The organism is Neisseria dentiae (assembly GCF_014055005.1).
GTDB lineage: Bacteria > Pseudomonadota > Gammaproteobacteria > Burkholderiales > Neisseriaceae > Neisseria > Neisseria dentiae.
Genome location: NZ_CP059570.1, coordinates 2701419 through 2755930, shown reverse-complemented (window position 1 = coordinate 2755930; position 54512 = coordinate 2701419). Strand labels below are relative to the sequence as shown.

Here is a 54512-nt window from a genome sequence, read left to right as displayed (position 1 = left end):
ATCAACGAATTAAAAACAGCAGGCCGTTGTTTTTCAGACGGCCTGTTGCATCGTTGCAAAGATTCGGCGGATTATACCGAAAATTATCCACAACCGCCATCGGTCGCAACGGTAAAAAACAGGCGCGCACGGCGCGGTTTGCCGCGCCTTCCGAAAACCGTGCGCCCCGCCCGCAAAGGCCGTCTGAAAAGAAACCCGGAGTTAAAAATGCGGGCGCACGCGCAACGGAAAGCAGGCCGCCGCCGGCCCAAACTGTTTTATTAATTGACAAAACCCTAAATTTAGGGTGTAATCCGCGGTTTAATTTTCTGCCATTTAGGAAACAGACATGAAACGCACTTACCAACCCTCAGTAACCAAACGCAAACGCACCCACGGTTTCCTGGTCCGCTCCAAAACCCGCGGCGGCCGTGCCGTTTTGGCCGCACGCCGTGCCAAAGGCCGCAAACGTCTGGCCGTGTAACTTGAAACAAGGCTTCGCCAAGCGCTACCGCTTGCTAAAAACGGATGACTTTTCATCCGTTTTTGCGTTTAAAAAACAGCACGGCTCGGCGCTCATGCAGGTTTTCTACCTGCCCGGCAACGGCTTGGGCCACGCCCGTTTGGGCTTGGTGGTAAGCAAAAAAACCGCCAAGCGCGCGCACGAGCGCAACTATATGAAACGGGTGGTGCGCGAATGGTTCCGCTGCCATAAAGAAACGCTGCCACCCAACGATTTCATCGTGCGCGTGCGCCGCCCTTTCAACCGCGAAACCGCCGCCGAGGCCCGCTCGCAGCTGGCGCAGCTGATACGCAAAGCATCCTGATGGCCGCCAAACTGCTGCTGTGGTTGATACGGTTTTACCAATATGCCGTCAGCCCGCTGATTCCGCCCCGCTGCCGCTACACCCCCACCTGCTCTCAATATGCCGTGGAAGCGGTGAAAAAATACGGTGCGCTCAAAGGCGGCTGGCTGGCCGCCAGGCGCATCGCCCGCTGCCATCCGTGGGGCGGCTGCGGCCACGATCCCGTGCCTTAGCCGGAAACAAACACGGCGCGTTTCAGACGGCCTGCCGCCAGCGGCATATTTTTCCACCGCAGGCAGGCACTTTCTATATAATGCCGCCTGACACCGCCGGCGCGCGCAGCGCAACCGCCGGACGGATATTTCCGGCAAAAGCCGCACGATAACCGGCACACCGGCTCCGGCAACCAACTTTTCTGCGCCCGAACCTTTAAGTATCACCAGGAAGATTCTATGGACTTCAAACGATTAATGATTTTTTTCGCTGTGGCTGCGGCGATTCTGTTCGGCTGGGAACAAATGTTCCCCACGCCCAAGCCCGCCCCGGCGCAACAGCAGGCGGCGCAAACCGCGCAGCAAAGCGCCGCGCCGCAGGCTGGCCATGCCGCCGCGCTCACCCCCACCGTTCCGGTTACCGTTACCACCGACACGGTTAAAGCCACCATCGACGAAAAAACCGGCGACCTGCGCGGCCTGACCCTGCTGAAATACAACGCCAGCAGCGACGAAAGCAAAGATTTCGTGCTGTTTAACGACAGCAAAGCCTACACCTATGTCGCCCAATCCGAATTATTGAATTCAGACGGCCAAAACGTGCTGAAAGGCCTCGCGTTTACCGCCCCGCAGAAACAATACACCCTCAGCGGCGATAAAACCGAAGTGCGCCTGAGCGCGCCGGAAACCGCCGGTTTGAAAATCGACAAAGTTTACACCTTCACCAAAGGCAGCTACGTTATCAACATGCGTTACGACGTAACCAACGCCAGCGGCGCGCCGGTTAAACTCGACGCCGTTTACCGCCTGCTGCGCGACAACAGCAAACCCGAAGGCGAAGGCTATTTCAACCAAACCTACGCAGGCCCCGTGGTTTACACCCCCGCCGGCGAGTTTGAAAAAGTGCCGTTCGGCGATTTGGACGACGACTACAACTCCGGCAAAGACCAGGCCGAATACGTGCGTAAAACCGACAGCGGCTGGTTGGGCATGATCCAGCACTACTTCATGGCCACCTGGATTCTGCAACCCAAAGACGGCAAAACCGTCTGCGCCGCCGGTGCCTGCCAGATCGATCTGAAACGCCGCAGCGACAACCTCTATTCCGCAGCCGTGCGCGTGCCTTTGGCCGCCGTGCCCGCAGGCGGCAAACTCGATGCCGGCATCGAGCTGTATGCCGGCCCGCAAACCACCAGCGTGATCAGCAAAGTGGCCGACAACCTGCAACTGGCGAAAGACTACGGCAAAGTGCACATCTTCGCCTCGCCGCTCTTCTGGCTGCTGAACAAACTGCACGACTTCGTCGGCAACTGGGGCTGGGCGATTGTTTTGCTGACTATTATCGTTAAGGCCATTCTTTATCCGCTCACCAACGCCTCTTACCGCTCGATGGCGAAAATGCGCGCCGTCGCCCCGCGCCTGCAAGCGCTGAAAGAGAAATACGGCGATGACCGCATGGCCATGCAGCAGGCCATGATGCAGATGTATAAAGACGAAAAAATCAACCCGCTCGGCGGCTGCCTGCCGATGCTGCTGCAAATCCCCGTGTTCATCGGATTGTATTGGGCGATTTTCTCCTCGGTGGAGCTGCGCCAAGCGCCGTGGTTGGGCTGGATTACCGACCTGAGCCGCCCCGACCCGTGGTTTATCTTGCCCGTGATTATGGCGGCCACCATGTTCATCCAAACCTATCTGAACCCGCCGCCCACCGACCCGATGCAGGCCAAAATGATGAAAATCATGCCGGTGATTTTCTCGGTGATGTTCTTCTTCTTCCCCGCAGGTTTGGTGCTTTACTGGGTGGTCAACAACATCCTTACCATCGCGCAGCAGTGGTATATCAACAAGAGCATTGAAAAACAGCGCGCCGCCGGCGAAGTGGTATCGTAACCGGCAGGCAAGCAGGCCGTCTGAAAGCGTTTCAGACGGCCTTTTCCATTGCCGTTAAATCAGATAAAAGCGCTGAAAACACCTGCCGAATCGGGTATAATCCGTAAATTATTTTGCCGTTCAAACAATGGCTTTTGCATACTTGCGAAAGCCTGTTTTCAGACGGCCTGCCTAACTTCAATCAGCAGGAAAAAATCACTTATGAGTAAGCAAGAAGAATACGGCGCCGAGAGCATACAGGTGCTCGAAGGCTTGGACGCAGTGCGCAAACGCCCGGGCATGTATATCGGCGACACGCAAGACGGCTCCGGCCTGCACCACATGGTGTTCGAAGTGCTCGACAACGCCATCGACGAAGCGCTGGCCGGCCATTGCGACCAAATCACCGTTGCCGTTAACGCCGACAACTCCATCACCATCGAAGACAACGGCCGCGGCATCCCCACCGGCATCCACCCCAAAGAAGGCCGCTCCGCCGCCGAAGTGATTATGACCGTGCTGCACGCGGGCGGTAAGTTCGACAACAACAGCTACAAAATCTCCGGCGGCCTGCACGGCGTGGGCGTGTCGGTGGTGAACGCCCTTTCCGACTGGCTGTGCCTCACCATTTACCGCGACGGCAAAGAACACTTCGTCGAATTCAAACGCGGCGTGGCGGTGGAACCGCTCAAAGTGGTGGGCGACGCCCCCGCCGAGCGCACCGGCACCAAAGTGCAGTTTTTAGCCAGCGAAGAAACCTTCGGGCTGGTGGAATACCATTTCGACATTCTCGCCAAACGCATCCGCGAACTCTCGTTTCTCAACAACGGCGTAGGCATCAAACTCACCGATATGCGCGACGGCAAAGAAGAAGACTTCGCCTTTTCGGGCGGCGTGGCCGGTTTCGTGCAATACATGAACCGCAAGAAAACCCCGCTGCATGAAAAAGTGTTTTACGCCAGCGGCGAAAAAGACGGCATGGGCGTGGAAGTGGCCATGCAGTGGAACGACAGCTACCAAGAATCGGTGCAGTGCTTCACCAACAACATTCCCCAGCGCGACGGCGGCACCCACCTCACCGCCCTGCGCCAAGTGATGACGCGCACCATCAACAACTACATCGAATCCAACGAAATCGCCAAAAAAGCCAAAGTCGACACCAGCGGCGACGACATGCGCGAAGGCTTAACCTGCGTGCTTTCCGTCAAACTGCCCGACCCCAAATTCTCGTCGCAAACCAAAGACAAACTGGTTTCCAGCGAAATCGGCCCCGTGGTGAACGAAGTGATCAGCCAGGCGCTGACCGACTTTCTCGAAGAAAACCCCAACGAAGCCAAAACCATCTGCGGCAAAATCGTTGATGCCGCCCGCGCCCGCGAAGCCGCCCGCAAAGCCCGCGAAATCACCCGCCGCAAAGGCGTGATGGACGGCTTGGGCCTGCCCGGCAAACTGGCCGACTGCCAAGAGAAAGACCCCGCCTTATCCGAGCTTTACCTCGTCGAGGGCGATTCGGCGGGCGGCTCGGCCAAACAGGGCCGCGACCGCAAATTCCAAGCGATTCTGCCGCTCAAAGGCAAAATCCTCAACGTAGAAAAAGCCCGCTTCGAAAAAATGCTCGCCAGCCAGGAAGTCGCCACCCTGATTACCGCGCTGGGCGCAGGCATCGGCAAAGAAGAATTCAACCCCGAAAAACTGCGCTACCACCGCATCATCATCATGACCGATGCCGACGTGGACGGCGCCCACATCCGCACCCTGCTGCTCACCTTCTTCTACCGCCAGATGCCCGAACTGGTGGAGCGCGGCTACATCTACATCGCCCAGCCGCCGCTCTACAAAGCCAAACACGGCAAGCAGGAACGCTACCTGAAAGACGAATTTGAAAAAGACCAATGGCTCTTGGGGCTGGCCTTAGACAAAGCCAAAATCGTTTCAGACGGCCGCACCATCGAAGGCGCCGAACTCGAAAAAGCCGCCAAACAGTTTATGCTGGCCAAAAACGCCATCGCCCAAGAAAGCCGCGTAATCGACGATTCGGTGCTGCACGCCATGCTCTATGCCGCCCCGGCCGACCTTTCCAGCGCAGAGAGCACCGATGCCGCCATCGCCGCGCTGATGCCGCTGCTCAACGAAAAAGAAGTGGCGCTGGAGCGCATCGAAGGCAACGAAGGCAGCCACTTCATCAAAATCACCCGCAAACTGCACGGCAACGTGGCGGTCAGCTATATCGAGCCGAAGTTTTTAAACAGCAAGTCGTACCAAACCCTCACCCAAACCGCCGCGCTGCTCAACGGCCTGGTGGGCGAAAACGCCAAACTCTATAAAGGTGAAAACGAATACGACGTTAACAGCTTTGAAGACGCGCTCGACATTCTGCTGCAAAGCGCGCAAAAAGGCATGAGCATCCAGCGCTACAAAGGCTTGGGCGAGATGAACCCCGAGCAGCTGTGGGAAACCACTATGGACCCCGCCGTGCGCCGCCTGCTGAAAGTGCGCATCGAAGACGCCATCGCCGCCGACGAAGTGTTCGTTACCCTGATGGGCGACGAAGTCGAGCCGCGCCGCGCGTTTATCGAAAACAACGCTCTGATTGCGCAGAATATCGACGCTTAAATTCGTGCTAATACAACAGGCCGTCTGAAAACACAGATACAACCGCTTAACTGTTTTCAGACGGCCTGAAACATTTGCAGCATTTATGCCGACATTTAAATATCTGCGTCATACTCGGGCTTGACCCGAGTATCTGTTATTCCCTTCTAAACAAAAAGATACTCGGGTCAAGCCCGAGTATGACGCAGATATTTTATATAACGGCTTAAATTAAATTCACGACACAAAGATTAATTCACGACACCAAGACCGCAGGCCGTCTGAACAACCATGATCCCCGTTTATCTCACCGAATCCGCAACCGAATCCGCGCGCAGCCTGATCAGCCGCTTCGGTTTAACCGCGTGCGGCAGCCTGCCGCAGCAGGGCGAATACCTGCTGGCCGATTCAGACGGCCTTTCGTTGTGCCGTGCCGGCGAAAAAGGGCGCGTGCGGGCAGACTTCACCGGTGGCACGGCACAATACCGCCGCACCAAAGGCGGGGGCGAACTGATTGCCAAAGCCGTCAACCACACTGCCGCCCCCACCGTTTGGGACGGCACCGGCGGCTTGGGGCGCGACGCATTCGTGCTGGCCTCGCTGGGGCTGCAAGTGCGCGCATTCGAGCAAAACCCCGCCGTTGCCGCCCTGCTTTCAGACGGCCTGCAACGCGCGCTCGAATGCCCCGAAACCGCCGCCATCGCCAACCGCATCACCCTGCATTTCGGCGACACCTGCGCGCTGCTGCCCCAATTGGCCGCCGCAGGCCGCCCCGATGTGGTGTATCTCGACCCGATGTATCCCGAAAGCCGCAAAACCGCCGCCGCGAAAAAGGAAATGGCTTATTTCCACAGCTTGGTGGGCACGGCGCAAAACGAAGGCGAATTGCTTGCTGCCGCCCGTGCGGCCGCAAAAAAGCGCGTCGTCGTCAAACGCCCGCGCTTGGGAGAATTTCTCAACCACGAACCGCCCGCTTACCAATACACGGGCAAAAGCACGCGGTTCGATGTTTACCTGCCGCTGCTGCCCTAAGCGATAATCCCGCTTTGGTTGAGCAGAAACAGCACCGCAAAACCGCTCAAATACAGCAGGCCGATCCAAGCCAGCCACATCAGCCACGGTTGCAGCTTGTGTTCGCCTTTGCGCACCAGCGCCAAGTTCAGATAGGCAAACACCGGCGTGCTCACAAACGAAGCAATCATCGCAAACTTCAGCATCGCCAGCACCGCGCCTTTGAAAAACAGCATCACCAGCAGGCCGGAAACGGCGGCGAAAATAATCCACACCGCCAGAATGCGGTTGCCGCGCTCGCTTTCCGGTCGGCGCAGAATCAGGCGCAGCGATTCCATATTGGTGCGCGAATAGCCGTCGATCACCGTAATGGTGGTGCCGTACATACAGGCGAACGCGATAAACGCCACCAGCCAGCGCGACCATTCGCCGATGGTTTTGGCATACATATCGATGAGCTGGCCGATATAGGCGCCGCCCGCCATTTTCACTTCGGTGCCCGAACCGTATTGCACCAGCGCGCCCAGCGCCAGAAACACAATCGCCAGAATGGCGGTGCTGATATAGCCGACGTTGAAGTCGAACAAGCCGTCTTCATAGCTCACTTTTTCCAGCTTGCGCTTGGCCGACACCCACAGCGAATTGATGGCCGAAATCTCGATCGGCGCCGGCATCCAGCCCATCAGCGCCACGATAAACGCCAGCGCGCCGAGATTCCACGGGCTGGGTTCGATAAAGCCCGGCTGCATCTGCGCGCCTTTGGAAGCGGCTACCGCCACCGCCGCCACCGTGGTGATGGTGAGGCTGATCATGATGATTTTCGACATACCGTCCACCGTGCGGTAAGGCCCCACCAGCAACAGCAGCACGGCGGAAACCAATACTGCAACGGAAAGCGCGTTCATCGACCATTCGCCCGGCAGCACAAAGCTCAAAATCGCCGCGCACAACATGCTTACCGCCGCGGTGTTAATCACCGTGGCAAACAGGTTGAGCACGAAAAACACCCACAAATACACGCGGCTTTTTTCGGCATAGCCTTCCAGCAGGCTTCTGCCCGTTTCCAGCGTGTATTGCGGGCCGAAGCGGAAAAACGGGTATTTGAACAGGTTGGCCAGCACGATAATCAGCGCCAGCTGCCAGCCGTATAAAGCGCCGGCCTGGGTGGACGCGATAATGTGCGAGCCGCCCACCGCCGCCGAAGCCATCATGATGCCGGGTCCCATCGCCCGCAGCCGCTCGCGCCAGCGCGACCCACCGTTTACCGTTTGCTCGTTCATAATCAAACCTTTCGTTGTTTTGATGTAAATATCTGTAAGCAGCCGCGATTATACGCAATTGAATGCTTTTTTGTAGGCAATATCGCGTTAAGATAATGCTTTATAGGCCGTCTGAATAAAACCGGCAAAACTTTCAGACGGCCGCTTTGTCATATAGTGAACCTGCTTTCTCCGTTTCAGGGCGGCAAGCCCGGCGGAAACAAGTTAATCCGCTATTAACAAAAACAGCGGCCCAACCGGCCGTTACACAACCATAAACCACTCAAGGACACAACCATGAAAAAAACCATGCTTACCCTCGGCACCTTAACCGCCCTCTCCCTGCTGGCCGCCTGCGGCGGACAAAACAACAGCTCCGCCCCCGCCGCCTCGGCGCCCGCATCCGCCGCCGCTTCCGCTCCGGCCGGCCAGGCAGCCGCTTCGGCTTTAAGCCCGAAAGAAGCCGTGAAAGAGCGCGAAAAACTGATGGAATCGTTTAAGAAAGATGCCGGCACCATGGGTAAAATGGTGAAAGGCGAAACCCCGTATGACGCCGCCGCCTTCCAGGCCGCCGCCGACAATCTCGCCGCCAACGCCGACAAACCGTGGGTACACTACACGCCCGAAAGTGCCAACGAAGAATCGGAAGCCAAACCCGAAGTGTGGAGCAAACCCGACGAATTCAAAAAAGAAATCGAAAAATTCACCACCGCTGCCGCCGCGCTGAAAACCGCCGCCGCTTCCGGCAAGCTCGACGATGTGAAAAAACCGTTCGGCGACGTGGGCCAAAGCTGCAAATCCTGCCACGACACCTTCCGCGCAGACTAAGCCGCCCGTTAACGCGAAAAACCTGTTTGAACACATTCAAACAGGTTTTTCTGTTTTCAGACGGCCTTCATGCCCCCTGCTCCCTTGCCGCGAAAACTTATTTTCGCTACGGATTACGTTATTCTCGGGCTTGACCCGAATATGACAAAACGGTTATCAAGCAAGTGGTTTAACCATAACGAAACAAAGTAAACCACCGCCCTATTCCGCCAACCGCTTCTGCACCGCCTGCCACACGGCATCAACCGGAATCGCGCCCAACAGACGGGTTTGGTCGTTGGTGTCGATGCTGTCGGGGTGGGGCAAAGCGCCGAAATCCCCCGCCCACACCACTTCGGCACGCTCCGAATAAGGCCGCCAACGGCTCACCCAACTCGGGCCGAACAGCGCCACTTGGGGTTTATCCAGCGCGGCTGCCATGTGCATGGGCACGGAATCAACGCCGATAAACAGTTCGGCACCGTCGATTGCCGCCGCCAGCTCGCGCAGGCTCAGGCAGCCCGACAAAACCCATATATGCACGCCCTGCGGCGCTTTCAGACGGCCTGCTATGTCTGCCAGCATCGCCTGCTCTCCCGCATCGGGGGCGGCAGTCAGCACCAAATGGCGGCCGCTGTCGAGCAAACGTTGCAGCAATCCGGCGGTTTTATCGTTGTCCCAACACTTAAACACCCAGCGCGAGCCGGGGTGCATCAACACATAAGGCTCGCCCCGACAGCCCTGCTTCCGCAGCTTGTCCTGCAAACTGCTGCGCGTTTCGGGCGCGATTTCCATGCGCACACGCGGGCGGTAGCCGTCGGCCAATTGCAGCGGACGCAATACGGCGAGATTGTGCTCGACGACATGGTGTTCATGCCCCAAATCTTCGCTCAACGCGCTGTGGCAGAAACGCCAAAGTGCGTTGTCGCGCTTGCCGTAGCGCAAACTGCCGCTGTGCCTGCCGCACAATTTGGCCACCGCCGCCGCACGCCATTGGTCGGAAAGATTGAACACCCAATCGTAGCGCTGTGCTTTCAAATCGGCCAGCAATGCCCGCTCATGCGCCAATTGGCGGCGCAAGCCCTGTTTTTTCCATTGGCGGTCGATGGTGAAAATACGGTTGATTTGGCGGTTGTCGCGCAGAATATCGGCGGTTTCCTGATACACCAGCATATCGACGGTGCAATCGGGATAGGCATGTTTGATGCGGTCGGCCACCGGCGTGGTTAACAGCACGTCGCCGTGGTGGCGCAGTTTGATAATCAGAATACGTTTTGGTTTTTTTGAAGTCATAATCACCCAAGTTTTCAGACGGCCTTATCAAGCAAATGCGGTCGATTTTAACGGAAATACCCAATAAAAAATCAAGCTGCATCCCCAAAAACAAAATTTAACAAATCATAACAATAAAAGCTCTAAAAATGAAAAAAGAATCAAACACATTGCCGATCACCATATTCAATCGGGTTAATGTTTAAAATTTTTGGGAAAACAAAAAAGCATCCCTCTGTTTTTCAAGGTTGCTTTTGTTAAAAAATGCAAAGTCAGATATCACGGCAAACGGTATTCAAACAACCGCACCAACCTTCCCCTTTTTCGCCATGTCGAAACCCCATATACTTCCTTGCTTTAATATTCTTTATGCATCAATCACTTGTTTAATCAGGAGAACAATAATTTATGGCGAACTATGTTGTGCGTACCCACGCAAAGCACGGGAAATACGTTGATATCCGCGATTTCAAAACCGCAACCAACACCTACAACGAAGCCATCGCTGCGGCACTTGCCGCCGCCCATAAAGAAAAAGCGGCTCTGTATTTAACCGGCACCATCACCATCACCGGCGCCATCGAAATCAACGCCGCCACGAAAAACGTAACCGGTATTTTCGGCGACGGCATGGGCAAAACCAAAATTCTGTTCACCCACAAACAAACCGGCGTGCACAACCCCGAAAGCAATGCCACCGAGCCGGAAAAAGCCGGCATTTGGATTAACGGCCAAAACGGCAAATTCGTTTCCGACCTTTCCGTGCAATACAAACACACCAGCGCCACCGACTTCTACCGGGCGGGGCAAAGCTACTTCGGCAAAGTCAGCGGCATTGTCGTTAACGATGCCGACCACACCTTAATCAGCAAGGTAGAAGTATCCGGCGCCAACCGTGCCGGCGTGCTGTTTACCTCTACCAGTGCCATATCCGGCGGCGCTAAAGACAACCTGATCAACGGTAAAATCACCGCAACACAACTGCCCACCGGCGACAACAACAAAATCATCGACAGCAACCTGCACCACAACCGCGTGGCAGGTGTGATGGTCGCGTTTCAAAAAAGCTTTACTGCCGAAAACAACACGCTGGCATGGAACGGCCATGAAAAAGACGGCGGCACAGGCTACGGCATTTCACTGATGGCGGGTAGTTACAACAACGGTGTCACCATCACCGGCAACACCACCAACCACAACTACCGTAAAGGCATAGACTCGCACGACGGCAACAATGTCGTTATTAAAAACAACACATTAAACGGCGACCGCATGTATGGCATCGCCGTAGAAAACCGTCAGTTCAGCATGGATAAAGTTACCATCCAAAACAACACCATCAAACAAGACCCGTCGTTCCGCCTCACCAGAGACGACAACGCCAGCGTGCCCGATGCCGGCAGCGACTACATCGGCTACCGCGCCATCAAGCTGGAAAACAAAGCCCAAGACTGGCAAAAGTTTATCAACCCCAAAGCCGGCGTGTTCGATATCAGCAACAACACCATCAGCAATCTCACCGACGGCACCGGCATCACCCGCGCCATCGAAGCACGCAACAATGAAAAAGACGTCAGTTACACACTAAATATTCTCAACAACAAAATCACCGGCACTTCGGCCGACAATTTAATCGGCGTGTTCGGCAAATCCGACAATTCCCGCACCGCCGCCGTAGAAACCGGCCCCGGCACAGGCACCATACGCATCCGCGACAACACCATGACGGTAACCAAAACCAATGCCGCCCCAATCTATATCGAAGAGAAACAAAACGCCAACCGGCTGCACGGCAGCATCATCATCGATAAAAACAATCTGGCCATAGATCAAGCAGAAGGCGCCACCAAAGCCGTAGCCGTTGCCAGCAATGCCGCCACGGTAGCCGTAACCTACAACACATTTAACGTAGGCGGCGGGCAGCCCTCCCAACCGGTTATCCGGGCTACCGGCACCAGCAAAAGCTACAAAGGCCAGCTCACCGTTGCCGATAACTCATTCGACACCGACTCTCCCGCCGCCTTTGAAAACGGCGATTGGCTAAAAACGGAGCAAACCAACATTCCTCGCGTTATTTCCAACATCCACAGCGAAGCCGCAGGCATCGTAGGCAACAACGGTGCCACCGTCGCATCGGTGGCCGCCCTCAAAAAAGCAGCCCTGTTAACCGAAGCGGTTTCCGCCGGCACCACGCCCGACGAAAGCGTGCTGGACGACATTCCTTTCGCCGGCACCGTTCCCACCACAGATATCGGCACCACCACCATCAGCCAAACCGCCTCGGAAAATATCGTGGTCAACACCGGCACGCTGGCGGCCGCAAGCGCCACCGATACGCCGCAAGCAGGAAGCAGCGGCTTGGCAGCCGAAATATTAGACAGCAGCAATCCGGTAGATCTGGGCAACTTGGGTATCGGCACCGTTGAAGCAATCCCTACCGGCACAACCGACCAAAGCTACGATGTATCGGCATTAGCCGGCAGCACAGTGGTTCAGGAAGAGCCGGCGGCCGTTGTACTATAGTTAAACCGCTTACTTAGCAACAGTTCGTCATATTCAGGCCAACCCTGAGTATGACGCATACCTTTTTATTAACATTGACAGATTGAAGCCTTTGCAAAAAGCCGACTCAAACCTGAAAACATTTGTGTCTCCTTATTAGCTTCGCAAGTCCGCTGCGCCACCCCCGCAGCGGACTTGCGAAGCTAATGGCGGAATTTAAGCATTTCAGACGGCCTTAAGGGTATTTTTGCAAAAGTCTCGGCCTCAAAAAATTTTGCAAAGGCCTCTGATTACAGGCCGTCTGAAAAACCAGCCGCCTCAACGGCCACCCAAACCAAATAAAAAACCGCACATCAATGTGCGGTTTTTAACGGATGCGCAAGCGTTAAACGCTTATTCGTCGGCGCCGGTGTAGGGGCGGACGCTTACGGTTTTACGGTTCAGCGCACCTTTGGTTTTGAATTCCACATAACCGTCCACTTTGGCAAACAGGGTATGGTCTTTGCCCATGCCCACGTTTTCACCGGCGTGGAATTTGGTGCCGCGTTGGCGGATGATGATGGAACCGGCGGGAATCAGTTCGTTGCCGTAGGCTTTCACACCCAGGCGTTTGGCTTCTGAATCGCGGCCGTTTTTAGAGCTACCGCCAGCTTTTTTGGTTGCCATATTACTTACTCCTGATGATTAATTAAGCGATTGCCACGATTTCGATTTGGGTGAAATTCTGGCGGTGACCTTGACGTTTTTGGTAGTGTTTGCGACGGCGCATTTTGAAAATGCGTACTTTCTCGCCACGACCGTGGGCCACGACTTTGGCAGTTACTTTAGCGCCTTCGATAAAGGGCGCGCCCACTTTTACAGATTCGCCGTCAGCAATCATCAAAACTTCATTCAGTTCGATTTGGCTGTCGAGTTCGGCAGGTATCTGTTCTACTTTCAATTTTTGGCCAACGGTAACTTTGTATTGTTTACCGCCGGTTTTTACGACCGCGTACATACTCAACTCCATAAGGGTTTTGGTTCAAATATCCGCGCACCATGCGCGAAGCCGTGCATTTTATGTTTATTTGCCTGTTTTGTCAAAGTTTATTTTCACCGCCCGGCACAGGCCGTCTGAAAAATACGGCCCCGGCGGTGCGTGCGGGTATGATTGCTGCTATAATCGCGCGCTGCATATTTTCTTTCTCCCGCCTTTTTGTTTTGACCAACCGAACCCGCAAACGCCATGCTCGAAAACCTGCCCTACTTCCAACGCCACCTCAACGACGACCTCGCCAAGGTTAATGTGGTCATCAACCAGGCCGTACAGTCTGAAGTGGCGCTGATTTCACAAATCGGCACCTACATCATCAGCGCCGGCGGCAAACGCCTGCGCCCGATTATCACGATTTTGGCGGGCAAGGCTTTGGGTTACGACGGGGAAAAACTGTATTCGCTGGCCGCCATGGTGGAATTCATCCACACTTCCACGCTGCTGCACGACGATGTGGTAGACGAAAGCGAACTGCGCCGCGGCCGCAAAACCGCCAACAACCTGTTCGGCAATGCCGCGGCCGTTTTGGTGGGCGACTTTCTCTACACCCGCGCGTTCCAATTGATGGTGGGTTCGGGCAGCATGAAAATTCTGGAAGTAATGGCCGACGCCACCAATATCATTGCCGAAGGCGAAGTGATGCAGCTGATGAACATCGGCAATACCGACATCACCGAAGCCGAATATGTGCAGGTTATCCAATATAAAACCGCCAAGCTGTTCGAAGCCGCCGCACAAGTGGGCGCGATTTTGGCAGGTGCCGCGCCCGAGCAGGAACAGGCATTGAAAGATTACGGTATGTATGTCGGTACCGCTTTCCAGATTATCGACGATGTATTGGATTATTCCGGCCACCCCGACGAAATCGGTAAAAATGTCGGCGACGATTTGGCCGAGGGCAAACCCACGCTGCCGCTGATTTACCTGATGCAGCAAGGCAGCGAAGCGGTGGCCGCCGATGTGCGCGCCGCGCTGCAAAATGCCGACCGCAGTTATTTTGAAAAAATCTACGGCTATGTGAAAAATTCCGACGCGCTCGCCTACGCCGCCGCCGAAGCCGCCAAAGCCGTTGAAAAAGCGGTGGCCTGCCTGGATACCCTGCCCGACAACGAAGTTACCCGCGCCATGCGCTCGCTGGCGCAAGAATCGCTGGCGCGGGTTTCTTAACCTGCTGTTTTGTTTGAAAACCCCGCCGTAGTTCAACGGATAGAACGTATGCCTCCTAAGCGTAAAATACAGGTTCGATTCCTGTCGGCGGGGCCATTCAATAGTTAGCCTGATCAAAATACCAAAGGCCGTCTGAAAACTTTCAGACGGCCTTTTTCAATACCGCTTTTCCATCAAGAATCTTGAACCGCCAAAGCCGCCTGCCCTTCCTGCTGCTTGAGCGTGGTCAGCTTTTTCGTCAGCACGTTCAACAATATGCCGTAGGCGGGCAAGAAAAACAGCGTGCAGATAACAAGCTTGAACAGATAGTCGATAAACGCGATTTCCTGCCAGTTTGCCGCCATAAACGCATCGCTGCTGGCATAAAAAGCCACACCGAAGAAAACCAGCGTATCCAGCGCATTGCCCAAAAACGTCGAAGCCGTGGGCGCAATCCACCAAGACTTCAAGCGGCGCAATTTATTGAACACAAAAATATCCAGCAACTGCCCGAGCGCATATGCGGCAAAGCTGGCCAACGCAATACGGCCGACAAAACCGTTGAACGAAGCCAACGCAGCCCAGCCCGTCCAAGTGCCTTCGTGAAACAGCACCGACACCGCATACGACAACGCCAACGCCGGCAGCATCACCCAAAAAATAATCCGACGGGCAAGGTGCTGGCCGAAAATGCGCACGGTCAGATCGGTGGCCAGAAAAATAAACGGAAACGTAAACGCCCCCCAAGTGGTGTGGAATCCGAATACTTCAAACGGAAACTGCACCAGATAATTGCTGGCCGCAATAATTAAAACATGAAAAAAGGCAAGCCAAATCAGGGCTTTTTGCAATTGTGCAGAAGTAAATCGATACATAGTCATGCTCCCGCCCGGGCGGCGCCGGCGGGGTGCCGCTCTTTCAGACGGCCTCCCTGCCAAACAACCGCAACAGGCAGCGTTCAATCGGTTTTTAAATATTGTGAATACGGATACAGAAATACCGCCATACGCGCTCATGCGCGCGCATCGTGGGCAAACAAGCGTGTTTTGGCAAGCTGCTCAAACTCGGTGCCCGGGCGGCCGTAATTGGCGAACGGGTGGATGGCAATCCCGCCTCGCGGCGTAAATTCGCCGTAAACCTCGATATATTTCGGCTGCATCAGCGCAATCAAATCTTTCATGATGATATTGACGCAGTCTTCATGAAAATCACCGTGATTGCGAAAGCTGAACAGATAAAGTTTGAGCGATTTGCTTTCCACCATTTTTTCGGCGGGAATATAGCGGATATAAATGGTGGCGAAATCGGGTTGGCCGGTCATCGGGCACAGGCTGGTAAATTCGGGGCAGATGAATTTGACAAAATAATCATTGCCCGGATGTTTGTTGTCGAATGCTTCCAAAACTTCGGGCGCATATTCGGTGCGGTACGAAACGTTTTGACTGCCCAGCAAGGTGATGCCGTGCAATTCGTCGCTGCTGCGGGTCATAGTGAAAGTTCCTTAGTTTTTTTAATGTGGGAGGTTTGCGAACCACAATGCAAAGTTTTGCATTTTAATACAAAAGGCAGCAATTTGTATTGCCCCGCAAGCGGAAACACCAAGCAAAACTGTTAAAAATGGTTTATGAAACAGAGGTTTCAAAACCAGAATTATCGGCGTGTATTTTATAATTTTTTCCAATATATTGAATTTAAAAAATTTTAAAATGCCGTTCGTTTTTTTATAAATGCATAATGCGTAAAGATATGTTTTTCTGCCGAACTATACATAGGGGGGCTACTCTAAAAAAAGCAAAACCGCTCCGGATATAATGGGCTGCCCGCCGAAAAATTCCAAGCAGCACTTGGCGTTGCAGATAAACGGTTGATTTTCACCCCCGACAGGTCGCGCAGTTTGTTTTATGACAATAGCAAGCCGCTTGTAAGAAAGGTAAACCGATTATCTGTTTTTTTGAGAAACTATAAACATTAGGATTAAAATATCTGCAGCTAAATTAAAAAATTGCCGCTTTTAAGTGAAAAACAGCAATTTTACAGAAATTTAAAGGCAGATAACTGCACTTTATCAAAATTATCAATTTGCCAACATCATTTGAGAAGAGAAATATAATGAGTTTTTCACAAGCCGAACTGGTTAATGCGCTACGGTTACTATCCGGGCGCCTGCCTGAATTTTCCGAACAACAAACCCAATCCGGCCGCCTGTTGCGCGTCGTTACGGAGCGCTTGAGCAGCCACCTGAACGACAGCCTGAAAGAATTCGGCATCAACGAAAACCTGTGGTTTGCCATGATGGCTGTTTATGTCAGCCCCAACAGCGAAATCCTACCTTCGCGCCTGAGCGATTTGATGGATCTGACCCGCACCAGCGCCACCCGCCTTTCCGACGAAATGGTGGAGCGCGGCTGGGTGGAGCGCCACATCAACCAACAAGACCGCCGCCAAATCGTGTTAAAATTAACCGCTGAGGGTGAAGCCTTTATCCAAAAAATCTGGCCGCAGATTTCCAGCAAAAGCGGCGAGGCGTGGGAAGACTTCACCAATGAAGATTACGCCCAGCTGCAACATCTGTTAGGCAAACTGCTGACCAAACTCGGCTGATAGTGCCGTTTCGTCATGATGTTGCGCCCGGCGAAAGCAAGGCGGATAGTTTCATGAAATTTACCCTGATTGCACGCAGCACGGCGCTGCTCGGCTTGTCGCTTACCGCTGCCTGCGCGCCGTTTGGCAAACAAGTGCCGTTGGATACTCCAACGGCTTATTCATTGCCGCAAGGCGAATCCACCCGCGAAATACGCGACGGATGGTGGACGCAGTTGCGCGACCCCAAACTCAACCGTTTGATCGAAGAAGCCGTCCGCACCGCACCGCAAATGCGGATTGCCCAAGCACGTTTCGAGCAGGCGCAGGCCAAACTCGGCGTGAACCGTGCCGCCGACGGCGTTCAAGTCGGCCTGGTTTCGCAAGGCATAGGGGCGTATGTCAGCCCCAAACCCGCTTCCAACGCAGCAAACACCGACCACACCCTGCTGGTGGCGGCAACCGCTTTGCAAGGCAGCTGGTCGTTTGATTTCTGGGGCAAAAACAAAGCCCGCATCCAATCCGCCCTGGGCCGCAGCCGTGCGGCAGCATACGAGGCGGTACAAACCCGTTTGGAAGTGGCCAATGCCGTAGCCGCCCAATATTTTGCCTGGCAGGCTTTGGAAACCCAGCGGCAAACCCTGCAAAAACGCTTGCAGGTGGCCGACGGCACCGAAAAACTATTAAAGCAGCGCATACAGGCAAATATCCTGCCCGCTTCCGCGCTTTATCAGGCCGAGCAGGCCCGGCAGCAATTGCAGGTGCAGCAATTGCAGCTGGCACGCAATATTTCGCGTGTGCGCAACAGCTTGGCGGTAACGGCCGGCCAATCGCCCGATGCTTTGCAGGATTGGCAGCCCGCTCCGCAGGCAGCCGCACCGGTGTTGGCGGTCAACCGTATCCGTGCCGATCTGCTGGGCAAACGGCCCGACATCGCCGCCCAACGCGCCCTCTTGGAATCACGCGCGCAAGATGTCCGCGAAGCGAAAGCGGCTTTCTATCCCAATATCGAATTGAAACTGCTGGCCGGATTGGCGCACGTTGACGCTTTCGATGTTATCAACGGCAAAAGCTCCGGCGTGTTGGGCATTATGCCCGCACTCAGCCTGCCGATTTTCACCTCGGGCGCGTTGCAGTCGAAATTGGGGGCACGCCACGCCCGCTTTAACGAGCAGGTGGCGGTGTATGACCAAACCGTGCTGAACGCCATGCGTTCGGCGGCCGATGCCGTCAGCGATTATCAAAGCCTGCTCAGCCAAACCGCATTGCAGCAGCGCATGGTGGAAACCGCCGAAAAATCGGCGGCGGCCGCTTCCCGGCGGATGCGCGCCGGGCTGGAAAACGGTTTGGTTCCCCTGCAAAAACAAGACGAAGCCTTACAGCTGCAAATGCAGCTGGCGCAAAGCCGTGCGGATTTACTGACTGCCTGGAGCAGCGTCCACGCCCGTCTCGGCGGCGGATTTCAGGCGCAGTAAACAAGCCGGAACTTGATAAAACGCCCCCGGCAGTTATCTGTTTGAAACCGCCGTTTCTTCATTCATCTGATTGTTGCGGCTCTTTATTAAGATTAAGCAAACAACAGCATTTCAACTTAACTCAGGCCGTCTGAAAAAATAGTTTTCAGACGGCCTGAAAATATGCAGGCAACTCAAATAGCATGAAACTTTTATATCACACAAAATTTCCTTGCCGCCATTCCTGCCGGTTTTATTTCCACGTCAGCGCCAAATCGTAGAGCGCTTTTTTGCTCTCGCCGGTGATTTTCGCCGCCAGCTCCGCCGCCTGCTTGGTGGGCAGTTCGGCCGCCAACACCTTCATCACGTTTTGTGCCGCTTCGGGCAGGGTGCTGCTTTTTTCTTTCGGCGCGGGGTGGAGCACCAATACCATTTCACCGCGGCTCTGGTTGGCATCGTTAGCCAAGGCCGTCTGAATATCGGTTACGCTGCCGCTTAAAAACGTTTCAAACGTTTTGGTGATTTCCCGCGCCAACGTCAGCCTGCGGCCGGGGAACAGTGCCGCCATATCGGCCAATGCGGCGGCGATGCGGTGCGGGGTTTCAAACGCCACCACAGGGTGTTCGGCCTGCGCCCAACCCGCCAGCAGTTTTTGGCGTTCGCCCGCTTTGGCAGGCAGAAACCCGTGAAAATAAAAGCCCGGCTCGGTAACGCCTGCCGCGCTCAACGCCCCCATCACGGCGCTGGCGCCGACCACCGGCACCACCTTGAAACCTGCTTCGCGCACGCGGGCGGCCAGTTTGGCGCCGGGGTCGCACACGGCGGGCGTGCCCGCATCCGACACCTGCGCCACTATCAGGCCGTCTGAAAGCGCGTCGATTACTTTGCCCGCCATCTGCTGTTCGTTATGCTCGCGCACGCTCAACAACTTGGCCTGTATGCCGTAGGCACCCAAAAGTTGAGCGGTAACGCGGGTGTCTTCGGCGCACACCAAGTCGGCACGGGCCAGCACCGCCAGCGCGCGCAGGGTGATGTCGGCCAAATTGCCGATGGGCGTGGCAACCACGTATAATGTTTGCGCCTCAAGGCTGTCGCAGGCTTTTTGGTAATGTTTCTGCATCATCATAAATAACAAATCGCTTTTCGGAAGGCCGTCTGAAAAGCCGGATTATAACGGGGATCAACAAGATGCGCTTAAATCACACCCAAGGTGCGGCAGGCGAAGCGGCCGCGCTCGCGTTTCTGCAAAAGCAGGGCTGCAAACTGCTGGCGCGAAACTGGCACTGCCCGTTCGGCGAAATCGATTTGATTGTCAAAAACGGCAACACGATTTTGTTTGTTGAAGTAAAATACCGCAAAAATAGCGGCTTCGGCGGCGCAGCCTACAGCATTACGCCCGCCAAACTGTTAAAACTGCAAAAAAGTGCCGAGCACTATCTGCAACAACACCGCCTGAGCCATACAGCGTGCCGTTTGGACGCGGTTTTGATTCAGGGTAACGATGCCCCGCAATGGGTGCAGAACATCACAGGCTGATTTTCAGATGACCACTTTACAAGAACGCGTAGCCGCCCATTTCGCCGAAAGCATCGAAGCCAAAAGGCAGGCGGCGGATATTCTCAACGGGCCTACTGCCGAAGCGGCCGGGCTGATGCTGCAATGTTTGATGAACGACGGCAAAATCCTCGCCTGCGGCAACGGCGGTTCGGCGGCCGATGCCCAACATTTCGCCGCCGAAATGACCGGCCGTTTTGAAAAAGAACGCATGGAGCTGGCCGCCGTGGCGCTCACCACCGACACCTCCGCCCTCACCGCCATCGGCAACGATTACGGTTTCGACCACGTTTTCAGCAAGCAGGTGCGCGCGCTGGGCCGCGCGGGCGACGTGCTTATCGGCATTTCCACCTCGGGCAATTCCGCCAACGTTATCGAAGCCGTCAAAGCCGCCCACGAGCGCGATATGCACGTTATCGCCCTCACCGGCCGCGACGGCGGCAAAATCGCCGCCATGCTCAAAGACAGCGATATTTTATTGAACGTGCCCCACCGGCGCACCGCCCGCATACAGGAAATCCACATCCTGCTGATTCACGCCCTGTGCGACTGCATCGACACCATGCTGTTGGAAGGCATGTAACCGTTTCCAGCTTTCAGACGGCCTCTGCACACCGGGTCGTCTGAAAACCATCCAGAAAGGACGCATTCGAGATGAACATCAAACAACACACCCGAACCCTGCTTGCCGCCGCCTTAACCGCCGCCCTGCTGAGCGGCTGCGTAGGCGCCGTTTTGGGCGGAGCCGCAGTGGGCGGCGCATCCGCCCTCGACCGCCGCAGCACCGGCACCCAAGCCGACGACAACGTGATGGAAGTGCGCATCAAAAACACCGCCCTATCCTACCTGCGCCAAAACAACCAAGCCGAAGGCTTCGAGCCGAAACTCTCGGTTGTGGGCTATAACCGCCATATCCTGCTGCTCGGCCACGTTGCCAACGAAAACGACCGCGCATTCGTAGAACAAGTGGCGCGCTCGGAGCAATCCGTTCAAGAAGTGTATAACTACATCAGCGTATCGCCGCAAAAACGCACCTTCGCCAACGTGAGCAGCGACACTTGGAGCACATCGAAAGTGCGCACCACCCTGCTGGGTATCCAAGGCGTGATTCCCAGCCGCGTGAAAATCGTTACCTACGACGGCGTAACCTATGTGATGGGCATCCTCACCCCCGCCGAACAAGCCGCCGTTACCGAGCGCGTGAGCACCACTTCGGGCGTAAAAAAAGTGGTAACGCTTTATCAAACCTACAATAAATGATAAGCTTCGCCGCTTTGAACCTATTTTGCCGTACAGGCAAAAGGCCGTCTGAAACCGGTTTTCAGACGGCCTCTATCAGCTAAACGGAAAACAAAAATGAACAACCGCAAACCGGGTTTTATGCTCAAGCCCAAACACCTGCTCGGCGCCCTCTTCGCCATCGCCTTCATCGCCGTGGCAGGCGTGGTAATCGGCATCATGCAGACATTCGACGGCAACGAAGAAGTTGCCCGACAAGAAGCCTCAGCACCGCAAACCGCCGCCGCATCGGCAGTTGAAGTGCTCTCGCCGCGCGGCGCACCCGCCTCGGCGGTAGCCGCGGCAGCAGCCCAAGCCCAAGCCGATGCCGCCGAGCAACAAGCGCCCGAAGCCGCCGCTTCGGCGGCAAGTGCCGAAACGCAAACCGCCGCCGCATCCGCCCCCGAGCAAACCGCCGCCCAACCCAGAAAACCTGTTCGCCAGGCCCGCGCCAAACCGCAGCGTAAAAACGCACCGGAAGAAGCCGCCAAACCGGCCGCCGCACAGCAGGCCGAAACCCCTGCCGAGCCGCCCAAAGAACAGCCCGTAGCAGCCGAAGCGCCTGCCCCGCAAGCCGAAGCAGCCGAAAAGCCTGCCGCACCCAAATCCGCAGCAGAAAAACCCGCAGAAAAACCTGCTGTCGAAAAACCGGCCCCGGCGGCAGAAACCGCTCCTGCCAAACCCGCCAACGGCAAAGTAACCGACAACCTGTTTTAGGGAGTGTAGTCAGAAGGCTTACGAAGCGGTTTTTTGAGGAAAAATCCGCAGGTGCAAGGCAAAAAGCACAGCAAGATTGGACATCTTGCGAGCATTTTAGCTTCGCAAGTCCGCTACGCTACCTAACGCCGCAGATGCGGATTTTAACCAAAAATACCGCCGTAACACTTTCTGAACTACACTCCCTAACCTGCCGCCCACTTGAAACGGCAGCTTTACACCCCTATTCAACCCTTGCGGCGGCAAACGCGCCGCTCTCTTTCAGACGGCCTTTCGTGCGTTACCGGAAGGCCGTCTGAATATCAAATCCGAACACCAGAAAACAAAGGAAGCCTCATGGCCGTTATTATCAAAACCGCCGAAGAAATCGAAAAAATGCGCGAGCTGGGCCGGCTGGCGGCCGAAGCGCTCGACTATATCGGCCAATTCGTCAAACCCGGCGTAACCACCAACGAGCTGGATAAGCTGATTTACGACTACCACACCGAAGTGCAGGGTGGCTACCCCGCGCCGCTCAACTACGGTAACCCGCCCTACCCCAAATCATGCTGCACCTCGGTCAACCATGTGATCTGCCACGGCATTCCCGACGACAAGCCTTTGAAAAACGGCGATATTCTCAACATCGACGTAACCATCAAAAAAGACGGCTTCCACGGCGATTCCAGCCGCATGTTTGCGGTGGGCAAAATCAGCCCGCACGCCCAACGCCTGATCGACGTTACCCACCAATCCATGATGGCAGGCATCGAGGCCGTCAAACCCGGCGCCACTTTGGGCGATGTCGGCTATGCCTGCCAGCAGGTTGCCGAAAACGCAGGTTATTCGGTGGTGCAGGAATTCTGCGGCCACGGCATCGGCCGCGGCTTTCACGAAGAGCCGCAAATCCTGCATTACGGCCGCAAAGGTCAGGGTTTGGTGTTGCAGCCGGGGATGATTTTTACGGTAGAGCCGATGATTAACCAAGGCAAACGCCACCTGCGCATTTTGGCCGACGGCTGGACGGTGGTTACCAAAGACCGCTCGCTTTCCGCCCAATGGGAACACGAAGTTTTGGTTACCGAAACGGGGTATGAAATCCTCACAATCAGTCCCCAAACAGGTAAACCTTGATTTCGTTACGTTTTTTTATGTAAATTATTTTTAGTTAGAATCTTTGCTTTAAAAAGTAACCCTTTGTTTTTAAAGGACAGTCGTAACAACACATCGCGTTTATCGCGTTTTTTGACCGCTTGATAGAAAATCCGATTAAACTTATCCTGATTTTGCTGTCTAAGCGTTTATACTTATCTGAATATAATATTCTCACTCAGGATATTATTACTGAATAAGTAATTGCCAGATTGAGCTTTACAACAAATGAAGGGAATTTCATGAAGTCGTTCGAGAAAATCGAAAATATCCGCGATATCCGCAAAAAACTCGGTTTAAACCAAATGGACTTTTGGAGCCGAATCGGCGTTACCCAGTCCGGCGGTTCGCGCTACGAATCAGGCCGCAACATGCCCAAGCCTGTTCGCGAGTTGCTGCGTTTGGTACACATCGAGAAAATCGACTTGGCCAAAGTGAACCGCGACGATCTCGCGATTGCTTCGCTGCTGAAAAGCCGCCAGCCTGACTTATATGCCTCTTTGAAAAAAGAAGCCAAGGCCGAAGCGAAAAACAAATGAGCCGAGAAAATAAAACCGCCCGTTAGCGCCAACCGGCCTAACGGGCAGTTTCATGGCCGTCTGAAACGCCTTTTATAGGTTTCAGACGGCCTTTGCGTTATAATTCCACAATTTTACAAACTTAACGCCGCATTCAAAGAAACATCATGCTAAACAAATACAATCCCGCCGAAATCGAAGCCAAACATTACCGCAACTGGGAAGCGAAGGGCTATTTCCAGCCCGATTTTTCCCGTTCCGAATCCTTTGCCATCCAACTGCCGCCGCCCAACGTAACCGGCACGCTGCATATGGGCCACGCCTTCAACCAAACCATTATGGACGGCCTCACCCGCTACTACCGCATGAAAGGCTGCAACACCTGCTGGGTGCCCGGCACCGACCACGCCGGCATCGCCACCCAGATTGTGGTGGAGCGCCAGCTGGCCGAACAGGGCATTTCGCGCCATGAGCTTGGCCGCGAAAAATTCCTCGAAAAAGTGTGGCAATGGAAAGAACAGTCCGGCGGCACCATCACCGAGCAAATGCGCCGCATGGGCTGCTCGGCCGACTGGAGCCGCGAATACTTCACCATGGACGATGTGCGCGCGCCGATTGTGACCGAAGTGTTCGTGCGCCTGTTCGAGCAGGGGCTGATTTACCGCGGCAAACGCTTGGTGAACTGGGATCCGGTGTTGGGCACGGCGGTATCCGATTTGGAAGTGGAAAGCGTGGAAGAGCAAGGCTCGATGTGGCACATCCGCTATCCGATTGCCGAGAGGCCGTCTGAAAGCGTGATTGTGGCCACCACCCGCCCCGAAACGCTGTTGGGCGACGTGGCCGTGGCCGTGCATCCCGAAGATGAGCGTTATGCCCACTTAATCGGCAAAGAGCTGGTGCTGCCGCTCACCGGCCGCACCATTCCGGTGATTGCCGACGAATACGTGGAAAAAGATTTCGGCACCGGCTGCGTGAAAATCACGCCCGCGCACGACTTCAACGACTACGAAGTCGGCAAACGCCACAACACCCGTTTAATCAATGTTTTTGACTTGGAAGCCAAAGTATTGGCCGATGCCGAAGTGTTCAACTACCAAGGCGAAGCGCAAGCGGGTTTCAGGCTACCTGAAGCCTATGCCGGCCTCGACCGCTTCGCCGCGCGCAAACAAATCGTGGCCGATTTGGAAGCGCAAAACCTGCTGGCCGAAGTGAAACCGCACACGCTGATGACGCCGAAGGGCGACCGCACCGGCTCGGTGATTGAGCCGATGCTCACCAGCCAATGGTTCGTGGCGATGTCGGCCACACCCAACGGCGGCGAACCCGAATCCGAATTCAAAGGCATGAGCCTGGCGCAAAAAGCCAAACACGCGGTCGACAGCGGTGCGGTGAAGTTTATCCCCGAAAACTGGGTCAACACCTACAACCAATGGATGAACAACATCCAAGACTGGTGCATCTCGCGCCAATTGTGGTGGGGCCACCAAATTCCCGCGTGGTACGATTCAGACGGCCATTGCTACGTCGCCCGCTCGCAGGAAGAAGCGGAAAAACTGGCCGGCAAAACCGGCCTGGTGCGCGACGAAGACGTGCTCGACACCTGGTTCTCCTCCGCCCTCGTACCTTTCTCCACTTTGGGTTGGCCGTCTGAAACACCCGAATTGAAAGCCTTCCTGCCCAGCAGTGTATTGGTTACCGGCTACGAAATCATCTTCTTCTGGGTGGCGCGCATGATCATGATGACCACCCACTTTACCGGCCAAGTGCCGTTTAAAGACGTGTACATCCACGGTATGGTGCGCGACCACGAAGGCAAGAAAATGTCGAAGTCAGAGGGCAACGTGATCGACCCGGTGGACTTAATCGACGGCATCGACTTGGAAAGCCTGCTGGTGAAACGCACCACCGGTCTGCGCCGCCCCGAAAAAGCGCCGCAGGTGAAAAAAGCCACCGAAAAGCTGTTCCCCGAAGGCATTCCCGTGTTCGGCACCGACGCGCTGCGCTTCACCATGGCCAGCTACGCCAGCCTCGGCCGCAGCATCAATTTCGACTTCAAACGCGCCGAAGGCTACCGCAATTTCTGCAACAAATTGTGGAACGCCACCAACTTCGTGCTGATGAACACCGAAAACCAGGATTGCGGCTTAGACGAAAGCGCTCCGCGCGCCTACACCTTTGTCGACCAATGGATTATCGGCCGTTTGCAGCAGGTGGAAGCCGAAGTGGCCACCGCGTTCGACACCTACCGCTTCGACTTGGCCACGCAAACGCTGTATGAATTCGTGTGGAACGAATATTGCGACTGGTATATCGAGCTGGCGAAAGTGCAAATCCAAACCGGCTGCCCCGCCACCCAGCGCACCACCCGCGCCACCCTGTTGCGCGTTTTGGAAGTGATTTTGCGCCTGCTACACCCGATTATCCCGTTTATCACCGAAGAACTGTGGCAAACCGTTGCGCCGATGTGCGGCAGAAAAACCGCCGACAGCATCATGCTGGCTCCCTTCCCCAAAGCCGATCCGGAAAAAATCGCACCCGCCGCTTTTGAAAAAATGAGCGTCCTGCAAGGCCTGGTGGAATCGGTGCGCAACCTGCGCGGCGAAATGGGCTTGGGCCCCGGCGTGAAAGCGCCGCTGTTGGTCGAAGGCGGCGAAGAGCTGGCCGACATGCTGAAATACCTGCCCGCACTCACCCGCCTCACCGAAGCCAAATTGGTCGACAAACTGCCCGAAGGCGAAGACGCGCCGGTTGCCGTGTGCCAAGCCGCCCGCAACGCCCGCCTGATGCTGAAAGTGGAAATCGACAAAGAAGCCGAAACCGCCCGCTTGAATAAGGAAGCGGAAAAACTGCAAAAAGCTTTGGACAAACTGAACGCCAAACTTTCCAAGCCCGGCTACACCGAAAAAGCCCCCGCGCATCTGGTGGAAAAAGACAAAGCCGAGCTGGCCGATTTGACAGACAAAATGGCCAAGGTAGAAGCGCAGTTGGCGAAATTGCAAAGCTGATCCGTTCGCAGAAACCGTTCAGGCCGTCTGAAAGCACCCAACCGCCTTCCCGCCCGAACGGATTGGGCAACATCAAACAACGGTAAATGAACTTCTTTGTGATGTTTTTCGGTTTTGCAAAAAACCGTGCCGATTGCCGTTTAATGCTTAGGGTGTGCAGTCAGAAAGGCCGTCTGAAATATTTTCAGACGGCCTTTTATCAAAGCAAAACAGTTTAGATCAGCGTACCAATCAACCTTCCACTTTCACTTCCACCCGGCGGCCTTCGGCATCGTTGCCTACCGCGCCGGTGGTGTTTTCAGGCTTGCGCAGTTCGATATTGGCAGCATCCACGCCTTGCGCTTCAAAGAAGGCTTTTACGGCGTTGGCGCGGTCTTTCGACAATTTTTCGTTTGCCGCCGCTTTACCGGTGCTGTCGGCAAATCCACTGATCACCAGTTTTTTACCTTCTTTACCGGCGGCAATCACTTCGGCCACCACGGTTTCGGCACCTTCGGCCACATCGGTTTTGGCAGTGGCAAAATAGAATTTGGCCACGCCGTTATCATAGCTCACATGGGCGCTGTTGGGGTCGGCGGCAGGTGCGGCAGGCGCCGAAGCTTCCGAAGCAGCAGCAGGTGCCGAAGCAGCAGGAGCGGACACCGCAGAAGGTTCGGACGGCATCACGGCAGACACAGCCGCGCTTTCAGGCTCCGAAGCCGCCTCGGCAACAGGCGCCGAGGCATCGCTGGCTGCGGCGGGGCCGGTTTGGCCGCTTTGGGTGCCGCAGCTCTTATAGGCAAACAGAGCCAAAAGTGCGGCAATCACCAAGGCAATCCATTTGCCCAAACCCGAACCCTTGCTTGCAGTGGCTGCCGTTGCCGCAGCCGCACCGCCCGCAGCGGCAGATGCGGCATGGCCGATACCGCCGGCCAAACCCGACAGGCTGCCGAACAAACCGCTCAGGCTGCTGATGCCCAAAGCCGAAAGCATACCACCGCTCAATGCGCCGGAAAGCCAGCTTTGCTGCTGGCCGAGCAAGCCCAACAACTGGCCTTGGCTGAGGTTGTCGCCCTGCACTTTGCCGCGCAACACCGACAACACCAACGGCAGCGACAGCGACAGCAGCGAACCTGCGGTGGCTTTCGACACGCCGCTTTCCTGCGCGATTTGGTCGGACACATCGGCCGCATTGCCGCCCAAGAGTTCGGGCAGTTTGGCTTTGCCCCAATCGATCAGGCTGTCCAAACCGCTGCCGCCTTCTTCGGCCTGCGCCACGGCATTGTTCAACGGGGCGCCCGCGCTGCCTTTAACCAGCTCGAACAGGCCTGCGGCATTATCGGGGTTGCCGCCGACATGTTTCAACAAGCCCGCCACAACAGCGGGAACCGCCAAACCGGCGGCCTTGGTGCTGTTTTCGGCGCTTTCGCCGTTTTGGGTTAAAAAGCGGCTCAACACGCCGCCCAACTGGCCTTGCAGCAAACTACCTAAATCAAAAGACATTACTCACTCCTTGCATTGGGATGGTGTGGGAAAACAAATCCATATCCGCCGATCTGCAAGCAAAGCAGCCTTTCGGGCATTTTGCACTTCTTAACTTTGGCCTCAGCCCTGCAAAAACGGATTATGCCGCTTTTCGTGGCCGATGGTGGTGGCTCTGCCGTGCCCCGCGACCACCGTCGTGTGTTCGGGCAATACCAGCAGCTTGCTTGCAATATTGCGGATTAAATCAGCATGATTTCCGCGCGGGAAATCGGTTCTGCCAATCGTTTCATAAAACAAGACATCACCTGCGATTAATAATTCCGCATCTTTACAATAAAACACAACATGGCCCGGTGTGTGGCCGGGGATATGCAGCACTTCAAACGTATGGTTTCCCACCGCCAGCGTGTCGCCTTCCTGCAACCAGCGCGAAGGCTCGAACGCGGGCGACACGGGAAAGCCGTATTGCGCCGTCACCTGCGGCAGCTGCTCCAGCAGAAAACCGTCTGCTTCGTGCGGCCCCAACACCGGCACATCATACTGCGAGAGCAACTCAACCACCCCGCCCGCATGGTCCAAATGCCCGTGCGTCAGCCAAACGGCCGTCAACTTCAAACCGCGCTTGGCAACTTCCGCCAGTACAAACGGCACATCGCCGCCCACATCGGTGAGCACGGCCTCACCGGTTTCATCGTCCCACAGCAGCGTGCAATTCTGCCTGAACGGCGTTACCGCGATTATTTCACAATGCAAAGTCATAAACTTCCTTTATTTTTCAGACGGCCTGTAATAATATTTTGAGTTACAAATAAAACACAAACAGGGAAAATAAAATGAAAAACATCATACTCTCTTGCGCCCTATTTTTCACGCCGGCGGCTCTGGCCGCCGCCCCCGATTTGCTGCTCGCTAAAGAATACCGCGCACAAAACATCTCCGGCTGGGCAATGAGTGAAAAACTCGACGGCGTGCGCGCCTATTGGACCGGCAAACAGCTCGTCAGCCGGCAAGGCTACCCGTTCACCCCGCCCGCAGGCTACCTCGACCATTTCCCGCCCTATCCCCTCGATGGCGAGCTGTTCAGCCGGCGCGGGCAATTCGAGCAGATTTCCGCCGCCGTGCGCACCGCATCGGGCAACTGGCAAAACATCAAACTCTATGTGTTCGACCTGCCGCAGGCATCCGGCAACCTCTACCAACGCCTGGCCGTGCTCGAAAAATGGCTGCACCGCCACCCGCAGGCACCGATTAAGATCATCAAGCAAACACCCGCCGAAGACAACGCCCACGCACAGGCTTTCTTAAAACAAATAGAGGCCGGAGGCGGCGAAGGCGTTATGCTGCGCCATCCCGAAATGCCCTACCGGGGCGGCCGCAGCGATTACCTGCTGAAGCTGAAAAGCCTGCACGATGCCGAATGCACCGTTACCCGACACTACGAAGGCAAAGGTAAATATTCGGGAAAACTCGGCGCACTCGGCTGCAAAAACCAACACGGCGAATTTAAAATCGGCAGCGGCCTGAAAGACAGCGACCGCGCCAACCCGCCCGCCATCGGCAGCACCATCACCTACCGCCACCGCGGATTCACCCAAAAAGGCACGCCCAGATTCGCCACTTTCATGCGGGTGAGAAATGACCGGCCGCACAAGCCCTAAACCACAGCCAACCAACTTAAGAAAAGCACACACGCCATACTCGGGCCCAACCCGAATATGGCGCGTTGCTGAAATTCAAGATACCCAGGTCAAACCGGGCATGACGGAATGGTTACTAAAGTTTAGTGGTTGAACCATATAATAACCGCATGGGCATTTCAGACGGCCTGCGGCCTTTGCAAGTCGTTTAGGCTGTCTGAAACATCCGATTATCGTCATGCCCGCTCAGGCGGAAATCCAGCCTTCAAACCATCAAGTATTTTATTTCAATAACTTATGAAAAAACGACTGGATTCCCGCCTGCGCGGGAATGACCGAATTTAAACATTTCAGACGGCCTTAAGGTATTTTTGCAAAGGCCTCGGCCTAAGCGGATTTTGCCCTCTACAATAGCAAACCGGCGCCAAGCCCTCCAAAAAACATAAAAACAGCCCAAAATTTGGGCTGTTTTCTTTTAGATGGTGCCGACATCGAGACTTGAACTCGAACGACCTAGGGTCACTACCCCCTCAAGATAGCGTGTCTACCAATTCCACCATGTCGGCAAAAACTGTATTTTTAAAAAAACTGTAAATATCCAAACGCTGCTATTGGGCTGAGGAAGCGGGCGTTTGCGGTGCGGTTTGCACGGGAGCGCTTTGCTGCGTTTGCGCCGGCTGGCTCTGTTGCACCGTGCTGAAATCCAAGCCGTGTTTGCTTGAATGGGTATTAATGTAAACCATAGCCATGCAGGTGGCGAAGAATACGGTGGCGGCGATGGCGGTGCTGCGGCTCAAAAAGTTGGCGTTGCCGCCCGAACCGAACACGCCTTGGGCGCTGCCGCTGCCCGAACCGAAAGTGGCACCCGCATCTGCGCCTTTGCCGTGCTGCATCAAAACCAGCACGATAACGGCCAAGGCGGCGAAGATGTTGATAATCCAGATAACGGTTTTAAAGGCTTCCATAATTCCTATGATTCTTGTGCGGCGTCAATGATGGCGGTAAACGAGTCGTAAGACAGGGATGCTCCGCCTACCAGTGCGCCGTCTACATACGGCACGGCGAAAATGTCGGCTGCGTTGCCGGCGTTGACGCTTCCGCCGTAAAGAATGCGGATATTAACATCGTTGCCGCACAATGACAAGATTTGTTTGTGAATAAACGCGTGCATGTCGGCAATTTGGCCTGTGGTGGCGACTTTTCCGGTGCCGATGGCCCATACGGGTTCGTAGGCAACGGCGATGTTTTTGGTGTCCAGCCCCTCTAAAATCGAGAGTTGGTGGGCGATTACTTCTTGCTCGCGCCCTGCTTCGCGCTCTTCCAGGCTCTCGCCCACGCACAGCAGCGGAGTCAGCCCCACGTTTAGCACGTTCACCATTTTTTGGCGCTGGATTTCGTTTTTTTCGCCGAAATACAGGCTGCGCTCCGAGTGGCCGATCAAAACGATATCCACGCCGATGTCGGCCATCATGTCGGCGGACACTTCGCCGGTGTAGGCGCCGTTATTGGGGAACCGGCTCACGTCTTGCGCGCAGGTGAGGATGCGGTTGTTGAGCACAATCTGCATGGCGTTGTGCAGTTGCAGCAGGTAAACGGTGGGGGCGGCCAAGCCGATAACCACCCTATCGGCCGTGGGCATAATGCGGAAGCGGTGCATCAATGCGTTATTGTTTTGCAGGCGGCCGTTCATTTTCCAGTTGCCGATAACCCATTTCTTGTCCCACATGGTTTGGTGTCCTTCGTTTACTTCGTAACGTTTCGGATTTTAACGCACATTGCGGCAAAAATGTAGCGCGCTGTAATGAATATTGTATTAGTGCGTAATATGCGCACAGGCCGTCTGAAATGCTTTCAGACGGCCCTGCAACATTATCTTTCTGCCGGTTTATTTGCTTTTGGGCGCTTGTTTTTTCGCATCCAAATCGGCTTTGTATTCGATGATGCCGTAATCGTTGCGCTCGATGGAAACTTCCAGCTCTTGGTTGCGGCGTGTGAATTTCAGGCCGGCATCGTCGCGCTTGATGTCGGACTCCACCACTTTGAAGCCGTGCCGCTGGGCGTGGGCGCGCACTTGGTTGGCCAGCCCTTCTACGCTGGCTTCGTTGCTGCTCACATGAAACTCGGCCTCGAAGTCGCCGCTCTCTCCGCGGTCGGCCTTAACCACTTCTGCGCCGCGCGGCTGGAAAATTTCACCGGGCAGCGGTGCGGCGAACGCGCTGGCGGAAAACAGCGCCATAATGCCGGTAAGCAGCAGGGTTTTCGGTGTGTTTTTCATTTCGGATACCTCTGGTGTTGCAAAAATGCTTGCTGCAATTTAACCAGCGGCAGGCATCGCGGGCAAGCCGTTATACTTTTTTTTACCGCAAGCTGTATTTGGCCGTTTTATGCTTACGCATACTTGCATTCCGAAACCGTGTGGACGGTTTTTCAGACGGCCGCCCGTTTGGCTGCGGATACGGTTTCAAACTTTTGCAAAACTCCGCTCCGCTTTGCGTTTGCCGGAAAAAACATTTGCCGTCATCCCGCAGGGAGATGACGGCAAATGTTTTTTAGAATTAGTTGTCGGCCGCGTGCCAGGGCTTTTGCGCGCCGGCGTGGAACGAGGGTTTTTCGCCGCCCCACAGGGTGTCGATGTCGTAAAAGTCGCGCACGGCGGGCAGCATAACGTGCACCACCAAATCGCCGGCGTCAACCAGCGCCCATTCGCCGCCGTCTTGGCCTTCGCTGCCGAGAATTTCAAAGCCGGCTTCTTTTAAATCGACGGCCACGTTGTTGGCCAGCGCCTTGACTTGGCGGTTGCTGTCGCCGCTGGCAATAATCATGCGGGCGAACAGGGAGGTTTTTTCTTGGGTTTCGAGCACGGTGATGTCTTTGCCTTTGATGTCTTCAAGGGCGTTCACGGCGATTTCAACCATTTTTTGCAAGTCTTGCAATTCTTGTTCGTTCATTTTTGTTTCCTGTTTATTTGAAAGTGTTCAGACGGCCTGGGGTTTGTTGCCGATAAGTAATAAACAAGGCCGTCTGAAAAATCGTTAGCGGTAAAGACCGTGCTGCCTGATATAGGCTTCTACACACCCGTCTATCAGCCCCGCTGCGGTTTCGCCGTTATGCAGGCGGCGGCGGATTTCGGTGGAACTGATATCGCACAGCGGTGCCTGCAACGGTTTCAGGCTGCCGTTTTGCAGGGCCTGCCCCAGCCAGCTTTGCAACTCTTGCGGCGCTTGGGCGATATTGCCGCCGGAGCGGCCGGCAACGGCGATGTGGGTTTGTTTGACCAGGGTCTGCCATTTTTTCCAAGTATGCAGTTTGAGCAGGCTGTCGCTGCCGAGCAGCCACCACAATTGGGCGGAGGGGAACTGCTGGCGGAAAATTTGCACGGTGTCGAAGGTGTAGGTTGCACCTTCGCGCACGATGTCGCAGTCGCTGACGGCGAAACGGCTGTCGGCGGCAACGGCCAATTCGGTCATCGCCAGCCGGTGTTTTGCGGGGGTGCGGGTGCTTTCTTCTTTGTGGTAGGGATCGCCTGCGGGCAGAAAAACCACCATGTCCAAACCCAACTCGTCGGCGAAAGCACGGGCGATATGCAGGTGGCCATTGTGGGGCGGGTCGAAAGTGCCGCCGAAAAGTCCGATTTTTTTCATGAGCTTAAGGTGCTACGGGGCATTCGGCCTTACCGTCCACAATCACGGTGAGCTTGCCGGTGGTGGGGTGGATAACGAGGCCGTGAACGGCAACATTGTCGGGCATCAGCGGGTGGCGGCGGATGATGCCGACAGTGTGGCGCACGCTCTCTTCTACGTTGTCGAAGCCGGTGAGCCAGCCGTCGAGGTCGATGCCGGCATTGCGCAAGGTGGTGATGCGGTCATCGGGGATGCCGTTTTGGTGGGCGTGGTTGAGAAAGGTGCCGGGGCTGAGGCCGCGCATACCGCAATCGTAGTGGGCGATTACCATGATTTCTTTCACCTTCAGCTCAAACACGGCCACCAGCAGGCTGCGCATCACCGAACCCCAAGGGTGGGTAACGAGGGCGCCGGCGTTTTTAATCAGTTTGGCATCGCCGTTTTTCAAACCCAGTGCACGCGGCAGCAGTTCGACCATGCGCGCGTCCATGCACGATAGTATCGCCAACTCGCGCTCGGGGAATTTGTTGGTGAAAAATTGGGCGTATTCGCCCGAATCTACAAATTTCCGGTTGAAGTCTAAAATATGGTCGAGTTCGCTCATGTCGTGTTCGGTTTCATGGTGTGGTTTGCGGCCATTATAGCGGTTTCGGGGCGTGTGTGCGCAAGGAGGCCGTCTGAAATATTTCAGACGGCCGGGTTGAAAACCTTGCGTTTATTTTTCCGGCCTGCGTTCGGTTTCCGGCACTTCGCCGGCATCTTTTAACGCATCGTTCACGGTTTGCTCTATCGGGTTGATGCCCGACTGTTCGCGCACGACGGCTTTCTGCCGTTCGCTCAACGGCGGGTTGACGGCCAGCGCTTCTTCTTCGCGTTTGCGCTCAATCTCTTCAAAGCTCTCGTAAGGCTGGGGTTTGATTTTGCCCGTGTCGGCAGGGGGTTTTCCGTTTGCTGTCATGAGGTTGCCCTTTCAGATTCAACGGTTGTTATGGTGCGCCATTTCCAGCGCGGTGTCCACCGCCACCATCAGGCTGCCTGAATCGGCTTTGCCTGTACCCGCCAAATCGAGTGCGGTGCCGTGATCGACCGATGTGCGTACGAACGGCAGGCCCAGCGTAATGTTTACGCCTTTGCCGAAGCTGGCGTATTTCAACACGGGCAGGCCCTGATCGTGATACATGGTTAACACGGCATCGGCGTCTTTCAGCATAAACGGCTGGAACAGGGTATCGGCGGGATAAGGGCCGCGCACATCTATGCCTTGCGCGCGCAGGTTGTTCAGCGCGGGGGCGATGATGTCGATTTCTTCATGCCCGAGATGGCCGCCCTCTCCCGCGTGGGGGTTCAGCCCCGCCACCAAAATGCGCGGTGCGGCGATGCCGAATTTTTTTTGCAGATCGCGGTGTACGATTTGCGCCACCGATTCGAGCTGCGGCCGGGTGATGGCGGCGGCCACGTCTTTCAACGGCAGATGGGTGGTGGCCAGCGCCACACGCAAACCGCCGCCCGCCAGCATCATCGCCACCTGCCCCGTACCGCTTTTTTCGGCCAGATATTCGGTGTGGCCTGAAAAAGGCACGCCGGCATCATTGATGATGCCTTTGTGCAGCGGCGCGGTTACCATGGCGGCGAATGTGCCGTTTTGAATGCCGTTGTAGGCGGTATCGAGCAGTTCGAGCACATAAGCGGCGTTTTCAACGTTCAGACGGCCTGCTTCGCACGGGGCTTTCAAAGGAATATGCAGCACCTCCAACACACCTTCCTGCTGCCCGGCTGCCGGGTTGAAATCTTGCAAAACAACGGCTTTGCCCAATTGGTCGGCACGCGCCTGCAACAGGGTTTTATCGCCCAGCACCACTAAGCGGCAGGGCAGCTCGGCGGCGGGCAGGTCGAGGCAGATATCGGGGCCGATACCTGAGGGTTCTCCGGATGTAACGGCAATAACGGGCAGGGGCATTTTGTTTCCTTAATCAGAATCAATGGGGCGGCCTGCTATTTTAGCCCATTCTTGCAGAAATTTCCGTTTGAGAACTATTCTCTTTTGGTGAAAAATGGTAGGCTTGCTTTTTTATAGTCAGAGTCGATGCGATGATTGCGGTTACCCTGCAAAATCTAACGGTGGCGTTCGGCATCACCTTGGCCGCCGGGCTGGCGACGGTGCTGGGCAGCGTGTTGGTGTTTTTATCGAAAACACCCAACCCGCGTATGCTCTCGTTTGGGTTGGCGTTTGCGGGCGGTGCGATGGTTTACGTGTCGCTCACCGAAATATTTTCCAAATCACAACAGGCTTTTACCGCGACCTACGGGCAAAGCATAGGCTTTGCCGCCGCCACTTTCGCTTTTTTGGCGGGGTTGGGGGCGGTTGCCTTAATCGACCGTTTGGTACCCAACCCGCACGACACCCTAGATGCACACGACCCCGAATTTCACGAAAAATCGCGCCACCACATCGCCCGGGTGGGTTTGATGACGGCATTCGCCATCACCGCCCACAATTTTCCCGAAGGGTTGGCCACTTTTTTCGCCACGCTGGAAAACCCTGCCGTGGGCACGCCGCTGGCATTGGCGATTGCCGTCCACAATATTCCCGAAGGCATCTCGATAGCCGCACCGGTTTATTTCGCCACCCGCAACAAAGCCTTAACGGTTGCCGCCTGCCTGGTTTCGGGCTTGGCCGAACCGCTGGGAGCTTTGCTGGGTTATTTTGTGCTGAAGCCTTTTCTTTCTGATGCCGTATTCGGTGCCATCTTCGGCCTGATCGCCGGCGTGATGGTGTTTTTGGCGTTGGACGAGCTGCTGCCGGCCGCCAAACGTTATTCAGACGGCCACGAAACGGTATACGGCCTGACTTCGGGCATGGCGGTGATTGCCTTGAGTTTGGTATTGTTCAATTGGTAGGCACGCACCCGCTGCTTTTGGTGGATTGAAAAACAGGCCGTCTGAAAACTTTTTTCAGACGGCTTGCGGTTTTTGCAAAATCCATATCATCCTTGAAAACATTTGCGTAATGCCCGGGCTTAATCAGAGCATGACGGCGGTTGGGTATTTCAGACGGCCAGAACGGGTTTTGCAAGGGTTTCCGCCCGTTTTTCGTAACAAACGCCGTAAAAAATACCCGGGCAACACCCGGGTATTTTTGCCGCCGGGCAAAACACCCGTTTCCTTATCTGCACGCCCTGCGGTTCAGTTTGCCGTAGCGTGAAACCACCTTTTGGATTTCCTGCGCCGATTTATCGTCCACATCCATAAACGTTACCTGCATTTTGGCCACGCTCAGGCTGCCCCCTGAAGAAGCGCTGCGCTCTTCCTGCTCGTGAATACGGGTGCCGCCGAAACCTGCGGTCGCCAGGCGCGAAATCAGCACTTGGGCGGCGGAACGGCTGCCGGTAACGCCCACGCTGATGCTGCCTTCGTAAATACTGCCGCTGAATCCTTTGGCTGCCAGGCTTTCGAGCATGGCTGCGGCATCGCCGTCTGCCGAAACCAGCACGCGGTAGGTTTTCTGCACTTGGCCGGCCTCGCCGGAAGCATTGCGTTTTTCAACCGTGCGCGAAGCGGCGTGCGGCCACTGGCGCAACAACCCTTTGATGCGGTGGTAATCGTCTTCGTTAAGCGTTACCGATGCGGAAGAGATGCATTGGCTGCTTTCTTTTTTGGCTTCGGCGGCTTTTTGCTCCTGTTCGCGTTTGGCTTTTTCTTTTTCCAACTGCTCACGCTTGGCCTTTTCTTCGCGCTCTTTCCGGGCTTTTTCCTCCAGCTCTTTAGCCTCTTTTTCTTTGGCTTCCTGCTCCGCCTTCTCCCGTGCCAAACGTGCTTCTTCGCTTTCGGGTTCGGAAGCGGCCGAAGCGGCGGCAACCGGCGGCGGCACGGCAACCCATTCGGGCGTGGAAACCTCTGCCGGGCGTAAAATTTCTACCGGAGCCGCCGGCAGCTGTTGTTGTTGCGGAACGCCCACACTCTGCGCGGGCACGGAGGCATTTCTTTGTTTTTCTGCGACGCGGCTGGCAACCATTCCTCCAAAAACGATGATGTTTAACGCCACCAGCACGGCAAATAGCCATTTCATTGTTGTTGTATCCAGTTAAGTAAGCCGTAAATAACGAGATTATCTACAATTTTAACAGTATTGTCCAAAACAAATGACACTGGCAAAGCCTGCACTACTTTGGGCGCGCCGCCGCCCGTGATAATCAGATCGACGGGTTTGCCTGCGCCCACTTTTTCGCGCAGCCGCGCGTGCATCAGCAATACCGACCCGCAGACGGCGTCCATCATGCCGCTGGCCAGCGCGTTGGCGGTGGTGGTAGGAAAGGGATACACGCGCCCTATCGGGCGGTTGAGGTTGGCGGTTTTCGCAGCCATGGCTTCTTTCATCAAGTGGAAGCCCGGCATGATGGTGCCGCCGAGATAGTGGTTGTCGTCGGTGAGTGCGTCCACCGTTACGGCGGTGCCGCAGCTGACCACGACACAGGCGTTTTGTGTGAAACGGCGGCTGCCCAGCGCGTTAAACCAGCGGTCGGCACCGTGCTCGGTGTGATTGCGGTAATGGTTGCGTATGCCCAACGCCTGCGGCATGGAAGACAGCCACTCGACCGGTTGCGGCAATTGCGCGGCGGCTTGGGCTTTTTTGGTTTCGCCGCACACGGCGCTGCCGACGATGCGCACATCACTTCCGCCGCGCTCCTGCCATTCTGTGCCGAGCAGAGCCAAATCGCGGTAGGGTGCGCGGCCGGTGTGAACGATGCTGCCGTTTTCCACCCATGCCCATTTCAACTGGCTGTTACCACCGTCGAGCAGCAGGTATTTTTCTGTTGCGGCCGTCTGAACGGGGAGCGGGTTGTCGCCGGGGCGCAGGCTGATTTCGCCGCTCACCACGATACGCTCGCCGCTTTCGGTTTGCAGCCGCAAAGCGCCCTGCTCGGTAATGCCTGCCGCCACACCTTCATAAACGGTTTCGCCGTTTTGCAGCAGGCGCACGGGGCGGTTGTGGTCGCGGTTGGCGGCCTGATATGCCGCCAGAAACGGGGCGAACCCGTGCTGCCTGTAACGGCCGAGCACGGTTTCGAGTTCGCCCAGCAAGGCAGACAGCAACGCGGCGGCACTCACAGGCTGTGCGCCGGCGGAAACCGCCGCCTGCACCGAAACGGCATCTTCCACTTCTTTGGGCAGCACGAAATTGATGCCTATGCCTATCACGGCAACGGTTTTGCCGCCGCTGCGCACGGTTTCGATCAAGATGCCGCCGAGCTTGTTCCGCCCCACCACCAAATCGTTCGGCCATTTGATTTGCGCGGGCACGCCGAGCTTGGTTAAAGCGGTATGGCAGGCCAAAGCCACAACAGGGGCGAGCGCGCCTAATTCGTGCTGTGCTTGCTCAAACACACTGCCGAAGCTGAACATCAGGCATTCGCCCAAACGGTTTTGCCACACTTTGCCCTGCCTGCCGCGCCCTTTGCTCTGGCTGTGCGCCAATACCAGCAAGCCGTGAGCTTGCTGCGGCGAGGCTTTGGCGGCTTCTAAAACAATATCGTTGCTGGATGTGCATTCGTGATACAAGGCCGTCTGAAAACCGTGTTGCGCACCGATTTGCCGCAACTGTTCTTCGTTGAACACCGCCAGCGGGCGCACCAGCCGCCATTGGCCGTCGTGCTGGCGCAGCAGGCCGCGGATATGGGGCGGCATCTGCTGCCACAATCCGTTAATCTGCTGCGGCCTCACACCGGCGGCCAAACCCAACGCCGAAACATGTTGCGGCAGGCCGTCTGAAAGTGCGGCAAGCAGCTTCCAATGCTGCGGTTTGAGCGGCATCATTTCTGCCCCGCCCCCTCTGCGGCGCGGATTTTCGCCAGCGTTTGGGTGGTGGACGTTTGGTGCAGAAACGGAATCGAATACACCTTGCCGCCGCGCGCGAGCGTTTCCGTCGCACCCACGATTTTTTCCACCGGCCAGTCGCCGCCTTTAACCAGAATATCGGGCTTGACGGCCTCTATCAATGCGGCGGGCGTATCGTCGTCGAACCAGGTAACCACGTCCACACAGGCCAATGCGGCGGCCACGGCGGCACGGTTTTCGAGCGCGTTAATCGGACGGTCGCTGCCTTTCCCCTGCCGCCTGACCGAAGCATCGGTATTCAGCGCCAACACCAGCGCCGCCCCCGTTTCCCGCGCCTGCGCCAGATAAGTGACATGGCCTCGGTGCAGGATATCGAAACAGCCGTTGGTAAACACCAGCGGGCGCGGCAGCCCGGCGATGCGCGCAGCCAACTCTTCGGGCGGGCAGATTTTGTGTTCAAAAGCAGGCAAAGGCCAGTTGCTCATCATGCGGCTTTCTGAAAAGGATTTAAGATGCCCAAATGATACCGAAGCGGCGCGTTTTGGGAAAGCGGGCACACAACGGCATTTTCAGACGGCCTGAGGCCTTTGCAAGCCGTTTAGGCCGTCTGAAAAGCAGGAATACAAAAGAAAACCCGTGTATGCGTTCATACACGGGTTTCGGGATTTGGGGTGGCTGATGGGGCTCGAACCCACGACAACCGGAATCACAATCCGGGGCTCTACCAACTGAGCTACAGCCACCGCAAGAAAACTTGTCTGTTCTGGCACGCCCGACAGGAATCGAACCTGTAACCGCCCGCTTAGAAGGCGGGTGCTCTATCCGGTTGAGCTACGGGCGCGTTGCGGTGTTCGCGCCTTATCGGGCTTGTTTGTTTCGGGACCTGGTCGGGGCGGTGGGATTCGAACTCACGACCCCCTGTTCCCAAAACAGGTGCGCTAACCAGACTGCGCTACGCCCCGACGAGAAAGACGAACTATACCGAGAGGCACGGCAAACGTCAAGCCCTGCCGCCGGCAAAAAGCTTTACGCTTATGCTATCTGTTTCATTTGCTTTATGATTTAGGACGCTTAGCCGTGCCGCCGACCGGCAAAAACTTCAGAAAACAAGTGAAAACCTGCGCCGAAAATGCGATAATCCGCGCTCTTCACCCATTCCCTGCCAGCAAAGGATACCTCCGTCATGACTGCCCAACTGATTAACGGCAAAGAAATTTCCCAGCAACGTTTAGAAAAAGTCGCCCAAGAAACCGCCGCGCGCCGCGCCGCCGGTTTGCGCACGCCCTGCCTGGCCGTGGTGCTGGTTGGCGACGACCCGGCCAGCGCGGTTTATGTGCGCAACAAAAAACTGGCGTGTGAAAAAGTGGGCTTCAAATCGCTCTCTTACGAGCTGCCGGCAGAAACTTCGCAGGAAGACTTATTGCAATTGGTTGACAGTTTGAACGCCAACCCCGATGTGGACGGCATTTTGGTGCAGCTGCCGCTGCCCAAGCAAATCGACAGCCAAGCCGTGCTCGAGCGCATTCTGCCCCATAAAGACGTGGACGGCTTCCATCCCTACAACGTTGGCCGCCTGGTGGTAAAAATGCCGCTGATGCGCCCCTGCACCCCCAAAGGCGTGATGACCCTGCTCGAAGCCTACGGCATCAACCCCGAAGGTAAAAAAGCCGTGGTGGTGGGCGCATCGAATATCGTGGGTCGCCCGCAAATGCTGGAGCTTCTGCTGGCGCGCGCCACCGTAACCATCTGCCACAGCAAAACCCAAAACCTTGCCGACGAAGTGGCCGCCGCCGATATCGTGGTGGCCGGCGTGGGCATTCCGAACTTCGTGAAAGGCGAATGGATCAAACCCGGTGCGGTGGTTATCGATGTGGGCATCAACCGTTTGGATAACGGCAAATTGTGCGGCGATGTGGAATTCGATGTGGCCAAAGAGCGCGCCTCGATGGTTACGCCCGTGCCCGGCGGCGTCGGCCCGATGACGATTGCCACGTTGCTGGAAAACACGCTCCATGCAGCCGAACTGCACGACAAGGCTTGAAACCTTGGCAAAACGGAAACGGTTGCCGCTTGAAAATGATCCGAATTTCTATTTCCACAGCAAATGAAGCCAATCTCTTCGCATAATGTGTAGCAATGCTCCGCCAACGTTTAAAATCCAAAAAAGCGGTTTTCTACCAAGTGACAGTAACGGTACAGTCGGCGGCCGTATCGCAGTCAGCGTTTCGACAAACAGACAATCTGCCGCACCGCCTTCGCTTAACACGAATTTTACCGGCACCCCATGGACGTCCACCGCTAAATACAGCTTGGTATTCAGCCCCCCCCCCTTTTTATGAGGCCCATGCCTTCATTGCCGCCTGTGACTCCCGTCGTATGGAGATGAACTTTAGATATGAGTGGCATCAATCACTTCATATCTTTGTTCTCCCGAAAGGATGAGCACCAGTTTCGTCCAAATGCCTTTGTTGTACCAACAGATGAAGCGATGGTGGATGTTGATCCAGCCGCCGTAATCGAGCGGCAGGTTCCGCCAGTGTGCGCCGGTACGCAGTATCCAGAAAATGGTATTGATGAATCGCCTGTTATCTACTGCTTGACCGCCCCGGCTGCCTTGCATCCGAGCAGGCGGGCTTCGATAAAGCGCCAGTGACGGTCGATGAGGTCGTGGCAACGGTGGGCAGGTTGTTTCATGAGTGATGGCAGGATAATCTCATGCCTTGTGGATTATGATGACGACATCTATTTCGAAAAAAGATTTTGTTTGTAAGCCATCAAACCGGCAACAGAATCGACTCCGTACTGCTAGCTTGCTTCCTGGTTTCGAAGTGATTTAATCCACTATAGCCACACATCAGCAATGCTTGTCGGCCGGAAATTCAAGCCGTCTGAAAAGCCCAATGGTTAACCGGCCCGTGCCCGTGCCCGATATTCAGCGGTTGGCTGATGGCGGCGGTGATAAATTGCTTCGCCAGCTTGACGGCGGTTTCGATGTCCGCCCCTTTGGCCAGTTCCGCCGTGATGCAGGCAGCGAAAGTACAACCGGTGCCGTGGGTATGCGGTGTCGGCATACGCGGGCTTTCCAAGGCAAAATGCGCGTCGGGGGTAAACACCCAATCGCGGCAGACGCTGCTCTGCGATTGGCCGCTATGGCCGCCTTTAATCACCACGTTTTGTGCGCCTGCTTCCTGCAATAAGCGTGCGGCACGTTCTGTATCGGCATCGCTGCTGATGCTGATGCCGGTTAATGCTTCCGCCTCCGGCAGATTGGGCGTTACCACGTCGGCCAGCGGCAGCAGGCTGCGTTTTAAGGCGGCAACCGCATCAGACTGCAACAGCGGCGCACCGCCTTTGGCAATCATCACGGGGTCGAGCACCAGTCGGCCGAAGGGTCTGTTGCGCAGCATTTCTGCCACGCACTCGGTAATTTCAGCCGTGCCGAGCATGCCGATTTTGCATGCCGAAATCGAAAAATCTTCTGCCACCGCACGGATTTGTGCGCGTATCGAATCCAACGGCAGCGTGTGGATATGACTCACGCCCAAGGTGTTCTGTGCGGTAACGGCGGTAATCACGCTGGCACCGAACACGCTGCGCATCTGAAAGGTTTTCAAATCGGCCTGTATGCCCGCACCGCCGCCAGAATCCGAGCCGGCAATGGTTAGGACTTGTGCAATCTGGTTCATGATGTTCTCCTGTTTCTGTGGCTGTTCCCGTTGATTAAGATTGTGCAGATATAATGAAGGCCGTCTGAACACTTTTTTCAGACTTTTCAGACGGCCTCTATATCTGCCCACCGCACTTTGGCTGCGGCGGCAACCTGTTCTGTTGTTACTGCGGCCAAGCTGTCGATAAAGCGGATCATAAACGTGCCGTGCTGCGTGTTCTGCAACCCTGCGGCTGCCCGCTCTGCCGCCACACCGTATGCCGTGCAGGCCTCAATTGCCGCCGCCAGATAATCGTTTGCGGGCGCCACGGCCAAAAATGCGCCGCATACCGCGCTGAGCAGGCAACCGGATGTGGTGATGCTGGGCAGCAAAGGCGTACCGTTGTTTAATACCGCCAGTTTCAGGCCGTCTGAAACATAGTCGGTTTCGCCGCTCACCACGGCAACCGTTTCATAACGGCGCGCAACAGCCGCCGTAATCGCCCCCACATCGGCCGCTCCGCTGCCCGCGTCCACGCCTTTGGCCGACCAAGCCACTCCTGCAAGCTGCGCCATTTCTCCCGCATTACCGCGAATCGCCGCCAAACGGATCTCCTGCAACAAAGTTTGAACAGTATCCCGCCGAAATGCCGTGGCGCCAACGCCCACCGGATCCAACACCACCGGCACGCCGGCCCGGTTGGCCGAACGGCCGGCAACCAACATCGCCTGTATCTTATCGGCATCCAACGTGCCGATATTCAACACCAAGGCAGAACTTAATGCAGCCAATTCCTCCATTTCTTCCACACTGTCGGCCATAATCGGCGACGCGCCCACCGCCAGCAAACCGTTTGCAGAAAAATGGGCAGCAACGATATTGGTAATATTGTGAATCAACGGATTTTTACTGCGCACTTCGGCCAAATAATGAAATTGCATGGTATAAGCTCCTCCTTTGGCTCTAACAATAAAACGCATAGGAAAACAAAAAACCGCAACCGGATACCGTTTCAAACGGCATCGGTTGCGGTTTTCAAATCAATTCCCAAACAGATGGCTGCCATTTTAGTTTCCTACGCCAGTATTAACTGTATCAGGTTCACGGGTATCATCTCAGCCGTCCATCACGACAGCACCCCGACTAAGCAAATGAATATTATGTAATTTCTAAAAAGAATGCAAGCGATAAATGGCCATCTGCGTAAGAAGTGATGCCGCCCGGAGCTTTAATAGCAGGGAGCCATAGCCGTTTGAATACGCCCGACCAATGCGTTTGCTTTCGCATCAAAACAAATTATCACCTACCCCTCCGTTTCTTCATTAAACCGAAAAAACATACCGATCCGTTTCTATTTATAGTCAATCAACCTGAGACCTTTGCAATATTCGTTTAGGCTGTTTGAAACATCCGATTATCGTCATTAGCTTCGCCAGTCCGCTGCGCTACCCCATGCAGGCGGGAATCCAGTCGTTTTTTGCAAGTTATTCAAATATAGTGAATTCAAATAAAAACTCCGAAATGAAATAACTGCATTCAAACTTGCAATTGGGCGATATGCTAAAGAATCGTTTTACCCTACTTCGGCATTCTTATTTTAATCCACTATAAAACACTTGATGGTTTTAAGGCTGGATTCCCGCCTGCATGGGGTAGCGCAGCGGACTGGCGAAACTGATGACAAGACACAAACGTTTTCAAGTTCGAACTGGTTTTTTTGCAAAGGTCTCAATCTTTATAAACGGTGAGTGAATATTTCAAGCGGCCCTAACATACTTTCAAAGACATCAAAAATAAAAACCGTATCCGGTTTAGCCGGATACGGTTTCAATTCGAATCAAACTGCCGGATTATTCTGCTGCTTCAGCAGCTTTATCCACCAACTCAACCAATGCCAACGGAGCATTATCGCCTTTGCGGAAACCATATTTCAAAATACGGATATAACCGCCGTTGCGGGCAGCAAAGCGCGGGCCCAACTCATCGAACAGTTTTACCACCACATCACGGTCACGGGTGCGGTTGAATGCCAAGCGGCGGTTTGCCAGCGAAGGTTTTTTACCCAAAGTAATCAAGGGCTCCACCACACGGCGCAACTCTTTAGCCTTCGGCAAAGTGGTTACGATGGTTTCATGGCTCAATAAAGAATTGGCCATATTGCGCAGCATCGCAGCACGGTGGCTGCTGGTACGGTTTAATTTACGATTGCCATTACGATGACGCATCTTACTTATCCTTTAATCTTCAAACTTACGGCTTTTCCAAGCCCACCGGCGGCCAAGCTTCCAGCTTAGAACCCAACGTCAAACCTTTGGAAGCCAAAACTTCTTTGATTTCATTCAAAGATTTCCTACCCAAATTAGGTGTCTTCAAAAGTTCGGTTTCGGTACGCTGAATCAAATCGCCAATATAATAAATATCTTCAGCTTTCAAGCAGTTAGCCGAACGTACTGTCAATTCCAAATCATCTACCGGGCGCAACAGAATCGGGTCGATAGGAGGCGCTTTTTCTTCAACCTCTTCAACCGGCGTGCCTTGCAAATCGGCAAAAATAGACATTTGGTCAATCAAAATACGCGCTGCACTACGAACTGCCTCTTCCGGATCGATAGAACCGTCGGTTTCGATATCTAACACCAAACGATCCAAATCCGTACGCTGCTCTACACGTGCAGGTTCAACTTCAAAACTAACACGGCTGATGGGCGAAAAGCTCGCATCCAACTGAATTGCACCGATTTGTCGGTTTTCATCGCGAATAACCCGACGGCCGGAAACAGACTGGTAACCCCGCCCCTGCTCCACTTTAATTTCCATCTCAATCTGACCGTTGTCGGAAAGATGGCAAATAACGTGCTCAGGATTGATGATTTCCACATCGTGAGGCAGGCTGATATCGCCTGCCACCACGGCACCCGCTCCAGACTTCTTCAAGGTTAACTGAACTTGGCTACGACCATGCAGTTTGAAAACCACACCTTTCAGGTTCAATAAAATATCAACGACATCTTCTTGAACACCGTCAACGGTAGAATATTCGTGCAAAACACCGGCAATAGCCACTTCAGTAGGTGCAAAACCGTTCATGGATGACAGTAAGATACGACGCAAAGCATTACCAAGGGTATGACCGAAACCACGTTCAAACGGCTGCATAGATACTTTCGCACGGGTGGCAGACAAGTTATCCACATCGATTTGACGGGGTTTCAAAAATTCGGAAGTGCTGTTTTGCATTTAACTGTCCCTCACTGAGCTAGTAATTATTTAGAGTAGAACTCTACCACCAGCTGTTCATTAATATCGCCAGTCAATTCTGAGCGATCAGGCATATTTTTGAATACGCCTTCCATTTTGTTTGCGTCGACAGAAACCCAGCTGGGCAAACCGATTTGCGTTGCCAAACCCAAAGCTTCTTGAATGCGGACTTGTTTTTTAGCTTTTTCACGAACGCTAACAACATCGCCGGCCTTAACTTGGTAAGAAGGGATATTCACTACCTGACCGTTTACAGTAATAGCTTTGTGCGATACCAACTGACGTGCTTCTGCACGGGTAGAGCCGAAACCCATTCTGTATACAACATTATCCAAGCGCGACTCCAACAACTGGAGCAACAATTCGCCGGTAGAGCCTTTACGACGCGCAGCTTCTGCGAAATAACGACGGAACTGGCGCTCTAAAACACCATAAATACGGCGGATTTTTTGTTTCTCACGCAACTGCAAACCATAATCGGAAAGACGGGGCTTTTTAGCACCATGCTGACCGGGCGCAGAATCCATTTTGCACTTAGATTCCAAAGAGCGGCGCGCGCTCTTTAAAAATAAATCTGTACCTTCGCGGCGGGCCAATTTACATTTAGGGCCAATATAACGTGCCATATCTCAAATCACTCCAATATTAAATACGACGTTTCTTAGGCGGACGGCAACCGTTATGGGGCAACGGGGTAACGTCGGTAATGCTGGTAATCTTGAAACCAAGAGCGTTGAGCGCACGAACAGAAGATTCACGGCCGGGACCCGGGCCTTTGATACGAACTTCCAAATTTTTAACGCCATACTCTTGGGCAACTTTACCAGCGGCTTCTGCTGCTACCTGAGCAGCAAAAGGTGTACTTTTACGCGAACCTTTAAAACCAGCGCCGCCTGAGGTAGCCCAAGACAATGCATTGCCTTGACGGTCGGTGATAGTAATGATGGTATTGTTAAAAGAAGCATGAACATGCACAATACCTTCACTCACGGTTTTACGTACTTTTTTGCGTACACGTGAAGCTGTGTTTGCTTTAGCCATCAATCAAATCCTTAAAAATTATTTTTTACCGGCAATCGCTTTGCGCGGACCTTTGCGGGTACGGGCATTGGTACGCGTGCGTTGGCCACGACAAGGCAAACCGCGGCGATGTCTGAAACCGCGGTAGCAGCCCATATCCATCAAACGCTTGATGCTCATCGTTACTTCACGACGCAAATCACCTTCTACTTCATATTTGGAAACTTGCTCACGCAAGGCTTCCAATTGAGACTCGTCTAAATCTTTTACTTTAGTGCTCGGCTCGATTTTCGCAGCCTCACAAATCAATTTAGCACGAGTAGAACCAATACCGTAAATAGCCTGTAGGCCAATTACGATATGGGCATTATTAGGGATGTTCACCCCTGCAATACGAGCCATATTTTTTCCTTTAAGGGCAAAAGTTTGTCACTATACCACAAAATCAGGCTTGGCAAAACACCAGTTAGCCTTGACGCTGCTTGTGACGGGGATCAGTACAAATCACACGAACTACTCGATTACGGCGAATAATCTTACAGTTACGGCAAATTTTCTTTACAGAAGGTTGTACACGCATTTTATTTCCTTTCTTAAATTATCTGGCTCGAAACACGATTCGTGCCCGAGTCAAATCATAGGGGGTCAGCTCAACGGTAACCTTATCACCCGGAGAGATACGTATATAGTGCATACGCATCTTGCCGGAAATATGCCCTAAAACAACATGGTCATTTTCGAGCTTTACTTTAAAAGTTGCATTCGGCAGGGTCTCGAGAATCTCACCCTGCATTTGTATGGTATCTTCTTTAGCCATAATTCACTTACGAGATAATGATTTCATATCAGGTTGCTTAATCAAATGCTCATATTGTTGAGTAACTCTATATGAAGCAATTTGCGTATGGAAATCCATGGTTACTACTACCAAGATTAACAATGAGGTGCCGCCCAAATAGAAAGGAATATTCAAAGCCGTAGTTAAAAATTCCGGAATCAAACAAATAATGGTTATGTATAAAGCACCAAACAAAGTCAAGCGCAAAACAACTTTTTCCAAATATCTGGAGGTTTGCTCCCCCGGTCTAATACCTGGAATAAATGCCCCGCTTTTCTTCAAATTCTCTGCCATCTCTTTCGGACTGAATACCAACGCCGTATAAAAATAACAAAAGAAAATAATGGTTGCTGCAAATAATAAAATATATACAGGTTGTCCATGCTGCAACAAACCTGCTACTTTATGCAGCCAACTGTCTGTGTTTGTAGAGCCGAACCAACTTAAAAGCGTTGAAGGAAACAGAATTATGCTGGAAGCAAAAATAGGCGGAATTACACCTGCCATATTCAGCTTAAAAGGCATATGTGTATTCTGACCTTGCACAATCCTGCTACCGAGCTGACGTTTGGCATAATGAACCGGTACTTTACGCTGGGCACTTTCAAAAAATACCACAATATAAATCAGCAACAAGGCACCTACCACAATAGACACAGCCGTTAACATGCTCATTGATCCCTGACTTGTAAGGGTAACAAGTTGCGCAGCTCCGGCCGGAATACCTGCCGCGATGCCTGCTGTGATGATCAATGAAATACCGTTGCCTATCCCCCGCTCGGTCATTTGCTCGCCCAACCACATCAAAAACATAGTGCCAGTTACCAAGCAAACAACAGTAGAGATAAAAAACTCCAGCTGTGAAACGACGACTACATTTTGCTGATATACAAATGTAGCCACACCGAAGCTCTGCATGACAGCCAGAACCACAGTACCATAACGGGTATATTTGGTGATGATTTTGCGCCCAGCTTCTCCCTCTTTTTTCAGAGCCTTCAGAGAAGGGAGGATTTCCGATGCCAATTGAACAATAATTGACGCCGAAATATACGGCATAATACCAATTGCAAAAATACTAAAGCGCTCGAGCGAACCTCCTGAGAACATATTCAACATACCCAGAATACCGCTGCTTGCGCTTTCGTATAACTTAGCCAAAGCAGCTGCATCAACCCCTGGCACAGGAATATGTGCACCAATGCGGAATACAATCAATGCGCCCAACAAGAACAACAGGCGTTTTTTCAAGTCACCGAATTTGGATAAATCTGATGAGGAAAGTTGATTAGCCACTTAATAATCCAAGTCTTATTCTTCTACTTTACCGCCGGCAGCTTCAATAGCAGCTTTTGCACCTTTAGTGGCTTTAATGCCTTTCAAAGTAATTGCCTTACTGATAGAACCAGACGCAATAACTTTTACATTCAATACATTAGCACCTATTAAACCAGCTTGCTTCAAAACCAATACATCGATTTCGCTCACAGCCACCAACTCCAACTCACCCAATCGAACTTCAGCGTTCGCGGCTGCAGTTAAAGATTTAAAACCACGCTTGGGCAAACGGCGCTGCAAGGGCATTTGACCACCCTCAAAGCCTACTTTATGAAAACCACCTGCGCGGCTTTTTTGACCTTTGTGGCCGCGACCACCGGTTTTGCCTAAACCACTACCAATACCGCGACCCACACGTCTCTTGGCGTGAGTCGAACCTTCGGCAGGTTGAATAGTATTTAAAAACATATCAAGACTCCACTTTCAACAGGTAGCTGATTTTATTAATCATGCCACGATTCTCAGGAGTATCCAAAACCTCTACTGTATGCTCGCGGCGGCGCAGACCCAGGCCACGTGCACAGGCACGATGTGCTTCGATAGTGCCAATCAAACTTTTAATCAAAGTTACTTTGATTTTCTTTTGTTCAGTCATGGTTAGCTCCTAAAATATCTTCAACAGTCAACCCACGCTTTGCAGCGATATCCGCAGGAGTGTATAACTTGGATAAACCATCCAAGGTAGCTCGCACGATGTTATACGGATTAGTAGAGCCATGCACTTTTGCAGAAATATTATGGATACCCATAGCATCAAAAACCAAGCGCATCGGGCCGCCTGCCTTTACACCACTACCCTCTTTGGCAGGTTGCATAAATACACGGGTTGCACCATGCTTACCAATTACTTCATGATGAATGGTACCGTTTTTCAAAGGTACTTTAATCATCGAACGGCGGGCTTGATCCATCGCTTTCTGTACAGCAACCGGAACCTCTTTGGATTTACCCTTACCCATACCGATACGGCCATCACCATCACCGACAACTGTCAGAGCGGAAAAAGCCATAATACGACCGCCCTTAACCACTTTTGTTACACGGTTAACGGCCACCATTTTTTCGATTAAGCCGTCACCACGCTCTTCAATCTCATGTTTTGCCATCTGAAATCTCCAAATCTTTAGAAGCTTAAACCGTTTTCACGTGCGGCTTCTGCCAAAGCTTTCACACGACCATGATATTGAAAACCAGAACGATCGAAAGCAACTTTTTCAACACCTGCAGCTTTTGCTTTTTCAGCAATACGCTTACCAACAACCGCAGCCGCCTCAACATTACTACCTGATTTCAAGCTATCGCGCACTTCAGCTTCCAAAGTAGAGGCTTGAGCCAAAACTTTATCGCCCTCAGCACTGATAACTTGAGCATAAATATGGCTGTTTGAACGGAATACGCACAATCTAACCATTTTCAAATCCGCAATACGAGCACGGGTTTTGCGTGCGCGACGGAGTCGGGTTACATGTTTATTCATTAGAAAAACCTCAATTATTTCTTCTTGGCTTCTTTCATCACTACCACTTCGCCGACATAACGTACACCTTTACCTTTATAAGGCTCGGGTGAGCGGTAAGCGCGGATTTCGGCAGCAACCTGACCAACAACCTGTTTATCGGCACCTGTCAAAATAATTTCTGTTTGACTCGGGGTTTGTACTGAAACACCTTCAGGCATTTCATGAACGATGGGATGGGAAAAGCCCAGAGAAAGATTCAATACTTTACCTTGAGCCTGAGCACGATAGCCCACGCCAATCAATTGTAATTTTTTCTCAAAGCCTTCAGAAACACCTTTAACCATATTATTGACTAAAGCACGCGCAGTACCAGACATTGCGTTAGCCTGTTTACTGTTGTCTTTAGCGGTAAAGGTCAACTGACCGTCATTCAATTCAATAGCCACATTATCAGTCAAGGGCAGAGACAACTCTCCATTCTTTCCTTTGATAACAATAGCATCAGTTCCAAATTTCACTTCAACGCCAGCGGGAACGGTCACTGGATTTTTAGCTACGCGTGACATATTTATCCTCCACTAGGCAACAATGCATAACAACTCACCGCCAACACCTTCAGAACGAGCCTTACGGTCGGTCATTACACCCTTAGAAGTGCTAACGATTGCAACACCCAAACCATTCATCACACTCGGAATTTCGTTTGAGGCCTTGTAAATACGCAGACCAGGACGCGACACACGTTTAATCTGTTCGATAACAGGGCGTCCGGCATAATATTTCAATTGGATTTCCAAAACAGGTTTTGCATCGGCAGAAACCGCGAAGTCTTCAATATAACCTTCTTCTTTCAAAACCTTAGCGATAGCGCATTTCAATTTGGAAGAAGGCATAGCAACGGCAACCTTGTTTGCACGTTGCGCATTTCGGATACGAGTCAACATATCGGAAATAGGATCATGCATACTCATAATTACTACTCCTATTACCAGCTAGCTTTAACAACACCCGGAATCTCGCCACGCATAGCAATTTCACGGATTTTAATACGACCCAAACCGAACTTACGGAAAGTGCCACGCGGACGGCCGGTCAAGGCACAACGACGACGCTGACGAACAGGGGCAGCATTGCGGGGAATCGCTTGAAGTTTCAGACGAGCCTCGAAACGCTCTTCATCCGAAGCATTTGAATCATTAATAACAGCAAAAATAGCCTCTCGCTTAGCGGCATATTTTTTCGCCAGAGCAACGCGTTTCAATTCGCGATTGATAAGTGCTTTTTTAGCCATGAATTATCCTTTGAACGGAAATTTAAACAGCGACAACAGAGCTTTTGCCTCTTCATCTGTTTTAGCAGTTGTAGTAATGGTAATATTTAAACCACGCAAAGCATCAATTTTATCGTATTCGATTTCCGGGAAAATAATTTGCTCGCGGACACCCATATTATAGTTACCGCTACCGTCAAAAGATTTACCGTTCACACCGCGGAAGTCGCGCACTCGCGGCAAAGCGATAGTCACCAAACGATCCAAAAATTCAAACATTTGATCGCGGCGCAAAGTCACCTTGCAACCCACGGGATAGTTATCACGGATTTTGAAGCCGGCAATAGATTTGCGGGCAACGGTTACTACGGGCTTTTGGCCGGCAATTTTCTCTAAATCGGCAACAGCATGCTCCATTACTTTTTTATCCGCAACAGCTTCACCAACACCCATATTCAAGGTAATCTTTTCAATACGGGGCACTTCCATGATTGACTTATAGCCAAACTGCTTCATCAACTCAGGAACTACAGTGCTGTTATAAAACTCTCTCAAACGAGCCATGTTATCTCCTTATGCCCCAATGATAGAGCCATTAGATTTGAAAAAGCGGACACGTTTCACTTTACCGTCGCTTTCAACCAATTTGATACCTACACGATCAGCCTTATTGGTTTCAGGATTGAGAATAGCAACATTTGAAATAGCCAAAGGCATATTTTTAACAATAATTCCACCCTCAATACCACGCATCGGGTTCGGCTTTTGATGGCGCTTAGCTACATTAACGCCTTCCACCACCACTTTATCGCCCAATACTTTAACAACCTGGCCTTGTTTGCCTTTATCTTTACCGGCAATTACGATTACTTTATCGCCTTTAATAATCTTGTTCATCGCTGCTATTCCTTATAAAACTTCAGGTGCCAATGAAACAATTTTCATAAAGCGCTCCGTACGCAACTCGCGGGTCACCGGACCAAAAATACGCGTACCCAAAGGCTCAAGTTTATTGTTCAACAAAACGGCTGCGTTATTATCAAATTTAATCAGTGCGCCATCAGGACGACGAACGCCTTTTGCGGTACGAACCACTACGGCGTTATATACATCACCTTTTTTCACACGACCACGCGGAGCCGCATCTTTCACTGCAACTTTAATAATGTCGCCAACCGAAGCATAGCGACGCTTAGATCCACCCAACACTTTGATACACATCACACGACGCGCACCAGAGTTATCAGCCACATCTAAGATGGTCTGCATTTGAATCATTTTTTTACCTTTAAAAAAACCAACTTAATTTACCTTTTTCAGACGGCCCGATATGCTAAAGCTTAAGCATTCTACAATCTGACACCTTCAAAAGGTTCTAGTAAACCAGTCTTGGATCCCGAAGGGAAGAAACTTCCAGAGAGAAACTGAAAGATAAGAAACGAAGTTTACATACAAATTCACTTTGATGCAAGACTTCGTTTCTCTTTTTAAAACCGTACTGTCTTAATTTTTAAACAGCACGAGCTTTCTCTACCAGCTCTTTAACAACCCAAGACTTGGTTTTAGACAACGGGCGGGTTTCTTCAATCACAACCACATCACCGATGCCGTATTGATTTTGCTCGTCATGAGCATGAATTTTAGTCGAACGGCGGATAATTTTGCCATACAGGGGATGTTTAACTTTTCGCTCCACCAGTACGGTAACGGTTTTATCCATTTTGTCGCTAACCACTTTGCCTTGCAAAGTACGAACATTTTTAGTTTCGCTCATTACTTAGCACCTTTTTCAGTTAAGATGGTTTTGATACGGGCAATATCGCGACGCACTCGTTTCAATTCGCTCGGTTTGCCTAATTGGCCGGTAGCATTTTGCATACGCAGGCCAAATTGGGTTTTCAGCAAATCAAGCAAATCCGCATTCAATTGCTCAACCGATTTGTCTTTCAATTCATTCGCTTTCATTATTGACCTACCTGTCTTACTACAAATACTGTCGGAATCGGCAGTTTGGCAGAAGCCAATTCAAATGCCTCGCGAGCCAAAGCTTCGGGCACACCGTCCATTTCATACAGCATTTTTCCCGGTTGGATTTCAGCCACATAGTATTCGGGAGAACCTTTACCGCCACCCATACGAACTTCCGCAGGTTTTGCAGTAATGGGCTTATCGGGAAATACACGAATCCAAATACGGCCACCACGTTTGATATGACGGGTCATAGTACGGCGGGCCGCCTCGATTTGACGCGCAGTCAAACGACCGCGACCAACTGCTTTCAAACCGAACTCACCAAAACTCACTTTATTACCGCGGGTAGCGATACCGGTGTTACGGCCTTTGTGCTGTTTACGGTATTTGAGTCTAGTTGGTTGCAGCATGACGACCTCCTGCTTTTCTTTGT

General features: G+C 53.5%; 65 protein-coding genes, 5 tRNA genes, 1 pseudogene and 2 riboswitches (1 of these 73 only partly in view). Of the genes and pseudogenes, 22 read left to right on the top strand and 49 right to left on the bottom strand.

Annotation, left to right across the window (positions count from 1 at the left end):
- Positions 1-328 precede the first annotated feature (328 nt).
- From rpmH to H3L92_RS12975, 6 genes are all read left to right on the top strand, one after another.
- Positions 329-463 carry a 50S ribosomal protein L34 gene (gene rpmH, locus H3L92_RS13000; protein WP_002214728.1) on the top strand — a complete coding sequence of 45 codons (135 nt, stop codon included), beginning with the start codon at positions 329-331 and terminating at the stop codon, positions 461-463.
- A gap of 1 nt (position 464) precedes the next feature.
- Positions 465-806 carry a ribonuclease P protein component gene (gene rnpA / locus H3L92_RS12995; protein ID WP_085365412.1) on the top strand — a complete coding sequence of 114 codons (342 nt, stop codon included), beginning with the start codon at positions 465-467 and terminating at the stop codon, positions 804-806.
- Positions 806-1018: a membrane protein insertion efficiency factor YidD gene (yidD, locus tag H3L92_RS12990; RefSeq protein WP_085365411.1), complete on the top strand. Its 213-nt coding sequence runs from the start codon at positions 806-808 to the stop codon at positions 1016-1018. Before rnpA ends, yidD begins: the two co-directional genes overlap by 1 nt.
- Before the next feature lie 219 nt (positions 1019-1237).
- Entirely contained in the window at positions 1238-2887 is a 1650-nt protein-coding gene (gene yidC / locus H3L92_RS12985; RefSeq protein WP_085365410.1) for a membrane protein insertase YidC, read from the top strand.
- Between the two features lie 201 nt (positions 2888-3088).
- Positions 3089-5479, top strand: coding sequence for a DNA topoisomerase (ATP-hydrolyzing) subunit B (gene gyrB, locus H3L92_RS12980; protein WP_085365409.1), 2391 nt, complete (start codon positions 3089-3091; stop codon positions 5477-5479).
- A gap of 270 nt (positions 5480-5749) precedes the next feature.
- Positions 5750-6490: a class I SAM-dependent methyltransferase gene (locus H3L92_RS12975; protein WP_085365408.1), complete on the top strand. Its 741-nt coding sequence runs from the start codon at positions 5750-5752 to the stop codon at positions 6488-6490.
- On the opposite strand, the gene H3L92_RS12970 is transcribed toward H3L92_RS12975, so the two are convergent.
- Entirely contained in the window at positions 6487-7749 is a 1263-nt protein-coding gene (locus H3L92_RS12970; protein ID WP_085365407.1) for an NRAMP family divalent metal transporter, read from the bottom strand. The two genes, H3L92_RS12975 and H3L92_RS12970, sit on opposite strands and share 4 nt — an antisense overlap.
- 276 nt (positions 7750-8025) lie before the next feature.
- Between H3L92_RS12970 and H3L92_RS12965 the strand changes: the two genes are divergently transcribed.
- Positions 8026-8556 (top strand): c-type cytochrome, encoded by a 531-nt coding sequence (locus tag H3L92_RS12965; RefSeq protein ID WP_085365406.1) that lies wholly within the window; start codon positions 8026-8028, stop codon positions 8554-8556.
- A gap of 201 nt (positions 8557-8757) precedes the next feature.
- On the opposite strand, the gene rfaQ is transcribed toward H3L92_RS12965, so the two are convergent.
- Complete coding sequence (rfaQ, locus tag H3L92_RS12960) at positions 8758-9828, bottom strand: putative lipopolysaccharide heptosyltransferase III (protein WP_085365405.1); 1071 nt, start codon at positions 9826-9828, stop codon at positions 8758-8760.
- A 387-nt stretch (positions 9829-10215) separates the two neighbouring features.
- Between rfaQ and H3L92_RS12955 the strand changes: the two genes are divergently transcribed.
- Positions 10216-12330 (top strand): right-handed parallel beta-helix repeat-containing protein, encoded by a 2115-nt coding sequence (locus tag H3L92_RS12955; protein ID WP_085365404.1) that lies wholly within the window; start codon positions 10216-10218, stop codon positions 12328-12330.
- A gap of 372 nt (positions 12331-12702) precedes the next feature.
- Here the strand turns inward: H3L92_RS12955 and rpmA are convergent, their stop codons facing one another.
- On the bottom strand, positions 12703-12975 hold the full coding sequence (rpmA, locus tag H3L92_RS12950; RefSeq protein WP_085365403.1) for a 50S ribosomal protein L27: 273 nt from the start codon (positions 12973-12975) through the stop codon (positions 12703-12705).
- A 22-nt stretch (positions 12976-12997) separates the two neighbouring features.
- Positions 12998-13306, bottom strand: coding sequence for a 50S ribosomal protein L21 (rplU, locus tag H3L92_RS12945; protein WP_095197892.1), 309 nt, complete (start codon positions 13304-13306; stop codon positions 12998-13000).
- A gap of 228 nt (positions 13307-13534) precedes the next feature.
- On the opposite strand from rplU, the gene H3L92_RS12940 reads away from it, so the two are divergent.
- Positions 13535-14509, top strand: a complete 975-nt coding sequence (locus H3L92_RS12940) for a polyprenyl synthetase family protein (RefSeq protein WP_085365402.1) — start codon at positions 13535-13537, stop codon at positions 14507-14509.
- A gap of 21 nt (positions 14510-14530) precedes the next feature.
- Positions 14531-14605 (top strand) — tRNA-Arg (locus tag H3L92_RS12935).
- 77 nt (positions 14606-14682) lie between these two features.
- Here the strand turns inward: H3L92_RS12935 and H3L92_RS12930 are convergent.
- Together H3L92_RS12930 and queF are read right to left on the bottom strand one after the other, a co-directional pair.
- A complete protein-coding gene (locus H3L92_RS12930) occupies positions 14683-15363 on the bottom strand; it encodes a 7-cyano-7-deazaguanine/7-aminomethyl-7-deazaguanine transporter (protein WP_085365401.1) in 681 nt (226 codons plus the stop codon).
- A gap of 137 nt (positions 15364-15500) precedes the next feature.
- The gene (queF, locus tag H3L92_RS12925; RefSeq protein WP_085365400.1) at positions 15501-15977 is read right to left on the bottom strand and encodes a preQ(1) synthase; all 477 of its coding nucleotides are present in this window, start codon (positions 15975-15977) and stop codon (positions 15501-15503) included.
- A gap of 6 nt (positions 15978-15983) precedes the next feature.
- Positions 15984-16029, bottom strand: a riboswitch (PreQ1 riboswitch).
- Between the two features lie 568 nt (positions 16030-16597).
- Between queF and H3L92_RS12920 the strand changes: the two genes are divergently transcribed.
- Positions 16598-17089 carry a MarR family winged helix-turn-helix transcriptional regulator gene (locus H3L92_RS12920; protein WP_085365399.1) on the top strand — a complete coding sequence of 164 codons (492 nt, stop codon included), beginning with the start codon at positions 16598-16600 and terminating at the stop codon, positions 17087-17089.
- A gap of 53 nt (positions 17090-17142) precedes the next feature.
- Positions 17143-18543 (top strand): efflux transporter outer membrane subunit, encoded by a 1401-nt coding sequence (locus tag H3L92_RS12915; protein ID WP_085365398.1) that lies wholly within the window; start codon positions 17143-17145, stop codon positions 18541-18543.
- Positions 18544-18775: 232 nt separating this feature from the next.
- Here the strand turns inward: H3L92_RS12915 and rsmI are convergent, their stop codons facing one another.
- Positions 18776-19645, bottom strand: coding sequence for a 16S rRNA (cytidine(1402)-2'-O)-methyltransferase (gene rsmI / locus H3L92_RS12910; protein ID WP_085365428.1), 870 nt, complete (start codon positions 19643-19645; stop codon positions 18776-18778).
- A 65-nt stretch (positions 19646-19710) separates the two neighbouring features.
- On the opposite strand from rsmI, the gene H3L92_RS12905 reads away from it, so the two are divergent.
- The 7 genes from H3L92_RS12905 (at position 19711) to H3L92_RS12875 (ending at position 26725) form a co-directional block, all read left to right on the top strand.
- Positions 19711-20058: a YraN family protein gene (locus H3L92_RS12905; protein WP_085365397.1), complete on the top strand. Its 348-nt coding sequence runs from the start codon at positions 19711-19713 to the stop codon at positions 20056-20058.
- Positions 20059-20065: 7 nt separating this feature from the next.
- A complete protein-coding gene (locus tag H3L92_RS12900; protein ID WP_085365396.1) occupies positions 20066-20659 on the top strand; it encodes a phosphoheptose isomerase in 594 nt (197 codons plus the stop codon).
- A gap of 71 nt (positions 20660-20730) precedes the next feature.
- Positions 20731-21336 carry a BON domain-containing protein gene (locus H3L92_RS12895; RefSeq protein ID WP_085365395.1) on the top strand — a complete coding sequence of 202 codons (606 nt, stop codon included), beginning with the start codon at positions 20731-20733 and terminating at the stop codon, positions 21334-21336.
- Between the two features lie 96 nt (positions 21337-21432).
- A complete protein-coding gene (locus H3L92_RS12890) occupies positions 21433-22071 on the top strand; it encodes a hypothetical protein (protein WP_085365394.1) in 639 nt (212 codons plus the stop codon).
- 336 nt (positions 22072-22407) lie between these two features.
- Complete coding sequence (map, locus tag H3L92_RS12885; RefSeq protein ID WP_085365393.1) at positions 22408-23184, top strand: type I methionyl aminopeptidase; 777 nt, start codon at positions 22408-22410, stop codon at positions 23182-23184.
- A 260-nt stretch (positions 23185-23444) separates the two neighbouring features.
- Entirely contained in the window at positions 23445-23741 is a 297-nt protein-coding gene (locus H3L92_RS12880; RefSeq protein ID WP_054599660.1) for a helix-turn-helix domain-containing protein, read from the top strand.
- Positions 23742-23887: 146 nt separating this feature from the next.
- Positions 23888-26725, top strand: coding sequence for a valine--tRNA ligase (locus H3L92_RS12875; protein WP_085365392.1), 2838 nt, complete (start codon positions 23888-23890; stop codon positions 26723-26725).
- Between the two features lie 231 nt (positions 26726-26956).
- Here the strand turns inward: H3L92_RS12875 and H3L92_RS12870 are convergent, their stop codons facing one another.
- Both H3L92_RS12870 and H3L92_RS12865 read right to left on the bottom strand, forming a co-directional pair.
- A complete protein-coding gene (locus H3L92_RS12870; RefSeq protein WP_085365391.1) occupies positions 26957-28207 on the bottom strand; it encodes an OmpA family protein in 1251 nt (416 codons plus the stop codon).
- A 102-nt stretch (positions 28208-28309) separates the two neighbouring features.
- A complete protein-coding gene (locus H3L92_RS12865) occupies positions 28310-28948 on the bottom strand; it encodes an MBL fold metallo-hydrolase (RefSeq protein WP_085365390.1) in 639 nt (212 codons plus the stop codon).
- Positions 28949-29022: 74 nt separating this feature from the next.
- On the opposite strand from H3L92_RS12865, the gene H3L92_RS12860 reads away from it, so the two are divergent.
- Positions 29023-29847 carry a DNA ligase gene (locus H3L92_RS12860; protein ID WP_085365389.1) on the top strand — a complete coding sequence of 275 codons (825 nt, stop codon included), beginning with the start codon at positions 29023-29025 and terminating at the stop codon, positions 29845-29847.
- 459 nt (positions 29848-30306) lie between these two features.
- Here H3L92_RS12860 and H3L92_RS12855 read toward each other — a convergent pair.
- The 9 genes from H3L92_RS12855 to pdxA all read right to left on the bottom strand — a co-directional run bounded on the left by H3L92_RS12855 (position 30307) and on the right by pdxA (position 35403).
- Positions 30307-30392, bottom strand: a tRNA-Leu gene (locus tag H3L92_RS12855).
- 42 nt (positions 30393-30434) lie between these two features.
- A complete protein-coding gene (gene secG / locus H3L92_RS12850) occupies positions 30435-30791 on the bottom strand; it encodes a preprotein translocase subunit SecG (RefSeq protein WP_085365388.1) in 357 nt (118 codons plus the stop codon).
- Between the two features lie 5 nt (positions 30792-30796).
- Entirely contained in the window at positions 30797-31552 is a 756-nt protein-coding gene (tpiA, locus tag H3L92_RS12845; RefSeq protein WP_085365387.1) for a triose-phosphate isomerase, read from the bottom strand.
- A 159-nt stretch (positions 31553-31711) separates the two neighbouring features.
- On the bottom strand, positions 31712-32101 hold the full coding sequence (locus H3L92_RS12840; protein ID WP_085365386.1) for a hypothetical protein: 390 nt from the start codon (positions 32099-32101) through the stop codon (positions 31712-31714).
- Between the two features lie 280 nt (positions 32102-32381).
- Entirely contained in the window at positions 32382-32774 is a 393-nt protein-coding gene (gene rsfS, locus H3L92_RS12835) for a ribosome silencing factor (RefSeq protein ID WP_085365385.1), read from the bottom strand.
- An 84-nt stretch (positions 32775-32858) separates the two neighbouring features.
- Positions 32859-33467: a nicotinate-nucleotide adenylyltransferase gene (gene nadD / locus H3L92_RS12830; RefSeq protein WP_085365384.1), complete on the bottom strand. Its 609-nt coding sequence runs from the start codon at positions 33465-33467 to the stop codon at positions 32859-32861.
- A gap of 4 nt (positions 33468-33471) precedes the next feature.
- The gene (locus H3L92_RS12825; protein ID WP_085365383.1) at positions 33472-34050 is read right to left on the bottom strand and encodes a beta-class carbonic anhydrase; all 579 of its coding nucleotides are present in this window, start codon (positions 34048-34050) and stop codon (positions 33472-33474) included.
- Between the two features lie 111 nt (positions 34051-34161).
- The gene (locus H3L92_RS12820) at positions 34162-34404 is read right to left on the bottom strand and encodes a cytochrome-c oxidase (RefSeq protein WP_085365382.1); all 243 of its coding nucleotides are present in this window, start codon (positions 34402-34404) and stop codon (positions 34162-34164) included.
- Between the two features lie 18 nt (positions 34405-34422).
- Entirely contained in the window at positions 34423-35403 is a 981-nt protein-coding gene (gene pdxA / locus H3L92_RS12815) for a 4-hydroxythreonine-4-phosphate dehydrogenase PdxA (protein ID WP_085365381.1), read from the bottom strand.
- 131 nt (positions 35404-35534) lie between these two features.
- On the opposite strand from pdxA, the gene zupT reads away from it, so the two are divergent.
- Positions 35535-36344, top strand: coding sequence for a zinc transporter ZupT (gene zupT / locus H3L92_RS12810; RefSeq protein ID WP_085365380.1), 810 nt, complete (start codon positions 35535-35537; stop codon positions 36342-36344).
- 265 nt (positions 36345-36609) lie between these two features.
- On the opposite strand, the gene H3L92_RS12805 is transcribed toward zupT, so the two are convergent.
- The 6 genes from H3L92_RS12805 to H3L92_RS12780 form a co-directional block, all read right to left on the bottom strand.
- Complete coding sequence (locus tag H3L92_RS12805) at positions 36610-37512, bottom strand: hypothetical protein (RefSeq protein WP_085365379.1); 903 nt, start codon at positions 37510-37512, stop codon at positions 36610-36612.
- Positions 37509-39257, bottom strand: a complete 1749-nt coding sequence (locus H3L92_RS12800; RefSeq protein ID WP_085365378.1) for a bifunctional biotin--[acetyl-CoA-carboxylase] ligase/type III pantothenate kinase — start codon at positions 39255-39257, stop codon at positions 37509-37511. Before H3L92_RS12800 ends, H3L92_RS12805 begins: the two co-directional genes overlap by 4 nt.
- Positions 39254-39763 carry a D-glycero-beta-D-manno-heptose 1-phosphate adenylyltransferase gene (rfaE2, locus tag H3L92_RS12795; protein ID WP_085365377.1) on the bottom strand — a complete coding sequence of 170 codons (510 nt, stop codon included), beginning with the start codon at positions 39761-39763 and terminating at the stop codon, positions 39254-39256. Before rfaE2 ends, H3L92_RS12800 begins: the two co-directional genes overlap by 4 nt.
- Positions 39764-39945: 182 nt before the next feature.
- Positions 39946-40021: transfer RNA gene (locus tag H3L92_RS12790), tRNA-His, on the bottom strand.
- A gap of 21 nt (positions 40022-40042) precedes the next feature.
- Positions 40043-40119, bottom strand: a tRNA-Arg gene (locus tag H3L92_RS12785).
- 43 nt (positions 40120-40162) lie between these two features.
- Positions 40163-40240 (bottom strand) — tRNA-Pro (locus tag H3L92_RS12780).
- Positions 40241-40461: 221 nt separating this feature from the next.
- On the opposite strand from H3L92_RS12780, the gene folD reads away from it, so the two are divergent.
- Entirely contained in the window at positions 40462-41319 is an 858-nt protein-coding gene (folD, locus tag H3L92_RS12775; RefSeq protein ID WP_085365376.1) for a bifunctional methylenetetrahydrofolate dehydrogenase/methenyltetrahydrofolate cyclohydrolase FolD, read from the top strand.
- 34 nt (positions 41320-41353) lie between these two features.
- On the opposite strand, the pseudogene H3L92_RS12770 reads toward folD, so the two are convergent.
- From H3L92_RS12770 to rpsC, 25 genes and pseudogenes are all read right to left on the bottom strand, one after another.
- Positions 41354-41972: pseudogene (locus H3L92_RS12770) on the bottom strand (IS5 family transposase); the annotation flags it as partial.
- Between the two features lie 185 nt (positions 41973-42157).
- Complete coding sequence (gene thiD / locus H3L92_RS12765) at positions 42158-42964, bottom strand: bifunctional hydroxymethylpyrimidine kinase/phosphomethylpyrimidine kinase (protein WP_085365374.1); 807 nt, start codon at positions 42962-42964, stop codon at positions 42158-42160.
- A gap of 86 nt (positions 42965-43050) precedes the next feature.
- On the bottom strand, positions 43051-43866 hold the full coding sequence (gene thiM / locus H3L92_RS12760; protein ID WP_085365373.1) for a hydroxyethylthiazole kinase: 816 nt from the start codon (positions 43864-43866) through the stop codon (positions 43051-43053).
- Between the two features lie 114 nt (positions 43867-43980).
- A riboswitch (TPP riboswitch) is annotated at positions 43981-44077 on the bottom strand.
- Between the two features lie 698 nt (positions 44078-44775).
- The gene (gene rplQ, locus H3L92_RS12755) at positions 44776-45150 is read right to left on the bottom strand and encodes a 50S ribosomal protein L17 (protein ID WP_085365372.1); all 375 of its coding nucleotides are present in this window, start codon (positions 45148-45150) and stop codon (positions 44776-44778) included.
- Positions 45151-45175: 25 nt separating this feature from the next.
- Positions 45176-46162, bottom strand: a complete 987-nt coding sequence (locus H3L92_RS12750; RefSeq protein ID WP_085365371.1) for a DNA-directed RNA polymerase subunit alpha — start codon at positions 46160-46162, stop codon at positions 45176-45178.
- A gap of 26 nt (positions 46163-46188) precedes the next feature.
- The gene (gene rpsD / locus H3L92_RS12745) at positions 46189-46809 is read right to left on the bottom strand and encodes a 30S ribosomal protein S4 (RefSeq protein WP_085365370.1); all 621 of its coding nucleotides are present in this window, start codon (positions 46807-46809) and stop codon (positions 46189-46191) included.
- A 19-nt stretch (positions 46810-46828) separates the two neighbouring features.
- Positions 46829-47224, bottom strand: coding sequence for a 30S ribosomal protein S11 (gene rpsK / locus H3L92_RS12740; RefSeq protein WP_002216249.1), 396 nt, complete (start codon positions 47222-47224; stop codon positions 46829-46831).
- Between the two features lie 18 nt (positions 47225-47242).
- On the bottom strand, positions 47243-47605 hold the full coding sequence (rpsM, locus tag H3L92_RS12735; RefSeq protein WP_085365369.1) for a 30S ribosomal protein S13: 363 nt from the start codon (positions 47603-47605) through the stop codon (positions 47243-47245).
- Between the two features lie 64 nt (positions 47606-47669).
- Positions 47670-47783 carry a 50S ribosomal protein L36 gene (gene rpmJ / locus H3L92_RS12730; RefSeq protein ID WP_003697674.1) on the bottom strand — a complete coding sequence of 38 codons (114 nt, stop codon included), beginning with the start codon at positions 47781-47783 and terminating at the stop codon, positions 47670-47672.
- 18 nt (positions 47784-47801) lie between these two features.
- Positions 47802-48020, bottom strand: a complete 219-nt coding sequence (gene infA, locus H3L92_RS12725) for a translation initiation factor IF-1 (protein ID WP_003684714.1) — start codon at positions 48018-48020, stop codon at positions 47802-47804.
- A gap of 3 nt (positions 48021-48023) precedes the next feature.
- Positions 48024-49337, bottom strand: coding sequence for a preprotein translocase subunit SecY (secY, locus tag H3L92_RS12720; RefSeq protein ID WP_085365368.1), 1314 nt, complete (start codon positions 49335-49337; stop codon positions 48024-48026).
- Positions 49338-49352: 15 nt separating this feature from the next.
- Positions 49353-49787, bottom strand: coding sequence for a 50S ribosomal protein L15 (gene rplO / locus H3L92_RS12715; RefSeq protein ID WP_085365367.1), 435 nt, complete (start codon positions 49785-49787; stop codon positions 49353-49355).
- A gap of 1 nt (position 49788) precedes the next feature.
- The gene (gene rpmD / locus H3L92_RS12710) at positions 49789-49974 is read right to left on the bottom strand and encodes a 50S ribosomal protein L30 (protein WP_085365366.1); all 186 of its coding nucleotides are present in this window, start codon (positions 49972-49974) and stop codon (positions 49789-49791) included.
- Positions 49967-50485, bottom strand: coding sequence for a 30S ribosomal protein S5 (rpsE, locus tag H3L92_RS12705; RefSeq protein WP_085365365.1), 519 nt, complete (start codon positions 50483-50485; stop codon positions 49967-49969). The genes rpmD and rpsE overlap by 8 nt, the downstream gene beginning before the upstream one ends.
- A 17-nt stretch (positions 50486-50502) precedes the next feature.
- Complete coding sequence (gene rplR, locus H3L92_RS12700; protein ID WP_085365364.1) at positions 50503-50856, bottom strand: 50S ribosomal protein L18; 354 nt, start codon at positions 50854-50856, stop codon at positions 50503-50505.
- A 14-nt stretch (positions 50857-50870) separates the two neighbouring features.
- Positions 50871-51404 carry a 50S ribosomal protein L6 gene (gene rplF, locus H3L92_RS12695; protein ID WP_085365363.1) on the bottom strand — a complete coding sequence of 178 codons (534 nt, stop codon included), beginning with the start codon at positions 51402-51404 and terminating at the stop codon, positions 50871-50873.
- Positions 51405-51416: 12 nt separating this feature from the next.
- Positions 51417-51809 carry a 30S ribosomal protein S8 gene (gene rpsH, locus H3L92_RS12690; RefSeq protein ID WP_085365362.1) on the bottom strand — a complete coding sequence of 131 codons (393 nt, stop codon included), beginning with the start codon at positions 51807-51809 and terminating at the stop codon, positions 51417-51419.
- Positions 51810-51823: 14 nt separating this feature from the next.
- Positions 51824-52129 carry a 30S ribosomal protein S14 gene (gene rpsN / locus H3L92_RS12685; protein WP_085365361.1) on the bottom strand — a complete coding sequence of 102 codons (306 nt, stop codon included), beginning with the start codon at positions 52127-52129 and terminating at the stop codon, positions 51824-51826.
- 3 nt (positions 52130-52132) lie between these two features.
- Positions 52133-52672 (bottom strand): 50S ribosomal protein L5, encoded by a 540-nt coding sequence (gene rplE, locus H3L92_RS12680; RefSeq protein ID WP_085365360.1) that lies wholly within the window; start codon positions 52670-52672, stop codon positions 52133-52135.
- Positions 52673-52681: 9 nt separating this feature from the next.
- Positions 52682-53005 carry a 50S ribosomal protein L24 gene (gene rplX / locus H3L92_RS12675; RefSeq protein WP_085365359.1) on the bottom strand — a complete coding sequence of 108 codons (324 nt, stop codon included), beginning with the start codon at positions 53003-53005 and terminating at the stop codon, positions 52682-52684.
- 12 nt (positions 53006-53017) lie between these two features.
- Complete coding sequence (rplN, locus tag H3L92_RS12670; RefSeq protein WP_002215434.1) at positions 53018-53386, bottom strand: 50S ribosomal protein L14; 369 nt, start codon at positions 53384-53386, stop codon at positions 53018-53020.
- A 232-nt stretch (positions 53387-53618) separates the two neighbouring features.
- On the bottom strand, positions 53619-53882 hold the full coding sequence (rpsQ, locus tag H3L92_RS12665) for a 30S ribosomal protein S17 (RefSeq protein ID WP_085365358.1): 264 nt from the start codon (positions 53880-53882) through the stop codon (positions 53619-53621).
- The gene (rpmC, locus tag H3L92_RS12660; RefSeq protein WP_085365357.1) at positions 53882-54073 is read right to left on the bottom strand and encodes a 50S ribosomal protein L29; all 192 of its coding nucleotides are present in this window, start codon (positions 54071-54073) and stop codon (positions 53882-53884) included. Before rpmC ends, rpsQ begins: the two co-directional genes overlap by 1 nt.
- Positions 54073-54489 (bottom strand): 50S ribosomal protein L16, encoded by a 417-nt coding sequence (rplP, locus tag H3L92_RS12655; protein ID WP_085365356.1) that lies wholly within the window; start codon positions 54487-54489, stop codon positions 54073-54075. The genes rpmC and rplP overlap by 1 nt, the downstream gene beginning before the upstream one ends.
- Positions 54473-54512, bottom strand: the end of a protein-coding gene (gene rpsC / locus H3L92_RS12650; RefSeq protein ID WP_085365355.1) for a 30S ribosomal protein S3. It continues 662 nt past the right edge of the window; only the last 40 of its 702 coding nucleotides appear in the window; its start codon lies beyond the right edge, outside the window; its stop codon occupies positions 54473-54475. The genes rplP and rpsC overlap by 17 nt, the downstream gene beginning before the upstream one ends.

Excerpts from the sequence above, each read along its gene's own strand:
- H3L92_RS12860 (WP_085365389.1), top strand. The coding sequence starts at position 29,023 with ATGAAAAACATCATACTCTCTTGCGCCCTATTTTTCACGCCGGCGGCT.
- rplO (WP_085365367.1), bottom strand. The coding sequence starts at position 49,787 with ATGTTTTTAAATACTATTCAACCTGCCGAAGGTTCGACTCACGCCAAG.
- rplQ (WP_085365372.1), bottom strand. The coding sequence starts at position 45,150 with ATGCGTCATCGTAATGGCAATCGTAAATTAAACCGTACCAGCAGCCAC.
- H3L92_RS12930 (WP_085365401.1), bottom strand. The coding sequence starts at position 15,363 with ATGTATCGATTTACTTCTGCACAATTGCAAAAAGCCCTGATTTGGCTT.
- rpmC (WP_085365357.1), bottom strand. The coding sequence starts at position 54,073 with ATGAAAGCGAATGAATTGAAAGACAAATCGGTTGAGCAATTGAATGCG.
- H3L92_RS12865 (WP_085365390.1), bottom strand. The coding sequence starts at position 28,948 with ATGACTTTGCATTGTGAAATAATCGCGGTAACGCCGTTCAGGCAGAAT.
- rpsD (WP_085365370.1), bottom strand. The coding sequence starts at position 46,809 with ATGGCACGTTATATTGGCCCTAAATGTAAATTGGCCCGCCGCGAAGGT.
- H3L92_RS12975 (WP_085365408.1), top strand. The coding sequence starts at position 5,750 with ATGATCCCCGTTTATCTCACCGAATCCGCAACCGAATCCGCGCGCAGC.
- rplR (WP_085365364.1), bottom strand. The coding sequence starts at position 50,856 with ATGAATAAACATGTAACCCGACTCCGTCGCGCACGCAAAACCCGTGCT.
- rfaE2 (WP_085365377.1), bottom strand. The coding sequence starts at position 39,763 with ATGAGCAACTGGCCTTTGCCTGCTTTTGAACACAAAATCTGCCCGCCC.
- rpsE (WP_085365365.1), bottom strand. The coding sequence starts at position 50,485 with ATGGCAAAACATGAGATTGAAGAGCGTGGTGACGGCTTAATCGAAAAA.
- H3L92_RS12905 (WP_085365397.1), top strand. The coding sequence starts at position 19,711 with ATGCGCTTAAATCACACCCAAGGTGCGGCAGGCGAAGCGGCCGCGCTC.
- rpsM (WP_085365369.1), bottom strand. The coding sequence starts at position 47,605 with ATGGCTCGTATTGCAGGGGTGAACATCCCTAATAATGCCCATATCGTA.
- rsfS (WP_085365385.1), bottom strand. The coding sequence starts at position 32,774 with ATGAACGAACAAGAATTGCAAGACTTGCAAAAAATGGTTGAAATCGCC.
- thiM (WP_085365373.1), bottom strand. The coding sequence starts at position 43,866 with ATGCAATTTCATTATTTGGCCGAAGTGCGCAGTAAAAATCCGTTGATT.
- rplX (WP_085365359.1), bottom strand. The coding sequence starts at position 53,005 with ATGAACAAGATTATTAAAGGCGATAAAGTAATCGTAATTGCCGGTAAA.
- rplF (WP_085365363.1), bottom strand. The coding sequence starts at position 51,404 with ATGTCACGCGTAGCTAAAAATCCAGTGACCGTTCCCGCTGGCGTTGAA.
- H3L92_RS12940 (WP_085365402.1), top strand. The coding sequence starts at position 13,535 with ATGCTCGAAAACCTGCCCTACTTCCAACGCCACCTCAACGACGACCTC.
- rplN (WP_002215434.1), bottom strand. The coding sequence starts at position 53,386 with ATGATTCAAATGCAGACCATCTTAGATGTGGCTGATAACTCTGGTGCG.
- rpsK (WP_002216249.1), bottom strand. The coding sequence starts at position 47,224 with ATGGCTAAAGCAAACACAGCTTCACGTGTACGCAAAAAAGTACGTAAA.
- queF (WP_085365400.1), bottom strand. The coding sequence starts at position 15,977 with ATGACCCGCAGCAGCGACGAATTGCACGGCATCACCTTGCTGGGCAGT.
- rpmA (WP_085365403.1), bottom strand. The coding sequence starts at position 12,975 with ATGGCAACCAAAAAAGCTGGCGGTAGCTCTAAAAACGGCCGCGATTCA.
- H3L92_RS12840 (WP_085365386.1), bottom strand. The coding sequence starts at position 32,101 with ATGAAAAACACACCGAAAACCCTGCTGCTTACCGGCATTATGGCGCTG.
- H3L92_RS12970 (WP_085365407.1), bottom strand. The coding sequence starts at position 7,749 with ATGAACGAGCAAACGGTAAACGGTGGGTCGCGCTGGCGCGAGCGGCTG.
- H3L92_RS12800 (WP_085365378.1), bottom strand. The coding sequence starts at position 39,257 with ATGATGCCGCTCAAACCGCAGCATTGGAAGCTGCTTGCCGCACTTTCA.
- rpsH (WP_085365362.1), bottom strand. The coding sequence starts at position 51,809 with ATGAGTATGCATGATCCTATTTCCGATATGTTGACTCGTATCCGAAAT.
- thiD (WP_085365374.1), bottom strand. The coding sequence starts at position 42,964 with ATGAACCAGATTGCACAAGTCCTAACCATTGCCGGCTCGGATTCTGGC.
- H3L92_RS12825 (WP_085365383.1), bottom strand. The coding sequence starts at position 34,050 with ATGAGCGAACTCGACCATATTTTAGACTTCAACCGGAAATTTGTAGAT.
- gyrB (WP_085365409.1), top strand. The coding sequence starts at position 3,089 with ATGAGTAAGCAAGAAGAATACGGCGCCGAGAGCATACAGGTGCTCGAA.
- tpiA (WP_085365387.1), bottom strand. The coding sequence starts at position 31,552 with ATGTGGGACAAGAAATGGGTTATCGGCAACTGGAAAATGAACGGCCGC.
- rfaQ (WP_085365405.1), bottom strand. The coding sequence starts at position 9,828 with ATGACTTCAAAAAAACCAAAACGTATTCTGATTATCAAACTGCGCCAC.
- rpmH (WP_002214728.1), top strand. The coding sequence starts at position 329 with ATGAAACGCACTTACCAACCCTCAGTAACCAAACGCAAACGCACCCAC.
- H3L92_RS12870 (WP_085365391.1), bottom strand. The coding sequence starts at position 28,207 with ATGTCTTTTGATTTAGGTAGTTTGCTGCAAGGCCAGTTGGGCGGCGTG.
- H3L92_RS12900 (WP_085365396.1), top strand. The coding sequence starts at position 20,066 with ATGACCACTTTACAAGAACGCGTAGCCGCCCATTTCGCCGAAAGCATC.
- rsmI (WP_085365428.1), bottom strand. The coding sequence starts at position 19,645 with ATGATGCAGAAACATTACCAAAAAGCCTGCGACAGCCTTGAGGCGCAA.
- pdxA (WP_085365381.1), bottom strand. The coding sequence starts at position 35,403 with ATGCCCCTGCCCGTTATTGCCGTTACATCCGGAGAACCCTCAGGTATC.
- H3L92_RS12875 (WP_085365392.1), top strand. The coding sequence starts at position 23,888 with ATGCTAAACAAATACAATCCCGCCGAAATCGAAGCCAAACATTACCGC.
- rpmJ (WP_003697674.1), bottom strand. The coding sequence starts at position 47,783 with ATGCGTGTACAACCTTCTGTAAAGAAAATTTGCCGTAACTGTAAGATT.
- H3L92_RS12965 (WP_085365406.1), top strand. The coding sequence starts at position 8,026 with ATGAAAAAAACCATGCTTACCCTCGGCACCTTAACCGCCCTCTCCCTG.
- H3L92_RS12820 (WP_085365382.1), bottom strand. The coding sequence starts at position 34,404 with ATGACAGCAAACGGAAAACCCCCTGCCGACACGGGCAAAATCAAACCC.
- H3L92_RS12920 (WP_085365399.1), top strand. The coding sequence starts at position 16,598 with ATGAGTTTTTCACAAGCCGAACTGGTTAATGCGCTACGGTTACTATCC.
- rplE (WP_085365360.1), bottom strand. The coding sequence starts at position 52,672 with ATGGCTCGTTTGAGAGAGTTTTATAACAGCACTGTAGTTCCTGAGTTG.
- yidC (WP_085365410.1), top strand. The coding sequence starts at position 1,238 with ATGGACTTCAAACGATTAATGATTTTTTTCGCTGTGGCTGCGGCGATT.
- infA (WP_003684714.1), bottom strand. The coding sequence starts at position 48,020 with ATGGCTAAAGAAGATACCATACAAATGCAGGGTGAGATTCTCGAGACC.
- rpsQ (WP_085365358.1), bottom strand. The coding sequence starts at position 53,882 with ATGAGCGAAACTAAAAATGTTCGTACTTTGCAAGGCAAAGTGGTTAGC.
- nadD (WP_085365384.1), bottom strand. The coding sequence starts at position 33,467 with ATGAAAAAAATCGGACTTTTCGGCGGCACTTTCGACCCGCCCCACAAT.
- H3L92_RS12915 (WP_085365398.1), top strand. The coding sequence starts at position 17,143 with ATGAAATTTACCCTGATTGCACGCAGCACGGCGCTGCTCGGCTTGTCG.
- secG (WP_085365388.1), bottom strand. The coding sequence starts at position 30,791 with ATGGAAGCCTTTAAAACCGTTATCTGGATTATCAACATCTTCGCCGCC.
- folD (WP_085365376.1), top strand. The coding sequence starts at position 40,462 with ATGACTGCCCAACTGATTAACGGCAAAGAAATTTCCCAGCAACGTTTA.
- rpsN (WP_085365361.1), bottom strand. The coding sequence starts at position 52,129 with ATGGCTAAAAAAGCACTTATCAATCGCGAATTGAAACGCGTTGCTCTG.
- rplU (WP_095197892.1), bottom strand. The coding sequence starts at position 13,306 with ATGTACGCGGTCGTAAAAACCGGCGGTAAACAATACAAAGTTACCGTT.
- zupT (WP_085365380.1), top strand. The coding sequence starts at position 35,535 with ATGATTGCGGTTACCCTGCAAAATCTAACGGTGGCGTTCGGCATCACC.
- H3L92_RS12880 (WP_054599660.1), top strand. The coding sequence starts at position 23,445 with ATGAAGTCGTTCGAGAAAATCGAAAATATCCGCGATATCCGCAAAAAA.
- H3L92_RS12890 (WP_085365394.1), top strand. The coding sequence starts at position 21,433 with ATGAACAACCGCAAACCGGGTTTTATGCTCAAGCCCAAACACCTGCTC.
- H3L92_RS12805 (WP_085365379.1), bottom strand. The coding sequence starts at position 37,512 with ATGAAATGGCTATTTGCCGTGCTGGTGGCGTTAAACATCATCGTTTTT.
- H3L92_RS12750 (WP_085365371.1), bottom strand. The coding sequence starts at position 46,162 with ATGCAAAACAGCACTTCCGAATTTTTGAAACCCCGTCAAATCGATGTG.
- rplP (WP_085365356.1), bottom strand. The coding sequence starts at position 54,489 with ATGCTGCAACCAACTAGACTCAAATACCGTAAACAGCACAAAGGCCGT.
- yidD (WP_085365411.1), top strand. The coding sequence starts at position 806 with ATGGCCGCCAAACTGCTGCTGTGGTTGATACGGTTTTACCAATATGCC.
- map (WP_085365393.1), top strand. The coding sequence starts at position 22,408 with ATGGCCGTTATTATCAAAACCGCCGAAGAAATCGAAAAAATGCGCGAG.
- rpmD (WP_085365366.1), bottom strand. The coding sequence starts at position 49,974 with ATGACTGAACAAAAGAAAATCAAAGTAACTTTGATTAAAAGTTTGATT.
- H3L92_RS12895 (WP_085365395.1), top strand. The coding sequence starts at position 20,731 with ATGAACATCAAACAACACACCCGAACCCTGCTTGCCGCCGCCTTAACC.
- H3L92_RS12955 (WP_085365404.1), top strand. The coding sequence starts at position 10,216 with ATGGCGAACTATGTTGTGCGTACCCACGCAAAGCACGGGAAATACGTT.